The 55404-nt window shown below is 53.9% G+C and carries 58 protein-coding genes, 1 tRNA gene, 3 pseudogenes and 1 riboswitch (2 of these 63 running past the window's edge); of the genes and pseudogenes, 41 read left to right on the top strand and 21 right to left on the bottom strand.

Annotated elements, in window-relative coordinates; translation table 11 throughout:
• The 7 genes from lnt to ACNT1W_RS08060 all read left to right on the top strand — a co-directional run.
• Positions 1–1150 carry the 3' portion of an apolipoprotein N-acyltransferase gene (gene lnt, locus ACNT1W_RS08090; protein WP_419246617.1) on the top strand. It extends 380 nt beyond the left edge of the window, so only the last 1150 of its 1530 coding nucleotides appear in the window; its start codon lies beyond the left edge, outside the window; the stop codon is at positions 1148–1150.
• A gap of 382 nt (positions 1151–1532) precedes the next feature.
• The gene (locus ACNT1W_RS08085) at positions 1533–2429 is read left to right on the top strand and encodes an amino acid ABC transporter substrate-binding protein (protein ID WP_419246616.1); all 897 of its coding nucleotides are present in this window, start codon (positions 1533–1535) and stop codon (positions 2427–2429) included.
• A 197-nt stretch (positions 2430–2626) separates the two neighbouring features.
• A complete protein-coding gene (locus tag ACNT1W_RS08080; protein ID WP_017891917.1) occupies positions 2627–3367 on the top strand; it encodes an amino acid ABC transporter permease in 741 nt (246 codons plus the stop codon).
• A complete protein-coding gene (gltK, locus tag ACNT1W_RS08075; protein ID WP_012005649.1) occupies positions 3367–4041 on the top strand; it encodes a glutamate/aspartate ABC transporter permease GltK in 675 nt (224 codons plus the stop codon). The genes ACNT1W_RS08080 and gltK overlap by 1 nt, the downstream gene beginning before the upstream one ends.
• Positions 4041–4766, top strand: coding sequence for an amino acid ABC transporter ATP-binding protein (locus ACNT1W_RS08070; RefSeq protein WP_012005648.1), 726 nt, complete (start codon positions 4041–4043; stop codon positions 4764–4766). The genes gltK and ACNT1W_RS08070 overlap by 1 nt, the downstream gene beginning before the upstream one ends.
• 362 nt (positions 4767–5128) lie before the next feature.
• Entirely contained in the window at positions 5129–6061 is a 933-nt protein-coding gene (rihA, locus tag ACNT1W_RS08065) for a pyrimidine-specific ribonucleoside hydrolase RihA (protein ID WP_419246615.1), read from the top strand.
• A gap of 148 nt (positions 6062–6209) precedes the next feature.
• Positions 6210–6908, top strand: a complete 699-nt coding sequence (locus ACNT1W_RS08060) for an FMN-dependent NADH-azoreductase (protein WP_419246614.1) — start codon at positions 6210–6212, stop codon at positions 6906–6908.
• A gap of 58 nt (positions 6909–6966) precedes the next feature.
• Here ACNT1W_RS08060 and ACNT1W_RS08055 read toward each other — a convergent pair whose 3' ends face one another.
• A complete protein-coding gene (locus tag ACNT1W_RS08055; RefSeq protein ID WP_017891914.1) occupies positions 6967–7449 on the bottom strand; it encodes a zinc ribbon-containing protein in 483 nt (160 codons plus the stop codon).
• A 266-nt stretch (positions 7450–7715) separates the two neighbouring features.
• Between ACNT1W_RS08055 and leuS the strand changes: the two genes are divergently transcribed.
• From leuS to lipA, 13 genes are all read left to right on the top strand, one after another.
• The gene (gene leuS, locus ACNT1W_RS08050; protein WP_012005644.1) at positions 7716–10298 is read left to right on the top strand and encodes a leucine--tRNA ligase; all 2583 of its coding nucleotides are present in this window, start codon (positions 7716–7718) and stop codon (positions 10296–10298) included.
• 14 nt (positions 10299–10312) lie between these two features.
• Positions 10313–10873: an LPS assembly lipoprotein LptE gene (gene lptE / locus ACNT1W_RS08045; RefSeq protein WP_012005643.1), complete on the top strand. Its 561-nt coding sequence runs from the start codon at positions 10313–10315 to the stop codon at positions 10871–10873.
• Positions 10870–11904, top strand: a complete 1035-nt coding sequence (gene holA / locus ACNT1W_RS08040; RefSeq protein ID WP_261098970.1) for a DNA polymerase III subunit delta — start codon at positions 10870–10872, stop codon at positions 11902–11904. Before lptE ends, holA begins: the two co-directional genes overlap by 4 nt.
• Positions 11894–12556, top strand: a complete 663-nt coding sequence (gene nadD / locus ACNT1W_RS08035; protein WP_419246613.1) for a nicotinate-nucleotide adenylyltransferase — start codon at positions 11894–11896, stop codon at positions 12554–12556. The genes holA and nadD overlap by 11 nt, the downstream gene beginning before the upstream one ends.
• A gap of 188 nt (positions 12557–12744) precedes the next feature.
• On the top strand, positions 12745–13062 hold the full coding sequence (gene rsfS, locus ACNT1W_RS08030; protein ID WP_012005640.1) for a ribosome silencing factor: 318 nt from the start codon (positions 12745–12747) through the stop codon (positions 13060–13062).
• Positions 13063–13065: 3 nt separating this feature from the next.
• Positions 13066–13536, top strand: a complete 471-nt coding sequence (gene rlmH, locus ACNT1W_RS08025; RefSeq protein ID WP_004949595.1) for a 23S rRNA (pseudouridine(1915)-N(3))-methyltransferase RlmH — start codon at positions 13066–13068, stop codon at positions 13534–13536.
• A 38-nt stretch (positions 13537–13574) separates the two neighbouring features.
• On the top strand, positions 13575–15470 hold the full coding sequence (gene mrdA, locus ACNT1W_RS08020; protein ID WP_012005639.1) for a peptidoglycan DD-transpeptidase MrdA: 1896 nt from the start codon (positions 13575–13577) through the stop codon (positions 15468–15470).
• A gap of 8 nt (positions 15471–15478) precedes the next feature.
• Entirely contained in the window at positions 15479–16591 is a 1113-nt protein-coding gene (gene mrdB, locus ACNT1W_RS08015; RefSeq protein ID WP_012005638.1) for a peptidoglycan glycosyltransferase MrdB, read from the top strand.
• A 10-nt stretch (positions 16592–16601) separates the two neighbouring features.
• Positions 16602–17687: an endolytic peptidoglycan transglycosylase RlpA gene (gene rlpA, locus ACNT1W_RS08010; RefSeq protein ID WP_012005637.1), complete on the top strand. Its 1086-nt coding sequence runs from the start codon at positions 16602–16604 to the stop codon at positions 17685–17687.
• Positions 17688–17865: 178 nt separating this feature from the next.
• Entirely contained in the window at positions 17866–19077 is a 1212-nt protein-coding gene (gene dacA, locus ACNT1W_RS08005) for a D-alanyl-D-alanine carboxypeptidase DacA (protein ID WP_017891907.1), read from the top strand.
• Positions 19078–19188: 111 nt separating this feature from the next.
• The gene (ybeD, locus tag ACNT1W_RS08000; RefSeq protein WP_009636895.1) at positions 19189–19452 is read left to right on the top strand and encodes a DUF493 family protein YbeD; all 264 of its coding nucleotides are present in this window, start codon (positions 19189–19191) and stop codon (positions 19450–19452) included.
• A gap of 134 nt (positions 19453–19586) precedes the next feature.
• Entirely contained in the window at positions 19587–20255 is a 669-nt protein-coding gene (gene lipB / locus ACNT1W_RS07995; RefSeq protein ID WP_167796620.1) for a lipoyl(octanoyl) transferase LipB, read from the top strand.
• Complete coding sequence (gene lipA / locus ACNT1W_RS07990) at positions 20248–21213, top strand: lipoyl synthase (RefSeq protein WP_419246612.1); 966 nt, start codon at positions 20248–20250, stop codon at positions 21211–21213. The genes lipB and lipA overlap by 8 nt, the downstream gene beginning before the upstream one ends.
• Before the next feature lie 95 nt (positions 21214–21308).
• Here lipA and tatA read toward each other — a convergent pair whose 3' ends face one another.
• Complete coding sequence (tatA, locus tag ACNT1W_RS07985) at positions 21309–21518, bottom strand: Sec-independent protein translocase subunit TatA (protein WP_012005633.1); 210 nt, start codon at positions 21516–21518, stop codon at positions 21309–21311.
• A gap of 219 nt (positions 21519–21737) precedes the next feature.
• On the opposite strand from tatA, the gene adrA reads away from it, so the two are divergent.
• From adrA to ACNT1W_RS07965, 4 genes are all read left to right on the top strand, one after another.
• Positions 21738–22799 carry a diguanylate cyclase AdrA gene (gene adrA / locus ACNT1W_RS07980; protein WP_135344557.1) on the top strand — a complete coding sequence of 354 codons (1062 nt, stop codon included), beginning with the start codon at positions 21738–21740 and terminating at the stop codon, positions 22797–22799.
• A gap of 94 nt (positions 22800–22893) precedes the next feature.
• Positions 22894–22956: riboswitch (Fluoride riboswitch) on the top strand.
• Positions 22957–23031: 75 nt separating this feature from the next.
• Positions 23032–23415: a fluoride efflux transporter CrcB gene (gene crcB, locus ACNT1W_RS07975; protein WP_012005631.1), complete on the top strand. Its 384-nt coding sequence runs from the start codon at positions 23032–23034 to the stop codon at positions 23413–23415.
• Positions 23416–23716: 301 nt separating this feature from the next.
• Positions 23717–24313 carry a TetR/AcrR family transcriptional regulator gene (locus ACNT1W_RS07970; protein ID WP_012005630.1) on the top strand — a complete coding sequence of 199 codons (597 nt, stop codon included), beginning with the start codon at positions 23717–23719 and terminating at the stop codon, positions 24311–24313.
• Between the two features lie 5 nt (positions 24314–24318).
• Complete coding sequence (locus ACNT1W_RS07965) at positions 24319–25509, top strand: multidrug effflux MFS transporter (protein ID WP_112362788.1); 1191 nt, start codon at positions 24319–24321, stop codon at positions 25507–25509.
• 66 nt (positions 25510–25575) lie between these two features.
• Here the strand turns inward: ACNT1W_RS07965 and cspE are convergent, their stop codons facing one another.
• Positions 25576–25785 carry a transcription antiterminator/RNA stability regulator CspE gene (gene cspE / locus ACNT1W_RS07960; protein WP_012005628.1) on the bottom strand — a complete coding sequence of 70 codons (210 nt, stop codon included), beginning with the start codon at positions 25783–25785 and terminating at the stop codon, positions 25576–25578.
• A gap of 346 nt (positions 25786–26131) precedes the next feature.
• Between cspE and ACNT1W_RS07955 the strand changes: the two genes are divergently transcribed.
• The 5 genes from ACNT1W_RS07955 (at position 26132) to ACNT1W_RS07935 (ending at position 31198) form a co-directional block, all read left to right on the top strand.
• Positions 26132–27295, top strand: coding sequence for a M20 peptidase aminoacylase family protein (locus ACNT1W_RS07955; protein WP_419246611.1), 1164 nt, complete (start codon positions 26132–26134; stop codon positions 27293–27295).
• A 184-nt stretch (positions 27296–27479) separates the two neighbouring features.
• Positions 27480–28805 carry an LLM class flavin-dependent oxidoreductase gene (locus ACNT1W_RS07950; RefSeq protein WP_419246610.1) on the top strand — a complete coding sequence of 442 codons (1326 nt, stop codon included), beginning with the start codon at positions 27480–27482 and terminating at the stop codon, positions 28803–28805.
• 92 nt (positions 28806–28897) lie between these two features.
• The gene (locus tag ACNT1W_RS07945; protein WP_012005625.1) at positions 28898–29425 is read left to right on the top strand and encodes a GNAT family N-acetyltransferase; all 528 of its coding nucleotides are present in this window, start codon (positions 28898–28900) and stop codon (positions 29423–29425) included.
• Positions 29426–29473: 48 nt separating this feature from the next.
• A complete protein-coding gene (locus ACNT1W_RS07940; protein ID WP_012005624.1) occupies positions 29474–30361 on the top strand; it encodes an amino acid ABC transporter permease in 888 nt (295 codons plus the stop codon).
• A 9-nt stretch (positions 30362–30370) separates the two neighbouring features.
• On the top strand, positions 30371–31198 hold the full coding sequence (locus ACNT1W_RS07935) for an amino acid ABC transporter ATP-binding protein (RefSeq protein ID WP_314727778.1): 828 nt from the start codon (positions 30371–30373) through the stop codon (positions 31196–31198).
• 35 nt (positions 31199–31233) lie between these two features.
• On the opposite strand, the gene ACNT1W_RS07930 is transcribed toward ACNT1W_RS07935, so the two are convergent.
• Entirely contained in the window at positions 31234–31743 is a 510-nt protein-coding gene (locus ACNT1W_RS07930; RefSeq protein WP_419246609.1) for a VOC family protein, read from the bottom strand.
• Positions 31744–31909: 166 nt separating this feature from the next.
• Here ACNT1W_RS07930 and ACNT1W_RS07925 point away from each other — a divergent pair, with 166 nt between their 5' ends.
• Together ACNT1W_RS07925 and ACNT1W_RS07920 are read left to right on the top strand one after the other, a co-directional pair.
• A complete protein-coding gene (locus tag ACNT1W_RS07925) occupies positions 31910–32389 on the top strand; it encodes a cold-shock protein (protein WP_017891897.1) in 480 nt (159 codons plus the stop codon).
• A 268-nt stretch (positions 32390–32657) separates the two neighbouring features.
• The gene (locus tag ACNT1W_RS07920; RefSeq protein WP_165366726.1) at positions 32658–32819 is read left to right on the top strand and encodes a YnfU family zinc-binding protein; all 162 of its coding nucleotides are present in this window, start codon (positions 32658–32660) and stop codon (positions 32817–32819) included.
• 5 nt (positions 32820–32824) lie between these two features.
• On the opposite strand, the gene ACNT1W_RS07915 is transcribed toward ACNT1W_RS07920, so the two are convergent.
• From ACNT1W_RS07915 to ACNT1W_RS07905, 3 genes are all read right to left on the bottom strand, one after another.
• Positions 32825–34273 carry a GGDEF domain-containing protein gene (locus tag ACNT1W_RS07915; RefSeq protein WP_115183069.1) on the bottom strand — a complete coding sequence of 483 codons (1449 nt, stop codon included), beginning with the start codon at positions 34271–34273 and terminating at the stop codon, positions 32825–32827.
• 492 nt (positions 34274–34765) lie between these two features.
• Positions 34766–35317: a flavodoxin family protein gene (locus tag ACNT1W_RS07910; RefSeq protein ID WP_012005619.1), complete on the bottom strand. Its 552-nt coding sequence runs from the start codon at positions 35315–35317 to the stop codon at positions 34766–34768.
• Between the two features lie 130 nt (positions 35318–35447).
• Entirely contained in the window at positions 35448–36359 is a 912-nt protein-coding gene (locus ACNT1W_RS07905; protein WP_419246608.1) for a LysR family transcriptional regulator, read from the bottom strand.
• A 97-nt stretch (positions 36360–36456) separates the two neighbouring features.
• Between ACNT1W_RS07905 and ACNT1W_RS07900 the strand changes: the two genes are divergently transcribed.
• Positions 36457–37518, top strand: a complete 1062-nt coding sequence (locus ACNT1W_RS07900; protein WP_419246607.1) for an aldo/keto reductase — start codon at positions 36457–36459, stop codon at positions 37516–37518.
• A 313-nt stretch (positions 37519–37831) separates the two neighbouring features.
• Positions 37832–37993, top strand: a complete 162-nt coding sequence (locus ACNT1W_RS07895) for a YnfU family zinc-binding protein (protein WP_216594072.1) — start codon at positions 37832–37834, stop codon at positions 37991–37993.
• Between the two features lie 58 nt (positions 37994–38051).
• Here ACNT1W_RS07895 and ACNT1W_RS07890 read toward each other — a convergent pair.
• Positions 38052–38225 (bottom strand): annotated as a pseudogene (locus tag ACNT1W_RS07890) (MBL fold metallo-hydrolase); the annotation flags it as partial.
• Positions 38226–38430: pseudogene (locus ACNT1W_RS07885) on the bottom strand (hypothetical protein); the annotation flags it as partial. It lies immediately after the preceding pseudogene.
• A 191-nt stretch (positions 38431–38621) separates the two neighbouring features.
• Between ACNT1W_RS07885 and ACNT1W_RS07880 the strand changes: the two are divergent.
• The gene (locus ACNT1W_RS07880; RefSeq protein ID WP_012005615.1) at positions 38622–39659 is read left to right on the top strand and encodes an AraC family transcriptional regulator ligand-binding domain-containing protein; all 1038 of its coding nucleotides are present in this window, start codon (positions 38622–38624) and stop codon (positions 39657–39659) included.
• 120 nt (positions 39660–39779) lie between these two features.
• Here ACNT1W_RS07880 and ACNT1W_RS07875 read toward each other — a convergent pair whose 3' ends face one another.
• The 6 genes from ACNT1W_RS07875 to ACNT1W_RS07850 form a co-directional block, all read right to left on the bottom strand.
• The gene (locus ACNT1W_RS07875) at positions 39780–40274 is read right to left on the bottom strand and encodes a hypothetical protein (RefSeq protein ID WP_419246606.1); all 495 of its coding nucleotides are present in this window, start codon (positions 40272–40274) and stop codon (positions 39780–39782) included.
• Positions 40274–40993, bottom strand: coding sequence for a DsbA family oxidoreductase (locus tag ACNT1W_RS07870; protein WP_012005613.1), 720 nt, complete (start codon positions 40991–40993; stop codon positions 40274–40276). Before ACNT1W_RS07870 ends, ACNT1W_RS07875 begins: the two co-directional genes overlap by 1 nt.
• A gap of 68 nt (positions 40994–41061) precedes the next feature.
• The gene (locus ACNT1W_RS07865; RefSeq protein ID WP_419246605.1) at positions 41062–42045 is read right to left on the bottom strand and encodes a zinc-binding dehydrogenase; all 984 of its coding nucleotides are present in this window, start codon (positions 42043–42045) and stop codon (positions 41062–41064) included.
• Between the two features lie 526 nt (positions 42046–42571).
• Positions 42572–43651, bottom strand: coding sequence for an alkene reductase (locus ACNT1W_RS07860; protein ID WP_012005611.1), 1080 nt, complete (start codon positions 43649–43651; stop codon positions 42572–42574).
• Positions 43652–43827: 176 nt separating this feature from the next.
• Entirely contained in the window at positions 43828–44328 is a 501-nt protein-coding gene (locus tag ACNT1W_RS07855; RefSeq protein WP_135344563.1) for a DUF4334 domain-containing protein, read from the bottom strand.
• Between the two features lie 33 nt (positions 44329–44361).
• The gene (locus ACNT1W_RS07850; RefSeq protein WP_419246604.1) at positions 44362–45456 is read right to left on the bottom strand and encodes an NAD(P)-dependent alcohol dehydrogenase; all 1095 of its coding nucleotides are present in this window, start codon (positions 45454–45456) and stop codon (positions 44362–44364) included.
• Between the two features lie 644 nt (positions 45457–46100).
• Between ACNT1W_RS07850 and ACNT1W_RS07845 the strand changes: the two are divergent.
• Positions 46101–46298 (top strand): annotated as a pseudogene (locus ACNT1W_RS07845) (tyrosine-type recombinase/integrase); the annotation flags it as partial.
• Positions 46299–46313: 15 nt separating this feature from the next.
• On the opposite strand, the gene ACNT1W_RS07840 reads toward ACNT1W_RS07845, so the two are convergent.
• The 3 genes from ACNT1W_RS07840 to ACNT1W_RS07830 all read right to left on the bottom strand — a co-directional run bounded on the left by ACNT1W_RS07840 (position 46314) and on the right by ACNT1W_RS07830 (position 47038).
• Positions 46314–46390, bottom strand: a tRNA-Arg gene (locus tag ACNT1W_RS07840).
• A gap of 145 nt (positions 46391–46535) precedes the next feature.
• Entirely contained in the window at positions 46536–46832 is a 297-nt protein-coding gene (locus ACNT1W_RS07835; protein ID WP_261098983.1) for a hypothetical protein, read from the bottom strand.
• Positions 46829–47038 (bottom strand): hypothetical protein, encoded by a 210-nt coding sequence (locus ACNT1W_RS07830; protein WP_419246603.1) that lies wholly within the window; start codon positions 47036–47038, stop codon positions 46829–46831. Before ACNT1W_RS07830 ends, ACNT1W_RS07835 begins: the two co-directional genes overlap by 4 nt.
• Before the next feature lie 230 nt (positions 47039–47268).
• Here ACNT1W_RS07830 and folD point away from each other — a divergent pair, with 230 nt between their 5' ends.
• Both folD and ybcJ read left to right on the top strand, forming a co-directional pair.
• Entirely contained in the window at positions 47269–48135 is an 867-nt protein-coding gene (folD, locus tag ACNT1W_RS07825; protein WP_012005607.1) for a bifunctional methylenetetrahydrofolate dehydrogenase/methenyltetrahydrofolate cyclohydrolase FolD, read from the top strand.
• Positions 48136–48145: 10 nt separating this feature from the next.
• Entirely contained in the window at positions 48146–48358 is a 213-nt protein-coding gene (gene ybcJ / locus ACNT1W_RS07820; protein ID WP_012005606.1) for a ribosome-associated protein YbcJ, read from the top strand.
• A gap of 68 nt (positions 48359–48426) precedes the next feature.
• Here the strand turns inward: ybcJ and cysS are convergent, their stop codons facing one another.
• Positions 48427–49812: a cysteine--tRNA ligase gene (gene cysS / locus ACNT1W_RS07815; RefSeq protein WP_017891882.1), complete on the bottom strand. Its 1386-nt coding sequence runs from the start codon at positions 49810–49812 to the stop codon at positions 48427–48429.
• A gap of 302 nt (positions 49813–50114) precedes the next feature.
• Here cysS and ppiB point away from each other — a divergent pair, with 302 nt between their 5' ends.
• The 4 genes from ppiB (at position 50115) to purK (ending at position 53096) form a co-directional block, all read left to right on the top strand.
• Complete coding sequence (ppiB, locus tag ACNT1W_RS07810) at positions 50115–50609, top strand: peptidylprolyl isomerase B (protein WP_012005604.1); 495 nt, start codon at positions 50115–50117, stop codon at positions 50607–50609.
• Between the two features lie 10 nt (positions 50610–50619).
• Positions 50620–51342: a UDP-2,3-diacylglucosamine diphosphatase gene (locus tag ACNT1W_RS07805; protein ID WP_261098986.1), complete on the top strand. Its 723-nt coding sequence runs from the start codon at positions 50620–50622 to the stop codon at positions 51340–51342.
• Positions 51343–51507: 165 nt separating this feature from the next.
• Positions 51508–52032, top strand: coding sequence for a 5-(carboxyamino)imidazole ribonucleotide mutase (gene purE / locus ACNT1W_RS07800; protein WP_017891880.1), 525 nt, complete (start codon positions 51508–51510; stop codon positions 52030–52032).
• Positions 52029–53096, top strand: coding sequence for a 5-(carboxyamino)imidazole ribonucleotide synthase (purK, locus tag ACNT1W_RS07795; RefSeq protein ID WP_419246602.1), 1068 nt, complete (start codon positions 52029–52031; stop codon positions 53094–53096). The genes purE and purK overlap by 4 nt, the downstream gene beginning before the upstream one ends.
• A 127-nt stretch (positions 53097–53223) precedes the next feature.
• On the opposite strand, the gene galE is transcribed toward purK, so the two are convergent.
• Both galE and ACNT1W_RS07785 read right to left on the bottom strand, forming a co-directional pair.
• Positions 53224–54240: a UDP-glucose 4-epimerase GalE gene (gene galE, locus ACNT1W_RS07790; protein WP_017891878.1), complete on the bottom strand. Its 1017-nt coding sequence runs from the start codon at positions 54238–54240 to the stop codon at positions 53224–53226.
• Positions 54241–54311: 71 nt separating this feature from the next.
• Positions 54312–55404, bottom strand: the 3' portion of a protein-coding gene (locus ACNT1W_RS07785; protein ID WP_419246601.1) for a sugar porter family MFS transporter. The gene runs 314 nt beyond the window's last position; only the last 1093 of its 1407 coding nucleotides appear in the window; the start codon falls outside the window, past its right edge; it ends in the stop codon at positions 54312–54314.

Raw genomic sequence — 55404 nt, 5'->3', positions numbered from 1 at the left:
TGCGCCGGTGCTGTGGCAGGTCACCGAGTTTTTACGCGGCTGGGTACTGACCGGCTTCCCCTGGCTGCAATTTGGCTACAGCCAACTCAACGGCCCGCTGAAAGGCGTGGCGCCACTGCTGGGGGTGGATACCATTACCTTTATGCTGATGGCGATTGCCGGGTTGCTGGTGTATGCCGTCAATCAACGTCGCATCACGCTGGCGGTGGTGGCGGTTGCACTGCTGCTGTTGCCGTGGCCGCTGCGCCAATTGCACTGGTATACCCCTCAGCCGGACAAGGCGGTCAACGTCGCTATGGTGCAGGGCAATATCGCTCAGTCGATGAAGTGGGACCCGAAAGCGCTGGTCAGTACGCTGCAAACCTATCTGGATGAAACCCGTCCTTATATGGGTAAAGCGCCGATCATCATTTGGCCGGAATCTGCCATCCCGGATTACGAAGCCAGCCAGAACGGCTTCCTGACCATGATGGACGACCTGATGCGCGCCAAAAACAGTAGCCTGATCACCGGTATTGTTGACGTTCGTGCCACCCCACAGGGCCAGCAAATCTACAACAGCGCCATCGTGTTGGGTGAACCGACGCCATACGTTTATCCGGCCAAAGACCGCTACAACAAGCACCATCTGGTGCCGTTCGGCGAGTTTGTACCGTTGGAAACCCTGCTGCGTCCACTGGCCCCCTTCTTCGACCTGCCGATGTCCTCTTTCAGCCGCGGCGATTACGTCCAGCCCCAGCTCAGCGTGAAGGGCTACAACCTGACGGCGGCGATTTGTTATGAAATTGTCCTCGGTCAGCAGGTGCGCGATAACTTCCGCCCGGACACCAACTTCCTGCTGACCATCTCCAACGATGCCTGGTTCGGTCATTCCATCGGCCCATGGCAGCACTTCCAGATGGCGCGCATGCGTGCACTTGAGTTGGGCAGACCTCTGTTGCGCAGCACCAACAACGGCGTGACAGCCGCAGTGGATGCTAACGGTGAAGTGATTGCAGAGATCCCGCAGTTCACTCGCAAGGTGCTGGAGGTGAAAATGACCCCCACCACCGGCATTACGCCTTATGCCCGCTTTGGCGCCACGCCATTGTGGATAATCACCTTGCTGCTCGGCGGCCTGGCGCTGTTCCTCGGCATGCGTCGTAAATAATCCCCCGGGGCGTGGCCATCGGCGCGCCCCGTTGTTTTTCCCTCCCTGTCAAAAATCATTGCCAAATCAACGCTTCTGGCACACTCCTTGCTTTACTTACTCCGTGATTTAGAGCCGATTTACTTTTGCTGACGTTTCGTCGTATTTGTGCACAACTCGAGAGCATCACTGGCACCATCAAGGTGCATTGGGGTTTTGTTGCATTAATTTGGTGCGCGTGGCGTCTCAAAAAAAGAAACATTTTAGTTTCAATCTGTTCACAATCGGCTATTTTCTAACGGTTATCTGTTCTAAGACTATCTTTATACTTGAGCAATAAATCTCCATTTAGAATCTGATGCTCTTTGAATTTGAGCCACCACAACAGCAAAGGAGTTGGACCATGCAAATGCGTAAATTGGCGTTATCGTTACTGCTGATCGGTACGGCGGCTAACGTAGCCCATGCGGAAGAACTGACCGGTACGCTGAAGAAAATCAAAGACAACGGCGTGATCGTTGTCGGCCACCGCGAATCGTCAGTGCCGTTCTCCTACTACGACAACCAGCAGAAAGTGGTGGGCTACTCCCAGGACTACTCCAACCAAATCGTTGAAGCGGTTAAGAAAAAACTGAACGCGCCGGATCTGCAGGTCAAAATGCTGCCGATCACCTCTCAGAACCGTATTCCGCTGCTGCAAAACGGTACCTTTGACTTCGAGTGCGGCTCGACCACCAATAACCTTGAGCGCCAGAAACAGGCCGCCTTCTCCGACACCATCTTCGTGGTCGGTACCCGCCTGCTGGTGAAAAAAGGCTCTGACGTTAAAGATTTCAAAGATTTGGCTGGCAAACCGGTCGTAGTCACCTCCGGCACCACTTCGGAAGTGCTGCTCAATAAACTCAATGACAGCGGCAAAATGAACATGCGCATCATCAGCGCCAAAGACCACGGTGATTCATTCCGCACCCTGGAAAGTGGCCGAGCAGTCGCCTTTATGATGGATGACGCCCTGTTGGCCGGTGAACGCGCGAAAGCCAAGAAGCCGGACCAATGGGAAATCATCGCAACGCCGCAGTCGAAAGAAGCCTACGGCTGTATGCTGCGTAAAGACGATCCTGAGTTCAAAAAACTGGTCGATGACACCATCGCTCAGGCCCAGACTTCAGGTGAAGCGGAAAAATGGTTTGATAAGTGGTTCAAACAGCCAATCCCACCGAAGAACCTCAACATGAACTTCGAACTGTCAGACGACATGAAGCAACTGTTCAAAGAGCCTAACGACAAAGCACTGAACTAATAAAACAAAGTCCAGGGTAACCTGGTCTTGTTGATGGCTGGGACAGACAGGAATGCGGGAGGCCGTTCCCCTCCCGCATTTTCCCCTTAACGCACCACCGATGCCGCACAAACAGGTCAGCCCGACTGGCCGCGGTACTTTCGGCGTGAATAGTCATCAATCTTTAGGCGCTCTGCGCCCGCTTAACGGAGTTTGTTATGTCAATAGATTGGAACTGGGGTATCTTCCTGCAGCAGGCCCCGTTTGGGAATACCACTTACCTCGGCTGGATTTGGTCCGGCTTTCAGGTCACGGTAGCCCTCTCCGTCTGTGCATGGATTATCGCTTTCTTTGTCGGTTCGCTATTCGGTATTTTGCGTACCGTACCCAACCGCTTTCTTTCCACCCTCGGTACCTGTTACGTCGAACTGTTCCGTAACGTGCCGCTGATCGTGCAATTCTTTACCTGGTATCTGGTGATCCCGGAACTGCTGCCGGCCAATATCGGCATGTGGTTCAAAACCGAACTCGATCCTAACGTGCAGTTCTTCGTTTCCTCGATGCTGTGCCTGGGGCTGTTTACCGCCGCCCGCGTATGCGAACAGGTACGCGCTGCCATTCAGTCACTGCCACGCGGTCAGAGAGCCGCCGGACTGGCCATGGGCCTGACGCTGCCGCAAACCTATCGCTACGTGCTGTTGCCGAACGCCTATCGGGTGATTGTGCCGCCGATGACCTCGGAAATGCTTAACCTGGTTAAAAACTCCGCCATTGCTTCCACCATCGGGCTGGTCGACATGGCTGCGCAGGCCGGCAAACTGCTGGATTACTCCGCGCATGCCTATGAATCCTTTACCGCGATTACGCTGGCCTACATCGCCATCAACGCCGTGATCATGCTGTTTATGCGACTGGTAGAGCGAAAAGTGCAGTTGCCCGGCAATCTGGGGAGTAAATAATGTACGAATTTGACTGGGCATCAATTGTCCCAAGCTTCCCTTACCTGCTGCAAGGTCTGTTGATCACGCTGAAGATCACCGTGACCGCTATCGTCTTCGGTATCCTCTGGGGCACCATTCTGGCCGTCATGCGTCTGTCGCCATTCAAGCCCATCAGCTGGTTTGCCGCGCTGTACGTCAACCTGTTCCGTTCGGTGCCGCTGGTGATGGTGCTGCTGTGGTTCTATCTGGTGGTTCCAAGCTTATTACAACAAGTTCTGGGGCTGTCGCCGAAAACCGATATTCGCCTGATCTCGGCTATGGTAGCCTTTTCCCTGTTTGAAGCGGCCTATTACTCGGAAATCATCCGCGCCGGTATTATCAGCATCTCGCGCGGCCAGTCTTCCGCCGCGCTGGCGCTGGGCATGAGCCACTGGCAGTCAATGAAACTGGTTATTTTGCCGCAGGCGTTCCGCGCCATGGTGCCACTGCTGCTGACTCAGGGCATCGTACTGTTCCAGGATACTTCTCTGGTCTACGTACTGAGCCTGGCTGACTTCTTCCGTACCGCCTCAACCATCGGCGAGCGCGACGGCACCCAGGTTGAAATGATCCTGTTCGCCGGCTTTGTCTACTTTGTTATCAGTCTCGCCGCCTCGGCGCTGGTAAGCTATTTGAAGAAAAGGACTGTTTGATGATATCCCTGAAAAATGTTTCTAAGTGGTACGGTCACTTTCAGGTTCTGACCGATTGCACCACCGAAGTCAAAAAAGGTGAGGTGGTGGTAGTCTGCGGTCCTTCAGGCTCGGGAAAATCTACCCTGATCAAAACCGTCAACGGCCTGGAGCCGATCCAGCAGGGCGATATCCTGGTGAACGGGACCCCGGTCAACAACAAGAAAACCAACCTGGCGCAGCTGCGTTCCAAGGTCGGCATGGTGTTCCAGCACTTTGAGCTGTTCCCGCACCTGTCGATCATCGACAACCTGACGCTGGCACAGGTAAAAGTGCTCAAGCGCGATAAAGCCGCCTCCCGCGAGAAAGGCCTGAAGTTACTGGAGCGCGTCGGCCTGACCGCTCATGCCAACAAGTTCCCCGGCCAGCTTTCCGGTGGCCAGCAGCAGCGTGTGGCTATCGCCCGTGCGCTGTGCATGGATCCTATCGCCATGCTGTTCGATGAACCCACCTCGGCGCTCGATCCGGAAATGATCAACGAAGTGCTCGACGTGATGGTCGAACTGGCAAACGAAGGCATGACCATGATGGTGGTGACCCACGAAATGGGCTTTGCCCGCAAGGTCGCCAACCGGGTGATCTTTATGGACGAAGGCAAAATTGTCGAAGACCGCAATAAAGACGACTTCTTCAACAACCCCGAGTCTGAGCGTGCCAAAGACTTCCTGGCAAAAATCCTGCACTGATTTATCTGATGCGCTCGTGCCCGTTATTAGGGAGAGCGTGCCGAAGGGGTCGTAGCAGCTTTAGCTGCCGGAGCGCCCCTCGGTGCGCTAGGCCCGGGTATCTCAGGAGAAAAAACAACGCTTGCCTCAATATGCATGCGCTCCATTCGGGGCGCATCTCCCCCTTCCCGGCACTAAAAGCGCTTGTTTCTCCCTGGTTTTGATCCGATGCTCGGAACACAACTCTACCCTATGGCTTTCAAGTTGCAGCTAGGCGACCAGCTCGCTCATCCCCAGGCGCTTACTTGAGTAAGTAACTGGGGTGAGCGAGCGCAGGTAACAACGCTGCGGCTTGAAAGACGACGGGTAAAAAGGAGATCTCTATGCCTCGCCCTATCATTATCGATTGCGATCCCGGCCTCGACGACGCCATTGCCCTTGCTATGGCACTGAGTTCACCGGAACTTGAAGTGAAAGCCATTACCACCTCTGCCGGTAACCAGACGCCGGAGAAAACCCTGCATAATGCGCTCGGGCTGCTGACGCTGATGAAACGCGAAGACATTCCTGTCGCCGCCGGTGCTGCGAGTCCGCTAATGCGTGAGCTGGTGATTGCCGACTATGTGCATGGCAAAACCGGCATGGGCAATACCCATCTGCCAACGCCCACCATCAAGCCGGTAAAACAAAGCGCCGTCGAACTGATCGCCAGCCTGCTGCGCAGCAGCCCGCAGCCCATCACTCTGGTGGTTACCGGTCCGATGACCAATATCGCCCTGCTGCTGGCTCAACACCCTGAGCTGAAAGGCAACATCGAGCGTATCGTCTTTATGGGCGGCGGCATGAACGCCGGCAACACCACCCCGGTGGCGGAATTTAATATTTTCGTCGACCCGGAAGCCGCCGAAATGGTACTCAAATCCGGCGTGCCGCTGACCATGGCGGGTCTGAACGTCACCCATCAGGCGCTGGTACTGCCGCAGGATATCGAACGAATCCGCCAGATTGACAACCCGGTCGCGCAGGCGGTAGCAGAAATGCTCGACTTCTACCTGCCGCTGTATCTCAGCCACCCGCGCGGGTTGCCCGGTGCCGCGATGCACGACCCCTGCACCATCGCCTGGCTGTTGGCACCACGGCTGTTTGGCAGTATCGAACGCTGGGTCGGTGTAGAGACCAAAGGAGAGTACACCCAGGGGATGACGGTGGTGGATATCTTCGGACAAAACGGCAAAGCGGCCAACGTGGAAGTGCTGACCGATATCGATCGTGAAGGGTTTATCAATCTGCTGGCCGAACGCGTCGCGCGTTACTGACCCGCTGGGACACCAACATAGTCAGCATTCAGTTTTTTTGATTTAACTCAGCGAATTTTTACGCTATCACTGGCCCAGGCTTGCCTCTAAGATGCTTTAAACGCACAGCGAACGCTGACAACCTTAGAGCAAGCCTGGAGATATCCGTATGAGTCGTATACTGGTCCTGAAATCAAGTATCCTGGGCGATTACTCCCAGTCTGGAAAATTAGTCGATTTTTTTGTTCAACAGTGGCGTGAAGCACACCCAAGCGACAACTTTACCTTCCGCGACCTGGCTAACCCGACCCTGCCGGAGCTGGATGGTGAAGTGATTGGCGGCTTTAGCGCCGGTGATAAGCCCTTAACGCCACATCAGCAAAAAACGCTGGCGCTTTCCGATGAGCTGATTGCCGAGCTGAAATCGCACGACACCATTATCATCAGCGCCCCAATGTACAACTTCAATATCCCGACCCAGTTGAAAATCTATTTCGACCTGGTCGCGCGTGCCGGCCAAACCTTCCGTTATACCTCCGAGGGTTCCGAAGGCCTGGTCACCGGTAAAAAAGCGATTGTGATCTCCAGCCGCGGCGGTATCCATGCCGAGACACCAACCGACCTGATCACGCCTTACCTGAAGCTGTTCCTGGGGTTCATCGGTATTACTGACGTGGAGTTCGTGTTGGCGGAAGGTTTTGCTTACGGGCCGGAAGCGGCAGAAAAAGCAGCGCAGGACAGCCGCATAGCGGTTACGCAGAAAGTGCCTGCGACGGTATACGCCGCCCTCGCAAACCAGCCTGAACTGGCCACAGCGCCGGCCGGCGGCGGTTTCCTCAGTAACCTGATGAAAAAACTGTTCGGTTAATCACGATCTCCCTGCCCCGGCCCTTTCCGCACAGGAAAAGGCCAGGGTGCGGGAAAACTCAAGGTTCGAAAGGCCGACGCTGAAACTGGTCATGGCCACATTTCGGGCATAGCGGCAACACTTCCGGCGTGTAAAACGCCAAATGATGATGACACTGCTCGCACACCAGATTCCCCAGGCCGACCACCTCACCGCTGTGGTAAACGCCATGGTGGCTGACGTCCTTGAAAACTTCGCGCCATTCCAACTGGGTTTTGTCGGTAATGTCCGCCAATTCCTGCCACAGGCTCTCTTTAATCACCCGCATAAAAACGCTGTCGGTAAATTCTTCCCGGCTTTCCTGGTAACTACGCGCAAACTCTTCCAGATCGCGCCGTACCGCCAGGGTCACCTGCTCTACTTCATCGCGCGTCAGCTCACCGGCTTCGTTCAGCCGTTTTTCAGCGCTCGCCACCAGTGAATCAATATCACGTTCGCCATTTTTCAAGCGTTCGGTCAGAGATGCCACCAATTCGCGGTAGTACTGAGCAACCTTGTTCATAATATCTCCTCGATGAACTTACGTGACGGGGCTTACCTCTTCAAAGTAGCTCTTATCATTTTAGCGGTAAATTGCTGATGTCACTTGGCAAGGCACGGGATCCTCAAGATGTGAGTCATATCATGGCGGAGATTTTTTAAATACGCCGAGTCGGGCGCTTGGTGTTGTTGCCGAGAGGTCTTATCAGCTATGCTATGCGGATCTATAAGTACTCAACAGAATGCTACGGATGTAGCTGTTTTACACCTACAGGACCACCAGCCGCCATGCAAGAGCAATACCGTCCAGAAGACATAGAATCGAACGTACAGCTTCACTGGCAAGAGAAGCAGACTTTCAAGGTTACCGAAGACGCGAGCAAGGAAAAGTATTACTGCCTATCCATGCTGCCATACCCATCAGGCCGTCTGCACATGGGGCACGTTCGTAACTACACTATCGGCGACGTGATCTCGCGCTATCAGCGCATGCTGGGTAAAAACGTACTACAGCCGATCGGCTGGGATGCGTTCGGCCTGCCGGCGGAAGGCGCCGCGGTTAAAAACAACACCGCGCCGGCCCCGTGGACCTACGACAACATCGAATACATGAAGAACCAGCTAAAACTGCTGGGCTTCGGCTACGACTGGGATCGCGAGATCGCTACCTGCGATCCGGATTACTACCGTTGGGAACAGTGGTTCTTCACCAAGCTGTACGAAAAAGGCCTGGTCTACAAGAAGACCTCTGCGGTCAACTGGTGCCCACACGATCTGACCGTGCTGGCCAACGAACAGGTTATCGACGGCTGCTGCTGGCGCTGCGACACCAAGGTCGAGCGTAAAGAAATCCCACAGTGGTTTATCAAAATCACCGACTACGCCGATCAACTGCTGAACGATCTCGATACGCTGGAAAGCTGGCCAGAGCAGGTGAAAACCATGCAGCGCAACTGGATTGGCCGTTCCGAAGGGGTGGACATCACCTTTGACGTGGCGGGCAGCGACGAGAAACTGACCGTTTACACCACCCGTCCAGACACCTTTATGGGTGCGACCTACGTGGCCGTTGCCGCGGGTCACCCATTGGCGCAACAAGGCGCAGTGAACAACCCGGCGCTGGCTGAATTTATCGAAGAATGCCGCAACACCAAAGTGGCCGAAGCCGAAATGGCAACGATGGAGAAGAAAGGCATGCCGACCGGCCTGTTCGCCATCCATCCGCTGTCCGGCGAGCAAGTGCCGGTTTGGGTCGCCAACTTCGTGCTGATGGAATACGGCACCGGCGCGGTAATGGCGGTTCCGGCTCACGACCAGCGTGACTGGGAATTCGCCACCAAATACGGTTTGCCGATCAAACCGGTAGTGCTGGCGCTCGATGGCAGCCAACCGGATGTCCAGGCCGAAGCCATGACCGAGAAAGGCACGCTGTTCAATTCCGGCGAGTTTGACGGTTTGGACCACCAGGACGGTTTCAACGCCATTGCCGACAAACTGGTCGCCAAAGGCGTCGGCCAGCGCAAGGTTAACTACCGTCTGCGCGACTGGGGCGTTTCCCGTCAACGTTACTGGGGTGCGCCAATCCCAATGGTCACGCTGGAAGACGGCACCGTAATGCCGACTCCGGAAGACCAACTGCCGGTGATCCTGCCGGAAGACGTGGTGATGGACGGCATCACCAGCCCGATCAAGGCCGATCCCGAGTGGGCGAAAACCACCGTTAACGGCCAGCCGGCGCTGCGTGAAACCGACACCTTCGACACCTTTATGGAGTCTTCCTGGTACTACGCACGCTACACCTGCCCGCAGTACGACAAGGGCATGCTGGATCCGGCCGCCGCCAACTACTGGCTGCCGGTCGATCAGTATGTCGGTGGTATCGAACACGCCATCATGCACCTGATGTACTTCCGCTTCTTCCACAAGCTGCTGCGTGACGCGGGCCTGGTCGATTCCGACGAGCCGGCAAAACGCCTGCTGTGTCAGGGCATGGTGCTGGCAGACGCCTTCTATTACAGCGGCAACAGCGGCGAACGCGTCTGGGTTTCCCCAGCCGACGCCATCGTTGAGCGCGATGACAAAGGCCGCATTATCAAAGCCACCGATCCACAAGGTCGTGAACTGGTCTATGCTGGCATGAGCAAAATGTCGAAGTCGAAAAACAACGGCATCGACCCGCAGGTGATGGTTGAGAAATACGGTGCGGATACCGTGCGTCTGTTCATGATGTTCGCTTCGCCGGCAGAAATGACGCTGGAATGGCAGGAATCCGGCGTGGAAGGGGCAAACCGCTTCCTGAAACGCGTGTGGAAACTGTCCTACGAACACCTGGAAAAAGGTGCCGTACAGCCGCTGAACGTAGCAACGCTGACTGAAGACCAGAAAGCGCTGCGCCGCGATCTGCACAAAACCATCGCCAAAGTGACCGACGATATCGGCCGTCGTCAGACCTTCAACACCGCCATTGCCGCCGTGATGGAGCTGATGAACAAGCTGGCCCGTGCTCCGCAGGAAAGCGAGCAGGATCGCGCTCTGCTGCAGGAAGCCCTGCTGGCAGTGGTCCGCATGCTGTATCCGTTCACTCCGCACGTGTGCTTCTCACTGTGGCAGGCGTTGGGCGGTGAAGGCGATGTGGACACCGCAGCCTGGCCGCAAGCCGACGAGCAGGCGATGGTCGAAGACTCCAAGCTGGTGGTAGTACAGGTCAACGGCAAGGTCCGCGCTAAAATTACTGTGGCAGCTGATGCAACCGAAGAGCAGGTGCGTGCGCGCGCCGCTGAGGAACATCTGGTCGCTAAATATCTGGACGGGGTTACGGTTCGTAAAGTGATCTATGTTCCGGGCAAATTGCTTAACCTGGTTGTGGGTTAACACAAGGAGGAATTGTGCGACAACGTATTCTGACGCTGTTGCTGGGGTTGGCGGTGCTGGTCACCGCCGGCTGCGGTTTTCACCTGCGTGGCACCACGCAGGTACCCTCGGAAATGAAAACGCTGATTCTGGACAGCTCAGACCCTTATGGTCCGCTGACCCGCGCCGTGCGTGAGCAATTACGTCTGAGCGACGTGACCATTGTCAAAGATGCAAAACGCAAGGATCTCCCTTCCCTGCGCATCATTGGCGCCACCGAAAGCCAGGATACCGCCTCTATCTTCCAGGACGGTAAAACCGCTGAGTACCAAATGGTGCTGACGGTCCAGGCACAGGTGTTGATCCCGGGTCACGATCTGTATCCGCTGAACGTGAAAGTATTCCGTTCGTTCTTCGATAACCCGCTGACCGCACTGGCAAAAGATTCCGAACAGGAAATTATTCGCCAGGAAATGCGTGAGCAGGCCGCCCAGCAACTGGTGCGTAAACTGCTGACGGTGCACGCGGCGGAAGAAGAAACGCAGCAGAAAGCCGCTGCGGCCGGTGAAAAAGCGGCCAGTCGCGTAGATCAATGATCCGTATTTACCCTGAACAACTTGCCGCGCAGCTCCGAGAGGGGCTGCGCGCTTGTTATTTATTGAGTGGCAATGAACCGCTGCTGTTGCAGGAAAGTCAGGATCTGATCCGCCAGACGGCACAGCAGCACCAGTTCACCGAGCACTACAGCATTTCGCTTGATGCCCATACCGACTGGGACGCCATTTTCAGCATCTGTCAGGCGATGAGTCTGTTCGCCAGCCGTCAGACGCTGTTGCTGATCTTCCCTGAAAACGGGCCGACCGCCCCGATAGGCGAACAGCTGATCAAACTGGCTGCTCTGCTGCATGACGATATTTTGCTGATGCTGCGTGGGCCACGCCTCACCAAAGCTCAGGAAAACAGCGCCTGGTTCAAGGCACTCAGCCCGCATGGCGCTTACGTCAGTTGCCAGACACCGGAGCAAGCGCAGTTACCCCGCTGGGTAGCCCAGCGCGCCAAAAGCATGAAGCTGGAACTGGACGACGCGGCCAATCAGTTGCTGTGTTACTGCTATGAAGGCAACCTGCTGGCGCTGTCGCAGGCGCTGGAACGACTGTCATTGTTGCATCCGGATGGCAAGCTCACGCTGCCGCGTGTCGAGCTGGCGGTCAATGACGCCGCGCACTTCACGCCATTCCATTGGCTGGACGCCCTGCTGGCGGGTAAGAGCAAACGCGCCTGGCATATCCTGCAACAGATGCAGCAGGAAGATGTCGAACCAGTGATCCTGCTGCGCACCCTGCAACGCGAATTGCTGCAATTGTTGAACCTGCAACGGCGTATGGCGTCAGTGCCGCTGCGTACGCTGTTCGACCAGTACAAGGTCTGGCAAAACCGCCGTAACCTGGTCACCCAGGCATTGCAGCGGTTATCCGGTGCCCAGTTGCGGCAAGCGGTTCATTTGCTGACGCAGATTGAAATCACCCTTAAGCAGGATTACGGCCAGTCGGTCTGGTCGGAACTGGAAACCCTGTCGATGCTGCTGTGCGGCAAACCTCTGGCCACGAGTTTTTCCGATGCCCACTAATTCGCAAGACACCACCGTCCTGCACGCCCTGTTTGGCGGCACCTTTGACCCAATCCATTACGGCCATCTGCGCCCGGTGGAAGCGCTGGCGGCGGAGGCAGGCCTGAACCGGGTGACGCTGTTGCCGAATCATGTGCCGCCACACCGCCCTCAGCCCGAGGCTAACGCTCAGCAACGGTTGAAAATGGTTGAACTGGCGATCGCCGGCAACTCGCTGTTTGCGGTTGACGATCGCGAACTGCACCGCACCACGCCCTCCTATACCATAGAGACGCTGGAGGCCATTCGTAAAGAACGTGGCGCTGCATTGCCGCTGGCGTTTATCATTGGCCAGGACTCGCTGCTGACGCTGCACAAGTGGCACCGCTGGCAGTCGCTGCTGGATACCTGCCACCTGCTGGTGCTGGCCCGTCCGGGCTACAATGACCGAATGGACACGCCGGAACTGCAGCAGTGGCTGGAACAGCATCAGGTGACCGATGCCGCGCTGCTCAGCCGGCAGCCACAGGGCTATATCTACCTGGCCGATACGCCGCAGCTGGAAATTTCAGCGACGGAAATCCGCCAGCGTCGCCACCAGGGCCTCAACTGTGACGACCTGCTGCCGCGTTCGGTACAGCGCTATATCGAGTTACAGGGTTTATATCGCTAGCGAGAGCCGCATGATATACTGCGCCGCTATTTTTCAGGTATTCGCTGAAAACCCCGGAAACCTTAGCTGGCCGGGCAGTCACCAGCTGGCTTTCAGCGGCATCCTGCCGACTTATCATTGATTCAGGCCGCAAAACGGGCAGTTGCCCGCCGCAGTCGAATGAACAGAACACTCCCGAGGGGGAACCTTTGCAAGGTAAAGCGCTCCAAGATTTCGTCATCGATAAAATTGATGACCTGAAAGGCCAAGACATTATCGCTCTGGATGTCCAGGGTAAATCCAGCATCACCGATTGCATGATCATCTGCACCGGTACCTCTACCCGTCACGTGATGTCGATCGCCAACCACGTGGTGCAAGAATCCCGTTCTGCGGGCATGGAACTCTATGGCATGAAAGGCCAGGAAGCTTCCGACTGGATAGTGGTTGATTTGGGCGAAGTGATCGTCCACGTGATGCAAGAAGAAAGCCGTCGTCTGTATGAGCTGGAAAAACTCTGGAGCTAAGCGGTGAAACTGCAACTGGTCGCTGTCGGCACTAAAATGCCAGACTGGGTGCAGACCGGCTTTATGGATTATCTGCACCGTTTTCCGAAAGACATGCCGTTTGAGCTGACCGAAATCCCGGCGGGCAAGCGCGGCAAGAATGCCGATATCAAACGCATTCTGGAAAAGGAAGGCGAACAGATGCTGGCGGCGGTAGGCAAAGGCAATCGCATTGTCACGCTGGATATCCCCGGTACGCCGTGGGAAACGCCGCAGTTGGCGCAGCAGCTCGAACGCTGGAAGCAGGACGGCCGCAACGTCAGCCTGCTGATTGGTGGCCCGGAAGGGCTGGCCCCGGCGTGCAAGGCCGCAGCCGAACAAAGTTGGTCGCTCTCACCTTTGACATTGCCGCATCCTTTAGTGCGCGTCCTGGTGGCTGAAAGCCTCTATCGCGCCTGGAGTATTACAACAAATCATCCTTACCACCGGGAATAACCGGTGGTAACCGTGACAGAGTGAAATAAAGCAGCGGGATGAAAATAGAACGTAACCCTTTTCGCGACTATACGGCTGAATCCGCCCTGTTTGTACGCCGCGCCCTGGTGGCGTTCCTGGTCATCCTGGTGCTGACCGGCACCCTCATCGCCAATCTGTATAACCTGCAAATCGTCCGCTTTGAGGATTACCGTACCCGCTCCAACGAAAACCGCATAAAACTGGTGCCGATCGCGCCCAGCCGCGGCATTATCTACGATCGCAACGGCACCCCGCTGGCGCTCAATCGCACCATTTATCAACTGGAGCTGATGCCGGAAAAGGTCGATGACCTGAAGGCCACGCTACAGGCACTGCGTCCGGTGGTCGATCTGACCGACGAAGACATCACCAACTTCGAGAAAGAGCGCAAACGCTCACGTCGCTTCGTCTCCATTCCGGTGAAAACCGCCCTGAACGAAGTCCAGGTGGCGCGTTTTGCGGTTAACCAGTTCCGCTTCCCCGGCGTCGAGGTCAAAGGCTACCAGCGTCGCTACTATCCTTATGGCTCCGCTCTGACCCATGTCATCGGCTACGTATCGAAAATCAACGACCGCGACGTCGAACGTCTGGATAAAGACGGCAAACTGGCCAACTACGCCGCCACGCACGATATCGGCAAGCTGGGCATCGAGCGCTATTACGAAGAAACTCTGCATGGCAAAACCGGCTACGAAGAGGTTGAAGTCAACAACCGCGGCCGGGTGATCCGCCAACTGCATGAACAACCCCCTTCCGCCGGTCAGGACGTTTACCTGACGCTGGATCTCAACCTGCAACGCTATATCGAGCAGTTGCTGGTCGGCAGCCGTGCAGCCGTGGTAGTGAGCGATCCGCGCACCGGCGGCATTCTGGCGATGGTCTCTAACCCCAGCTATGATCCGAACCTGTTCGTTGATGGTATCTCCAGTAAAGACTATCAGGGGCTGCTCAACGATCCGAACCGGCCGTTGATTAACCGCGCCACGCAAGGGCTGTATCCACCGGCGTCTACGGTTAAACCCTACATTGCCGTCTCGGCGCTCAGTGCCGGGGTGATCACCAAAAACACCAGCCTGTTCGATCCCGGCTGGTGGCAATTGCCCGGCTCGGAAAAACGCTTCCGCGACTGGAAAAAATGGGGCCACGGCCGCCTGAACGTCACCAAAGCGCTGGAAGAGTCAGCGGATACCTTCTTCTATCAGGTCGCCTACGACATGGGTATCGATCGTCTGTCGACCTGGCTGACCAAGTTCGGTTACGGCGATTATACCGGTATCGATCTGTCCGAAGAACGTTCCGGCCTGATGCCGACCCGCGACTGGAAATTCAAGCGCTATAAAAAACCCTGGTATCAGGGAGACACCATTCCGGTGGGCATCGGCCAGGGCTACTGGACGGCAACGCCGATCCAGATGGCCAAGGCACTGACCACGCTGATTAACGACGGCAACGTCAAAACGCCACACCTGCTGCAGAGCACCAGAATCAATGGTGCGCTGGTGCCCTTCACCCAGGAAGAGAGCAAGCAGATCGGCGATATTCATTCAGGCTTCTGGGAAATTGCCAAAGACGGCATGTATGGTGTAGCCAACCGTCCGAACGGGACGGCGCGTAAGTACTTCTCGGATGCACCTTACAAAGCCGCGGCGAAATCGGGTACCGCACAGGTATTCGGCTACGAAACCTACAACGCCCACAAACTGGCGGAACACCTGCGTGACCATAAATTGATGACCGCCTTTGCTCCGTTCAACAATCCAACGGTATCGGTCGCCATCATTCTGGAAAACGGCGGCTCCGGTCCGGCGGTCGGGACGATCACCCGTCAGATCCTCGACCATATCTTGCTGGGCGACAACAATACGCAATTACCATCTGAAGCCCCACTGCCACCAGGCGTAGAGGGTGATTAAGGTAGAACATGACTGAAAGCCAACAAAAGGGCTCGATCTGGACCAAAATCCATATCGATCCCACATTTCTGCTATTAATTCTGGCCCTGCTGGTCTACAGCGCGTTCGTGATGTGGAGCGCCAGCGGTCAGGATATTGGCATGATGGAGCGCAAGATCGGCCAGATTGTCATGGGGCTGATAGTGATGGCCGTCATGGCGCAAATCCCGCCGCGGGTCTATGAAAGCTGGGCGCCGTATTTATATATTTTCTGCGTGATCCTGCTGATACTGGTAGACGCTTTCGGCCAGATCAGTAAAGGCGCTCAGCGCTGGCTGGATCTTGGCTTCGTGCGTTTCCAGCCGTCCGAGATCGCTAAAATCGCCGTGCCGCTAATGGTGGCGCGCTTTATGAACCGTGACGTCTGCCCGCCTTCGCTAAAGAATACCGCGATTGCGCTGGTGCTGATTTTCCTGCCGACCCTGCTGGTCGCCGCGCAGCCCGATTTGGGGACTTCGATTCTGATTGCCGCCTCCGGCCTGTTCGTGCTGTTCCTGTCCGGCATGAGCTGGAAACTGATCGCCGTAGCCGCCGTGCTGCTGGCGGCCTTTATCCCGGTGCTGTGGTTCTTCCTGATGCACGGCTATCAGCGCGACCGCGTAATGATGCTGCTGGATCCGGAAACCGACCCACTTGGCGCCGGTTACCATATTATTCAGTCGAAAATCGCCATCGGCTCAGGCGGCCTGTCCGGCAAGGGCTGGCTGCACGGCACTCAGTCGCAGTTGGAATTCCTGCCGGAGCGCCACACGGACTTTATCTTCGCGGTCCTGGCCGAAGAACTGGGGCTGATTGGGGTACTGGTGCTGCTGGCGCTGTACCTGCTGGTTATCATTCGTGGATTGATGATTGCCGCCAAGGCGCAAACCACCTTTGGTCGGGTGATGGTCGGTGGCCTGATGCTGATTTTGTTCGTTTATGTGTTTGTTAACATTGGTATGGTCAGTGGCATTTTGCCGGTAGTTGGCGTACCTTTGCCTCTGGTCAGTTACGGGGGTTCGGCGCTGATTGTGCTTATGGCTGGGTTCGGCATTATCATGTCGATCCACACGCATCGAAAAATGATGTCCAAGAGTTTATAAGGGGTGAGTAATGCGTAAGGAATGGCTTTGGGTCGGCGTTGTCGCGGTATTACTTTCCGCCTGTACCGCCCCGACCACGGAACAGCAAGCGCCACCGCAGCAGCCGTATAACGGCCCCGTGGTGGAGATCGGTGGCGTTGAGCCTCAATATGAACCCTATAACCCTAATAACATGCAGGATTATAAGGTTAATGGCGACACTTACCGCATCGTCAAAGATCCGCAGAACTTCTCGCAGACCGGTCTGGCCAGCTCCTACGGTGAAGAAGCCCGAGGCAATACCACCGCGCTGGGGGAACAGTTCGATCCTAATGGGTTAACCGCCGCGCACCCAACGCTGCCGATCCCAAGCTACGTACGCGTGACCAACCTGGCCAATGGCCGCCAACTGGTCGTGCGAGTGAACGATCGCGGGCCTTACACCCAGGGCCGCATTATCGATTTGTCGAAAGCCGTCGCCGACCGCCTGAACCTGTCCAACAACACCAAGGTCAAGGTTGATTTCATCAACGTGGCCCCGGACGGCACTCTGAGCGGCCCTGGCACCATTGGTACTACCGTTGCCAAACAAAGCTACGCCCTGCCCGCACGTCCGGAACTCGGCTCCAGCAACATGGGAACCCCGGTGCAACAGGATGTCCCGGTCCCCAACGGTGCCGCAGTGCACCCGATTGACAACAGCAGTTTGAACACCGGCGACAACGCCCCGGCCGCTACCACCGGCAATAGCCGCAGCGGTTTCCTGGGTGCGCCAAGCGCCGTACCGGCCGGCGTGCTGGAAGGCTCAGAGCCTGAACCTGCCGTCAGTGCCGCAGCCATTGCCGCACCGGTCGCGGCCTCCGCCGCCGTTGCCGCCAATGCTTCTGCTGGTGGTAGCTACGTGGTGCAGGTCGGCGCACTGAGCAGTGCCGAACGCGCGCAGAGCTGGCAACAAAGCCTGAGCCAAAAGTTTGGCGTACCGGGTAAAGTGGCCGCCAGCGGCAGCGTCTATCGCGTACAGCTGGGCCCGTTCAGCAGTCGTCAGCAAGCCGCCGAACTGCAGCAGCGTCTGGCCAGCGAAGCGCAGCAACAATCTTTTGTCACTGCCGCACCTTAAAACAAATATCCGGCAGGCGAACGCGGTTGATAAGCGTTCCTTTAGCTGAAACATTTTCTTTCAGCTAAAGCCAATAAAGCGCGATTAGTCAGAGCATTGGCTAATGCCTGCCGGGATCTCATCTGTTATAGTGTGGCTCGTTTTTAATTTTACCCTCATGGATGTTGTAGTCTCGATCATGAAACAAGTAACTTCTTTTCGCTTAATCAAGAGCATAGCGCTCGGCACCGTTATCGCGATGAGTGCAACCTCCGTTGCGCATGCCGATGACGTTAATATCAAGACCATGATCCCAGGGGTACCGCAAATCGATGCGGAATCCTACGTCCTGATTGATTACAACTCCGGTAAAGTTTTGGCGGAAATGAACGCCGATGCCCGCCGCGATCCAGCCAGTCTGACCAAAATGATGACCAGCTACGTCATCGGCCAGGCGCTGAAAGCAGGTAAAATCGGCCAGGAAGACATGGTTACCGTAGGGCAAGACGCCTGGGCTACCGGCAACCCGGTATTCAAGGGTTCTTCGCTGATGTTCCTCAAGCCAGGCGACCGCGTACCGGTCTCCAAGCTGACCCGCGGCATCAACCTGCAATCCGGTAACGACGCCTGCGTGGCGATGGCCGACTACGTAGCCGGCAGCCAGGACGCGTTCGTTAACCTGATGAACACCTACGTCAGCAAGCTGGGCCTGCAGAATACCCACTTCCAGACGGTACACGGCCTGGATGCACAGGGTCAGTACAGTTCGGCGCGCGATATGGCGTTGATCGGCCAGGCGCTGATCCGCGACGTGCCGGACGAATATGCGATTTATAAAGAAAAAGAGTTCACCTTCAACAATATCCGCCAGATGAACCGTAACGGTCTGCTGTGGGATACCAGCCTGAACGTGGACGGCATCAAAACCGGTCATACCGATGCGGCAGGCTACAACCTGGTCGCTTCTGCGACCGAAGGTCAGATGCGTCTGATCTCTGCGGTGTTGGGCGGTCGTACTTATAAAGGCCGTGAAACCGAGAGCAAGAAACTGCTGACCTGGGGCTTCCGCTTCTTCGAAACCGTTGCGCCACTGAAAGTGGGCAAAGAGTTTGCGTCTGAACCCGTTTGGTTCGGCGATGCGGATCGCGTTGAGTTGGGCGTAGACAAAGACGTTTACCTGACCATCCCACGCGGCCGGATGAAAGATCTCAAAGCCAGCTACGTACTGAACACGCCGGAAATTCATGCACCACTGGCGAAAAACCAGGTTGTCGGCAGCATCAACTTCCAGCTCGATGGCAAAACCATCGATCAGCGCCCACTGGTGGTGATGAACGAAGTGAAAGAAGGCGGTTTCTTCAGCCGTATCGTGGATTACATCAAACTGATGTTCCATCACTGGTTCGGTTAACAGTTGAAATGGGCGAAATCGCCCCCATATACTGATTAACATTAACTCCCGCTCCGGCGGGAGTTATAATTTATAGAATCGCTATACCGATAGCCGCACTCTGGAGCGCACATGAAAACTAAACTGAACGAACTGCTCGAATTCCCTTGCTCATTTACCTACAAAGTAATGGGCCTGGCACAACCCGAGCTGGTGGACCAGGTGGTTGAAGTGGTGCAGCGCCATGCTCCCGGGGATTACAACCCACAGGTTAAACCTAGCAGCAAAGGCAATTACCACTCCGTGTCCATCACCATCACCGCCACCCATATCGATCAGGTGGAAACCTTATATGATGAGTTGGGCAACATTGAAATTGTCCGCATGGTTCTGTAATTACAGCACAAAACCCTGCTTTTCAGCCCGGGCCAGAGTATCCTCTGCCCGGGTTGCGCATTTTTGGTCAGCGAAATGCTGGCCGCGGGCCAGAGCGCCCGGTATAATGGCGACACCACTTCTGTAACCTGACGATGACTCTTTTGCAACCAGACAAGATCATTTTGCGTCAGCTGGGGTTGCAGCCCTATGAGCCTGTATCCCAAGCCATGCACAACTTCACCGATAGCCGAACCGAAACCACGCCCGATGAGCTGTGGCTGGTTCAGCATCAGCCCGTATTTACCCAGGGCCAGGCCGGTAAAGCAGAGCATCTGTTAATGCCGGGCGACATTCCGGTTGTCCAGAGCGATCGCGGTGGCCAGGTAACCTACCATGGGCCGGGTCAGCAGGTGATGTACGTGATGATCGATCTGAAACGCAACAAGGTTGGCGTTCGCCAACTGGTCACGGCTATCGAAGATACCGTTATTAACACCCTCGCCCACTTTCACATTGAATCGCGCGCCCGTCCGGATGCGCCCGGTGTTTACGTGGGGGAGCAAAAAATCTGTTCGTTGGGTTTGCGGATCCGTAAAGGCAGTTCATTCCACGGCCTGGCCCTGAATGTGGCCATGGATCTCAGCCCCTTCCAGCGTATCAACCCTTGCGGTTACGCCGGCATGCAGATGGCGCAGGTCAGCGCGCTGGCACCCGGTGTTGGCATAGAAGACGTACACCCAGTCCTGGTACAGGAATTTGTTCATTTACTCGGCTACCCGAAGGTCGAGCTTCGTAACTGGAACCTGCACGATTATGAGTAAACCGATTCAGATGGAACGCGGCGTTAAATACCGCGATGCAGACAAAATGGCTTTGATCCCGGTTAAAACGGTGGTCACTGAACGGCAGGAGCTGTTACGTAAACCCGAGTGGATGAAAATCAAACTTCCTGCCGACTCTACGCGCATTCAGGGCATTAAAGCCGCCATGCGTAAAAACGGTCTGCATTCAGTGTGCGAAGAAGCTTCCTGTCCGAACCTCTCTGAGTGCTTCAACCACGGCACCGCCACCTTTATGATCCTCGGTGCCATCTGTACCCGCCGCTGCCCATTCTGCGACGTGGCCCACGGCCGCCCGGTGACACCAGATGCCAACGAGCCGGAAAAACTGGCTCAGACCATCGCCGATATGGGTCTGCGTTACGTAGTGATTACCTCGGTTGACCGCGATGACCTGCGTGACGGTGGTGCCCAGCACTTTGCCGACTGCATCGCGGCTATCCGCGCTAAAAACCCGACCATCAAGATTGAAACGCTGGTACCGGACTTCCGCGGCCGTATGGATCGTGCACTGGAAATCCTGACCGAAACGCCACCGGATGTGTTCAATCACAATCTGGAAAACGTACCGCGCGTCTACCGTCAGGTTCGTCCAGGCGCTAACTACGAATGGTCATTGAAGCTGCTGGAGCGGTTTAAAGAAGCGCATCCGCACATCCCAACCAAGTCTGGCCTAATGGTCGGCCTGGGTGAAACCAATGCGGAAATCGTTGAAGTGATGCGCGATCTGCGTCGCCATGGCGTCACCATGCTGACTCTGGGCCAGTACCTGCAGCCAAGCCGCCATCACCTGCCGGTACAGCGCTACGTCAGCCCGGCCGAGTTCGATGAGATGAAAGAAGAAGCGATGGCAATGGGCTTCACCCATGCTGCTTGCGGTCCGTTTGTCCGTTCTTCCTACCATGCCGATTTGCAGGCAAAAGGGATGGAAGTTAAGTAATTCTGGTAATGGATTGTTACCATTAAAGTGACAGACACGGCAAAAAACGGATGACCTTGCGGCATCCGTTTTTTATTGCCCGGCAGAAAGCGGAATTAAACGTCTTTCTTTTCGACGCTCTGCGGGTTGGACTGACTTTCTGCCGTATTTGCCGCTGGCGGAGTCGTATCGTCACCCACCGCCTTTTTGAAACCCTTCAGCGCAGCACCCAAGTCGGCGCCCAAAGTACGCAGTTTGCTGGTACCGAACAGCAAGATGATCAACACCGCAATCACCAGAAGTTTGGTAATACTGATCCCTTCCATACTCACCTTCTTATTCATATAGCGCTGCGGATGCAGCGAGAAAACAAACCTTGCCTGAGGATATTTACCTACTTTCCCAGATTCAAAACAACAGCAACATGTAACAGAGTAAGATCCCACGCCAATATGCAACTTTAAATCGGCTGGTTACGCTTCAGACTATTCTGAGTTTTTAACCCGCATGATACGCTGTTCCCCTGCTCATCATGGAGTTGCCGGATGTATACGCCATCAGTGATTGATACCAGACGTTCCGGCCTTAGCTTCGCCAGACGCACTTATCTGCCACGTGTCGTCGGCCTGGGGATCGGTTTTATCTGCGTGTTCTCAGTATTCTATACGCAAAAAACCTCATACTGGGTCTGGGGCCTGCTGATTTTCCACGGTTTTATCTGGCCACACCTTGCCTATCAATGGGCGCGCCGTTCCGCCATGCCCTTCAAGGCTGAAATTCGCAACCTGCTGATCGATTCATTTTTCGGCGGGCTGTGGGTAGCCATGATGGCATTCAATGCCTTACCGTCAGTCGTTATCCTGTCGATGATGAGCATGAATAACATGGCTTCTGCCGGCAAATCTCTGTTCTTTAAAGGGTTGGCGGTACAGGTACTCAGCGCCCTGGCAATCAGCGCTCTGCTGGGCTTCCCTTTCCAACCGCAAAGTACACCGCTGCAGATCTATTTGTGCCTGCCGATGATCTATTTCTACCCTATCCTATTGGGATTAGTGACCTACCGCACCGCCAAACGGCTGGCGGAAAAAAAACAGGAGTTGTTGCGCATCAGCATGCGCGACGGCCTGACCGGGCTGTACAACCGCCGCCATTGGGAACATTTGCTGCATCACCAATTCGACAGCTGCCGCCGCTATCAGCACAGCGCGACGCTGATCCTGATGGATATCGACCACTTTAAAACCATTAACGACACCTTCGGCCATGCGCTGGGTGACGAGGCGCTGGCGGTACTGGCAGAGGAATTGCTAATCGGTTTGCGCGCCGTGGATATTGTCGGGCGCTACGGTGGCGACGAATTTGGTGCCGTGTTGCCCAACACCAGCGCCGAACAGGCCAGCATAGCGCTGTTGCGCATTCAGGAACGCTTGAACGAGATTGTTTTCCGCGAAGCGCCGCAGCTACGGCTGAACATCAGCGCCGGCATTGCGGATTATCACGGCGACATGAGCGGCTATCTGGACTGGTTAAAAGCCGCCGACAACGCGCTGTACCGGGCGAAGAACAACGGTCGCAATCGCCTGGAGCTGGCGGTACCCGGCCACTGAGACCGGAGGAACAATTTTAGTTTCCAGTCACTTTTGATGCTACAAAATAGGCAGCGCCGGGTGTAAGATCCCGTCTGCGCGGCAAACAGCGGCGTCGAACGACGGAGATGACATTCCTCCTTAACCGCCTTCACGGGCTGATGATGTCTACGTAACCTCTCGGAGAGGTGCGTAGCATTGCGCCTGAACCTTTCTGAGCTTGTCCCCCATTTAATGAAAGGCAGTTTCGACCATGTTGAGTTCTTTACTGGCAGTTTTTATTGGCGGCGGTATGGGTAGCGTTCTGCGCTGGGCCATAAGCATGAAGATGAATCCGCTTAACGCGCACATCCCGTTGGGGACGCTGGCAGTCAATCTGCTGGGCGGCTTTATTATCGGTTTGGCTATCGCCATCTTCAGCCGTTTGACGCACCTGGATCCCACCTGGAAGTTGCTGATCACCACCGGTTTTTGCGGTGGGTTAACCACCTTTTCCACCTTCTCTCTGGAGGTAGTGTATTTGCTGCAAGATGGGCGTTTCATGTGGGCGTTGGCCAATATGCTGCTTAATTTGGCCGGCTCGCTGGTGATGACCCTGCTGGCGTTTATGCTGGTGGTGTGGATTAACGGCCAATAATTTAATTTCGGCGTCTTAATGTTTCCTTAATCTGCCCTGAGCATAATCTCATCCAGTACCCCACTGGATGAGAACTCAGATGTTGAGCCTGCCAAAAACTGCCGCTGAAGTGGCCGCCACCCTGCTGTGCCTGCTGATTGTTGGTGCCTTCATCAGGGTTTATCTGTTCGCCTGAAGTCCGCACCTGCAAAAACCATCTTTACCGTTGCGCTCTTGCCAATTGCCATTGTTGCATTACAATTGAGAATGAACGTTCGCACCCAGAAAGCGAACCGCATTTCACTTGGCAAAGGATCGGGACATGATATCCACCAGCGACAGCAGGCAGGCCAAAGCACAGGCCCGCCGCGATCAGATTGTCGACGCCGCAAAACTCTGTTTTCGTCAGCATGGTTTTCACGCCGCCAGCATGGCGGAAATCGCGCAGGGTTCCCAACTTAGCGTCGGTCAGATCTACCGCTACTTCGACAATAAAGACGCGATCATCGAAGAGATCGTTAACCGCATCATCGCCAGTAAAATGCGGCGGCTGGAAGATCTTGGCGATCATATCAACCTGATCGCCGGTACCCTGGCGGCGCGCGCCCTGTTTCAACAGCCGGGTGAAAGCGAAACCGACCATATGCTGATGCTGGAGGTCACCGCCGAGGCCACACGTAACCCGATAGTGGCCAAAATGCTCAGCGATGCCGAAACGCGGTTATTCCACCATGTTTGCCAAAACCTGCGGCGGATCTACCCTCACTTCAGCGAGCAGGAGATCGCCGCCAGAGTAGAGTTTATCGCCGTATTAAGCGAAGGCACCGGTTACCGCATACTGACCACACAAAAAGCCGACGTCAGCCTGCTGAACGGCCTATACCAACAAGCTATCTCTCACCTGTTCAGGAAACCTTAATCCCTATGACCAGACAACTTGCCAGACAACGTCTGGTGTACGCGCTCGTGCTTGGCCTGCTAGCCTCACTGGGGCCGCTGTGCATCGACCTCTACCTGCCCGCCCTGCCGGAAATGGCCGGCGATCTGAACACCTCTACCGCTACCGCGCAGCTCAGCCTGACCGCCGGCCTGCTCGGTTTGGGCGTCGGCCAGCTGATTTTTGGCCCCTACAGCGACAAGCTCGGCCGTATGCGCCCGCTGTTACTGTCGCTGACGCTGCTGCTGGCCGCCTCGCTGTGGTGCGCCCTGGCCCCCAATATCGATCAGTTGCTGATTGCCCGTCTGTTGCAAGGGCTGGCCGGTGCCGGCGGTGCCGTCATTTCTCGCGCCATCGCCCGTGACCTTTATTCCGGACACGAACTGACGCGTTTCTTTGCCCTGCTGATGTTAGTCAACGGCCTGGCACCGATCATTGCGCCGGTGTTGGGGGGCGCCTTGCTGCAGTTTATGGACTGGCGCGGGATTTTCGGCGTACTGGCGGCGATTGCCGTGCTGCTGTTCACGCTCGCCAGCCTGAAGTTAGATGAGTCATTGCCTGCCGAACGCCGCAGCCAGGGTGGTATTTTTGCCATGTTGCGGTCACTGGGCGGATTGCTGACCCAGCGTCAGTTTATGGGCCTGTGTCTGACGCAAGGTTTTGTGATGGCCGGGATGTTCGCCTATATCGGCGCCTCGCCTTTCGTGCTGCAGCAGATTTATGGCCTCAGCCCGCAGATGTTCAGCCTGTGCTTCGCCATCAACGGCGTCGGACTGATTATTTCCGCGCAGATTGCCAGCCGCCTGAGCATACATTTTGGTGAAAGAAAGGTATTGAAAGGCGGATTAACCCTGGCGGCGGTTTCTTCGCTGCTGTTACTGTTGGCAGCCAGCCTGCATGCACCGCTGGCACTGTTGATGGTGCCGCTATTCTTCTCGGTGGCCGTGATCGGTATTGTCGGCCCGACGGCATCATCATTGGCGATGCAAAGCCAGGGCGACAAGGCGGGCAGCGCCTCTGCGCTGATTGGCGTGAGCATGTTCGCACTCGGTGCCTGTAGCGTGCCCTTGACGGGGCTGGGTGGCACTTCCAGCGTATCAATGGCACTGACCATCGTCGGCTGTTACGCCGTCGCCATCACGCTGTTTAAACTGCTGGTACGCAAAGCTCAGGCATAAAGCGACGGAAAAAAGGCAATAAAAAACCCGCTCAGTGAGCGGGTTTTAAGAATTTCGGCTGTAGCATTAGATAGCGATAACGTTAGCAGCAGATGGGCCTTTGGCACCTTGCGTGATTTCAAATTCTACGCGCTGGCCTTCAGCAAGAGTTTTGAAACCATTGCTAGCGATGGCAGAGAAGTGAACGAAAACGTCCTTGCTACCATCTTCCGGAGTAATGAAGCCGAAGCCTTTGGATTCATTAAACCACTTAACGCTACCTTTAATCTTAGACATCAAACTTACCTTTAACGTGAATGAAAGACACTAAACATGTGTCCAATACAGTACAGCAATTAGACGGGATTTTGTCCACAACCTGGATCACATAAAATCGATAAAGAGTGAAAAAATCCGTGTCCTTCGGTGTAAATCGCTTGCCCCCCTTGCCATTGTCTCTGCAGGTAGTCCAATCCTCTTCAAACTCCGGCGAACAGCGGTCGAACGCCTGTTTCACCCGCCGTCAGCCTGCCTTGCCGGCGTGATGCAGACAAAATCGCTATGAAATATAACCAGATAGTCTTTTTGCTTCCGGCCGCCCTGCACTAGGGTTAGAGCTTACTAACCACTGTGAGCCAAGACTATGACCAGCCAACTGGCCGAAAAAATCGTCGCCTACCGCCGTGAACTGCATCAGAACCCTGAGCTGTCCAACCACGAATTTGCCACTACCGCCCGCCTGACCCGCTGGCTGGAAGAGGCCGGTATCCGTATTCTTCCGCTGGAGCTGAAGACCGGCGTGGTGGCCGAAATCGGCAGTGGCAAGGGGCCTGTCATTGCGCTGCGCGGGGATATTGACGCCCTGCCGATAGAAGAAATTTCCGGCGTGCCGTTCAGTTCGCAAAACAGCGGCGTGATGCACGCCTGCGGACATGATTTTCACACCTCGGTGATGCTGGGCGCGGCGCATTTGTTGAAAGCACGCGAAGCCACCCTGCCCGGCACGGTACGCATTTTCTTCCAGCCGGCGGAGGAAACCTTCAACGGCGCCCAGCACCTGATCGACGCCGGAGCCCTGGATAACGTGGCGGCGGTATTCGGTCTGCACAACGCGCCGGAGCTGCCGACCGGTACCTTTGCCACCCGCGCCGGAGCGTTTTACGCCAACGTCGATCGCTTCCAGATCCTGATCACCGGCAAGGGGGCGCACGCCGCCAAACCGGAGCAAGGGGTGGACACCATCGTCACCGCCAGCCAGATTGTCAACGCGTTGCAAACTCTGCCCAGCCGCAGCTTCAGTTCGCTGGAGTCGTTGGTGGTGAGCGTCACGCGCATTGAGGGCGGTAACACCTGGAATGTTCTGCCGCAGACCGTAGAGCTGGAGGGCACGGTCCGGACCCATAGCGATAAGGTTCGTCGCCAGGTACCGGATAAAATCCGCCAGGTGATTAACGGCGTCGCCGCATCCCTTGGCGCACAAGCAGAGCTACGCTGGCAGGCCGGCCCACCGGCGGTAGTCAATGACGCACTCTGGGCAGCCTTCAGTAAAACCGTCGCCGCTGAAGCCGGTTACCGGGTGGAAGAGGCTGAGCTACAGATGGGCGGGGAAGACTTTGCGCTTTATCTGCACCACGTGCCGGGCGTCTTTGTCAGTATTGGCTCGGCAAGTGAATTTGGTCTGCATCACCCGCGCTTCAACCCGGATGAACAGGCGATTTTCCCGGCCTCGCAATATTTCGAACTGTTGGCTGAGCGCACGCTGCAGCAATTAGTCACCACACCGGAAAAAGCCACCAGCAAGGCATAGAACTCCCCCGGTTATTATTCGCGGCGCGGTGTATTCTGCGCTGCGAGTTATTATTTCCCCCTCGGTTATATTTGCCAATTTCAACATTAGAATATGCTGTTTTGTTGTTTTACATCCTGATGGTGCTCGTCAATAGTGGGGCTCTAAAGATAGCGCCACACCGGCACTTAACAGGGTGAAAGCAATGAGCAACAGTGCGAAAGAACCACGACAATTGCGCCTTGGCGCCATTTTGCATGGCGCATCGGGAAATATGTCTGCCTGGCGACATCCGGACGCCACTGCCGATGCCAGTATTAACCTCGACTTTAATATTGCCACGGCAAAAAAAGCCGAACAGGGTAAATTGGATTTCGTGTTTGTGGCCGACGGCTTATATATCAATGAGAAATCCATTCCCCATTTTCTCAATCGTTTTGAACCCTTAACCCTGCTCGCCGCACTGTCCGCCGCCACCGATAAAATCGGGCTGGTGGGCACCTTATCCACCTCGTACAGCGATCCCTTTACCGTTGCGCGCCAGTTCGCCAGTCTCGATCACCTCAGCAAAGGCCGGGCCGGCTGGAACGTGGTGACCTCGCCACTGGAAGGGTCGGCAAAAAATTTCTCCCGCACCGAACATCCGGAGCACAGCCTGCGCTACCGCATTGCCAGCGAATACCTCGACGTCACCAAAGGATTATGGGACTCGTGGGAAAGCGACGCTTTTGTGCGGAACAAGAACAGCGGTGAATTTTTCAGCGCCGGTAAACTGCATACCCTGAATCACCAGGGCGAGTTCTTCTCGGTGCAGGGGCCGCTGAATATTGGACGCACGCCACAAGGGCGGCCCATTCTGTTCCAGGCCGGCGCCTCGGAGGACGGCAAGCAATTGGCAGCCAAACATGCCGACGCCATTTTCACCCACCATGAGAGCCAGCAACAGGCACAGGCGTTTTATCAGGACGTTAAAAAACAGTTGGTTGAGCAAGGCCGTGAACCGGATGACCTGCGGATTTTTCAGGGCGTCAGCGTGATTGTCGGTGACGACAATGAAGACGTGGAGCGTCAGTATTGGGAAACCGCCCGCCTGGTCAGCATCGAAAACGCACTCAACTACCTTGGCCGCTATTTCGAGCACTATGATTTCGCCCGTCATCCGCTCGATGAACCCTTCCCGGACGTCGGTGAACTGGGTCAAAACAGCTTCCGCAGCACCACCGACGCCATCAAGCGCAATGCCCGCGAACGCAATCTGACGCTACGGGAAGTCGCGCTGGAAGCCGCCTCACCTCGCCCGGTCTTTGGCGGCACGCCGGAAGCGGTGGCGGACGGCCTGCAAAACTGGTTCGACACCCAGGCGGCGGACGGTTTCATCATCAGCGGCGGCACGCCAAATTCATTCGGCCACTTTGTCGATCGCGTGATTCCGATCCTGCAGCAGCGCGGCCTGTTCCGCAGCGATTACAGCGGTGACACCTTGCGTGACCACCTGGGCCTCAAGCTGCCTGCCAATCAGTTCACTCAATAACAACAATAATTTCTCAGGGATATCCGCTATGCGAACAACCTTTAGCGTCCTGCCCAGCCAACGTAACGATCTGGGCGATTAGGAGCATACAGATGGCAAACGACGTTTTTATCCAAACGCTGCCAAGCGATCCGTTGGTCCAGCCGGTGATCGCAGGGCTATTCGGTGAATATCGCCAACGCTACGGCGACTATTTTGGTGACCAGGAACAGGAAGCGCTGGATTTGTACGCCCCGCCGCAAGGCGCCTTTATCGTGCTGTTGCGCGCCGGGGAGCCGATCGCCATGGGGGCCTTCAAACGCTACGATCCGCAAACTGCCGAGCTGAAACGCATCTGGACGCGAACCGATTTACGCCGCCAGGGCCTGGCACAACGGGTATTGCAGCAACTGGAAACGCTGGCGCAGCAACAGGGTTATCGTCAGCTCTACCTGACCACCGGCTTTCGCCAGCCGGAGGCGGTGGGCTTGTATTTGAGCAACGGCTACCAGCCGCAGTTCGATACCAGCGTCGATACTGAAGTCTACAGCCGTCCCCCTTATGATGGCCGGCTGCCATTTCGCAAAAGCCTGATAACAGCGGACGCATACTGTTGCGCACCGGAAAGGAAGATTGCCTAGGGGACATTCCCCCTTCTTCACCCTTTTATCTGTTTCAGGAGAGTAGTGATGTCCAAACAAGAAGTCTTAAAAGTGGTTCCCGCACGTTACCCACTGCGGCTGGCAGGTGCGTTGTTCTCGGTGTTTATTCTGGCGGCGATCCTCCAGTCTGTGGCAACCAACGAACGCTGGGAATGGGGGGTATTCGCCGAATGGTTCTTTGCCCCGGCGGTGCTGTCGGGTCTGGGAAAAACACTGCTGCTGACGCTGCTCGGCACGCTGTTCAGTATCATCTTCGGTACGCTGCTGGCCCTGGCGCGGTTATCGCGCTCCTACCTGTTGGCTTCGCTGGCGTGGGGTTATATCTGGCTGTTCCGCTCGCTGCCGCTGATCCTGGTGCTGATCGTTCTGTATAACTTCTCTTATCTGTACGACTCCATCTCACTGGGTATCCCCTTTACCTCGCTGGTGTTCGCCAGCTATCCGACCATCGATATCCTCAGCCAGTTCTCGGTGGCGGTGCTGGGGCTGACGCTGGTGCAGTCGGCCTATACCGCAGAAATCATCCGCGGCGGCATTATCGGGGTCGAGTACGGCCAGCATGAAGCGGCTGCGGCCCTGGGGCTGCCGGGCTATCGCCGCACTTTCCGCATTATTTTGCCCCAGGCGCTGCGTTCGATTATTCCAACCGGCTTCAATGAAATTATCAGCCTGGCGAAGGGCACTTCGATTGTCTACGTGCTGGCGCTGCCGGAGCTGTTTTATACCATTCAGGTGATCTACAACCGCACCCAGCAGGTGATACCGCTGCTGATGGTCGCCACCGTCTGGTACCTGTTCATCACCACCGCACTGTCGGTCATTCAGTATTACATCGAGCGCTATTTCGCCCGTGGCGCAGTGCGCGAACTGCCGCCAACGCCATGGCAGAAACTGGCCGGCTGGTTAAAACGTTAGGAGGATCCCATGTCCGAAGCCATTGATTACTATGCCCTGCGCGAAGCGGCGGTACACAGCATCGTGCCAGTACCGGCGCGCGGCCTGATTGAAATCAGCAACGTCAGCAAATTTTTCGGTAAACATAAGGCACTGGACGACGTCAGCCTGACGCTGCAACCGGGCACCGTCACGGTGATCCTCGGCCCTTCCGGTTCCGGCAAGTCCACCCTGTTGCGGGCCATTAACCACCTGGAGCGTGTCGATGAAGGCTTTATCCGCATCGACGGCGACTATGTCGGCTACCGGCGCAAAGGTGACAAGCTGTATGAGCTAAAAGAGAACGCTATTCTCAAGCAGCGTATCAACGTCGGTTATGTGTTCCAGAACTTCAACCTGTTCCCTCACCTGACGGTACTGGAGAACATTATTGAAGCCCCGATAGTGCATAAAATTTACTCGCGGGCCGAGGCCAAAGAGGTGGCTTATCAACTGCTCGATACCGTCGGTCTGCGCCACAAGGCTGATGCCTACCCGCGCCATCTGTCCGGCGGGCAACAGCAGCGCATCGCCATTGCCCGCGCGCTGGCGCTGAACCCGAAGGTGATTTTGTTTGATGAGCCGACCTCGGCGCTCGATCCAGAGCTGGTCGGTGAAGTATTGGACGTCATCAAGGGGCTGGCAGATCTTGGCGTAACGCTGGTGGTGGTCACCCATGAAATTGGCTTTGCCCGTGAGGCAGCCGATCAGATTGTCTTTATGGTCGATGGGCAAATCGTCGAACAGGGCGATGCTCGTCGGGTACTGAACCAACCGCAACACCCCCGCACCATCAACTTCCTCAATAAAGTGCTGTGATCAGCGGGGCGTCAGCGGCGCCCCCCCCCGCTCTGTTAGAGCAACGCGAAACGGCGTTTTTCAGCGGTAAAATCCAGCGGTTTGATGCCACGCTGATTACGATCCTGTTCGGTCAGTAGCTCGGGAGGAATAAACCAGCTCACTTCAAACAGTAACCCATCCGGATCGTGCCCATAGATGCTTTTGTGCACGCCATGATCTTCTTCCAGCCCAAGAATGCCGCGCTGCGCCAACTGGTCGCGAATGCGCTCAAGTTCGTCCAGGCTGTCGACCTCCCAGGCCAAATGGTACAACCCGGCCGGCGGCTCGTTTTCCGCCGGTGGTTCACCGTTGGCGCGAAACACTCCGGCCCGCTGTTGCCCCAGGTTCTTGCTGAACAGCGCCAGATCGTGATCGTTATCCGAATCGGCCGCCTGGGTAAACACCGCTTTCTCGGGGCTGCCTGAGGGCTTGAGCTTAAATCCCAGCACCTGATGATAAAAATCCGCGCTCTGCTGTACATCGCTGACATACAGCACCGCATGGTTTAGCCGTTTAATGCCCATCGGTTGTCCCTTTCAGAAATAAATAAAGTCAGAAAGAAAATAGCATGTGGCGACAACCCCGCTAAATGCCGTAATCGCATTATCAAATGCCGGGCACGCAATCTGTCACTGCAAGGCATTCCGCGCTATCATATGCACTGTATTGAGCGACTTTATGAGAATGATGATGAACGGCAAGATAACGACTTTTTTTGAAGACAAAGGCTTCGGCTTTATTACCGATGAGAACGGGGAGAATCGTTATTTTCACGTGATTAAAGTGCAGAACCCTGAGCTGATTAAGAAAAACGCGGCGGTGACTTTCGAACCGACCAACAACACCAAAGGCCCATCGGCGTTTGCGGTCAAGGTGCTGGCGTCGAGCAAGTACATCATCATCGCCAACGAAAGAATCAAGATCACCAGCATCAAATCCTTCAACACCTTCACCAAAGAAGTGCCGGTGAAAGCGGACGTGGATAAAGAAAATACCGTGCTGTCGGTCGGCCTGTTGATGAACCGCATTCGCCCGCAATCAGAAGAAGCGCCGCAAACCATGCAAACGCTGCGCATGCTGACCATCACCACCTTCCAGAACGACACCCATACCTTCTCAGAACATGAGATCGACATGGATGAAACCCTGAAAGTGCTGAAAAGCCTGTAATCACAACCACCGCCAGCCGCATATACCCTATGAATTTCGAGTTGGCCGCTCTGGCGCGTCCATGCGCTCGCGGCATTTGTACATCCCTGTACAGCACAGCTAGGCGACCAGCTAGCTCATCCCCAGGCGCTTACTTCAGTAAGTAACTGGGGGGAGATAGTGCAGGTAACAACGCTGCAGCTTGAAAGGCGACGGGTATAAAACATTCTAAGCAATTTGATACCACCTGTGTTAGCGTGGGTTTTCACCTGACACAGGCCATTTTATTATGTCTGATACCAGCAGTGTTAAAGGCTTTATCAACCGCTCCACCAAAATCGCCTGCCCCAAATGCGCCTACGTCACCACTCAAAAATGCTCGATGCTGCGGCAAAATGTCATGCTGATCTGCCCAAACTGCGGTACCGAGTTTGAACCCAAGCAGAACTGATACCCTTATTTAAACATGATGTGGCCAACGCTGTTGCCACTTACCGCGTTAAACGACTCCACCCGGTTACGCCCCTGCGACTTGGCGCGATAAAGCGCGATATCCGCCATATTCATTAACTGTTCCAGCGATTTAACTTCGTTCATCCCCAGACTGGCGACGCCAACGCTGATGGTGATGTTCAACGGCACCTTGCCAGTGGGGAGCAAATCGGCTTTTTGTACCAATTGCCGCAAATGCTCTGCCAGTGCCACCCCCTGCGCCGCCAGCGCCCGCGGCAGCATAATGGCAAACTCTTCCCCACCCAAACGGCCAAACAGCTGATCGTGACGCAACTCGCGCCGCACAATATGGGCGAATGAAGCCAGTACCTGATCGCCCACCAGATGCCCATGGGTATCATTGATCTGCTTAAAATGATCGATATCGATCAGCAGCAGCGACACCGCCTCCTTCGATTTATGCTTGTGCTCCAGCAGTTCGCCAGCCTTACGCGTTAGTGCATTACGCGCCAGTACGCCGGTCAGAAAATCGTGATTGGCGCTGTGCTCCAGCCGCCGCAGCAGCTTACGGTTAACGGCAATTGAACTGGCAAGGATCAGTGGCCCCATCACCAGCATGGCGATCCCCAAACGGGCTGACATCAGCGTGTCGAGGAAGGCAATGTGGTTGTTAGGCGTTTCATACAGCATCAGATTGGCGGAGATACTGCTGATCTCGGTCATCCCGGTCAGCAGCGTCAACAAGGTTACCGTGAACAGTTGGTAGCGCACCGCGCACCACAGCAGCGCCGGAATGGGGAAGGCAATCGCCCCCGGACCGCCGATATACACACTGAACACCAGTGAAAACAGCAACGCCAGCAGCGGCATACCGGCACGCAGTTGCCAGTTGATCTGCATACGCAACAGCTGTTTGAGACGCGGTGCCGCCAGCAGTACCGGCAACAACAGCAGATTGGTCGAGAACTGCTCGCTGAACCAGGCTAACCAGGCGATAACGGCCGTGTTGTTGTACAGGCTGTCATTACGCAGTATCGATAAGGTCGACGCCACCGCCGCGCTACTCAGGCTGGCGGTAAACATATAAAGGGTAGTCTGGGGTTTACCCATCCGGCGCTGCGACTTTGGCAGCAGCGACATCACGCCGTAACCGGTAGCAATCAGCGACATATTGCAGGCGTTCAACCACATCGCCAGCGACAGACTCTCACCGTTGGCCAAATCTGCGGCGATCATCCCAATATAGATAGCCAGCCAACCGGCCGGACTGGCATAGGCGGGTTTGCGTAATAGCAGACCGAGTAAAATCGCATTCACCGGCCAAAACAGAGAAAGCGATCCTATTGGGCGGGTAAAAATACCCAGCAGGGAAAGCAAAAATGCCAGCAGAAAAAGCGTAATCAGCTGGATAGCCACAGGCAAGCCATGTTTGTCGCTTATTCTGGCGTTCATCGCCTTACCCATATATTTATAATAACCAGAGCAATTCTATGCATATTCCCTCGCCCGGCATAATGAAAATGACATAAAAACCAGAGGCAGACTTAAAAAATACAGGCAGATCAATCACAAAGATACATTCACTTTTATTTAACGGAATGTTCTTAACTCAAGTCGTCAACGCGATGCTTCATGATGAAACGAATTTTCATCTTTGCGAAAATAATATTCAAGGATATCTAACAGCATAGCGTAAAGCAGCACTCATCAGCACCACGCAAAGGCCATAATTATATAAAGGGTATTTTACTTGCCGCCCAAAACTGGTCTGCCGGCTATTATTTCCCGGTAAGTCATGTTCGACAGCAATTAGAGGCAACAAAAAACCCGGTCTAGGAACCGGGAATGTTTGTACGAAATGCAGTGTTAGCCCAAGCAGGCTAATAACATTCCCCACTTTACGCTGTAATTGTGTAGAAAAAATGAGCGCAAGGGGAATGGCTATTAAGCCAGTTTGGCAGCAAAGCCCGCCACGCGCTGGCCGTAAAGGCTGGCGGTTTCCAAATCACCCGACAGCATTTCATCCACACCGGCGTCGGCGGGTGTCTGCACCAATAACCCTACCGAACCGCCCAGGTTGTTTATATCGGTACGCTGCGCCGACTTGGTATTCGCGGGCATCAGCCCCAGGCTGACCCACAGGCCACCATGCTGCGAGGCCAGAGTTTGCAGAGCGATCAGCGTAACCTGCTTGTCACCGTTCAGGCTGGCGCTGTTGGTGAACCCACCGAAAACCTTGTCCTGCCACTTACGGCCAAACCAGGCTTTAGAACTGGCATCGGCAAATTTTTTGAATTGCCAGGACGGACCACCCATATAGGTCGGCGAACCGAAGATAATGGCATCCGCCTCATCGAGTTTCTGCCAGGCTTCATCGCTGATATTGCCTTCCTGATCGATAGCGATCAGTTCCGCTGCCGCGCCTTCGGCAACAACCTTTGCCAAACGCTCGGTGTGGCCGTAGCCGGAATGAAAAATAACCACTGTCTTCGCCATTAGGAACTCCCAGATCGTTGCAGTAGAGTGCCGACGGCACCCGAGGATATTCTTATCCAATCTAATCAACTGACCCTGGGGTGAATACCAAATTTATCTGACAGAGTTATTCAAAAAAACCGGGCAGCACTCATGCGCCAATGGCCTGTGGGCCCTGCTGCCGGGCGAAATCAATAAACGCACGCAGCGGACGCGGCATTTGCCGGTTGGCGGGGTAATAAAGATAGAAACCGGGAAACGGTGGCGTCCAGGCCGCCAGCAACGGCAGCAATCGGCCGTCGTTCAATGCCTCTGCCACCTGACTCTCAAACAGATAGGCAATCCCCAATCCATCCGCAGCGGCACGCACCAGCACCTGCGGTTCATCCACAATCAACGGCCCCTCCACCGCGATTTCCAACTTTTCGCCACCGCGCTCGAATTCCCAACGATAAATACTGCCATTGGTTGGCCAGCGAGTATTCAGGCAGCGGTGCTGACGTAGCGCATCGGGGGTTTGCGGCGTGCCATAACGCGCCAAATAGGCTGGCGAGGCTACCACGCACATTCGTTGCTCGCCCCCCAGCGCGACGGCCACCATATCCTTCTCCAGTCTCTCATGCAGCCGCACACCCGCGTCAAAACCCGCGGCGACCATATCCACCAGCCGATCCTCCACGCTCAGATCCACAACAATATCGGGATAATGCGCATTGAACGGAGCCAACAGCGGAGCCAAATAATGGATCGCCGCCAGGCCGGATGCATTAAGCCGTAGGGTGCCCGCCGGCTGCAAACGCAGCGCGGCGGTCTGCGTCACGGCGGCTTCAATCTCGACCATTGCCGGTGATAAACGCGCCAACAGCAATTCCCCCGCTTGGGTCAGCGCGACACTTCGCGTGGTGCGATTCAGCAGACGTACACCCAGCCGAGTTTCCAGATTGCGCTGCGTCTGACTAAGCGCTGAGGCGGAGATGCCCAATTGCGCTGCGGCACGGGTAAAGCTGCCATGCTCAACAATGACGGCAAAAGCGCGTAATTCCGCGAAATCACTTCCTCTCATTATGCCCCCTACACTTAATAATTCATGAAGATTATAGCGTATTCATTACACTCCCGGTGGGGCCTATGCTTGAACAAAACCACAGAGGAAATACCCCATGCTGACATCACTGGCCCTGAACCATTACCGCCTGCTTGGCCGCTCTGGCCTGCGCGTTTCGCCGCTGGCGCTCGGCACCATGACCTTTGGCACCGATTGGGGCTGGGGCGCAGAACAAGCGGAAGCTCGTCGGCTGTTTGACGTTTATGTAGAACGTGGCGGCAATTTTATTGATACCGCCAACCGCTATACCGAAGGCAGTTCCGAACGATTTATTGGAGAATTCGCCACCGGACGCCGCGACCGTCTGGTGATCGCCACCAAATACACGCTACCCATGCAGCCCGATAATCCAAACTCTGGCGGCAACCACCGTAAAAGCATGGTGCGTTCGGTGGAAGAAAGCCTGCGACGCCTGAACACCGATTATATCGACCTGCTGTATCTGCACGCCTGGGACGCCACCACCCCGACGGAAGAGATCATGCGCGCCATGGACGATCTGGTGCGTGCCGGCAAAGTGTTATATCTGGCCGTTTCGGATCTGCCAGCCTGGCAGGCCGCCAGAATGCAGACACTGGCGGATTTACGCGGTTGGTCACCGTTGATTGGCCTGCAGATTGAATACAGCCTGTTGGAACGTACCGTGGAGCGAGAACTGATACCGATGGCGCAAGAGCTGGGCCTTGGCGTCATTCCATGGTCACCGCTTTCCGGTGGCATATTGAGCGGAAAATACAGTCGGCAGGATTTGCAGGTGCAGGAGGAAGAGAACGGTACCCGACGTGCCATGGTTCGCGACAAGGGTATGCTGACCGAGCGCAATATTACCATTGCCGAAACGGTATTGACGCTGGCCAGGGAGACGGATTTTAGCCCTTCTCAGGTAGCCCTGGCCTGGACGCTGCGCAACCCGGCAGTGACGGCCCCGATCATCGGTGCACGCACGTTGGCACAACTGGAAGATAACCTGGGAGCGCTGGAGGTCAGGCTGACAGAAGAGCAGTGGCGGCGTCTGGATATGGCAAGCGCCATTGAACTGGGTTTCCCCCATGATTTTCTGGCGCTACAAGTTACGCGCGACATTATGTTTGGCGGTTTGATGATTGAGCGCAGATAAAAAAAATCCCGCACGAGGCGGGATAAACTTAACAGGGATGGGGTAATACACTACAGGGAATGGATAACACACAACATCATCGGGTAGGACTACACTACCAATCTCAATGTATAGAACTGTCATCCCTGAGTAAGTTTGCTCCGGCAGATGTAACGCCGGATGGAAATGTGACATTTTACCGCGTACTTCCTTACTCCAGGCCACCATAATCCCCGCGCCGCGCTCACAAAAATGATTAATAAACAATCAATAAAGGGCTATTACCGGTGCCGAATGGTAGAATGAGGTTCCCTACATCTATCCGGTGAAAGATATGTCTATCTTTGATGCCCTTAAGATGTTCAGCAGCACAACGGTTAAAGTGAAGTGTCCAGAATGCGCTCACATGTTTGAACAAAATAGCCGCAAAGTGCGTAAAAACATCACCCTGATTTGCCCTAAATGCGGCCACTATTTCCTTCCTGACGAAAAGTAGTGCCTGCAACGCCTCACCGCCTTTAGTGCGAAAGCTGAGTGGTATAGTTGGCGGCAACCTAGCGAAAGCCGTTGCCCTCGGCGTTCACGTGCCCCAGCCCGGGGAGTGAGATATGGGCTGCGGCCCCCCAATTCCCCTCGCGCGCCACCTGTGCCAGAATACGCTCTCGGGTTTGCACTGCCTGCTGCTGGTTCACATCAAAATGGATCGTCACCTCAGGGTCCGGCATTTTGTACATCACCAGTGCCATGGTCGCAGCGATGATCAACATCCCCATCAGCGCATACATGCGCGCTTCCTGACTGTAGCGCACCGCCATCGGTATCAGGCTACCGGCCACTTTCATTGTCCAGCCAACGGGTTAGTTTGATTACCAGCGCCACCGTAACGACGCCAAACAGCATGCTGAGGGATCGCACCGCCAGAATGCTGTCGCCATGCTGGCAAAACGGATGTCATTGCGCCGACGTCCAGCATCACCTATAAGCGAGTATCAGAGCTTGGCAGGGCATCTCTAGCAACTATCCGCTTGTAGCTTCCTGTAGTGATTGATATTTGTACTCTGTGAGCATGCCGTATCAAGGTCATTAAATGTGTATTTCTCTTGATTTCACAGGGCAATTTTTTTATGTTATCGGACATGGCGACAATGATAAACTCTACTGGTTTTAAAGGTTATTCCGGGCTCATGAATGAGCTTGGCGTTGATCCATTGCCATTGTTACGTAAACACGGACTGCCTGTAGATTTAGGAGAGGTGGATGATGCTGTTGTACCGATAATACCGGTAATGCAGCTAATGGAAGAAAGTGCCTTGGTAACGCAGCATCTCGATTTTGGTCTAACATTGGCGGCGCGACAAGGGATTGATATTATAGGGCCTCTTGCTATGGCCATCCAACATTCGAAAAATGTGCGTGAAGCGATGGACACAGCCTCGCGGTTTCTGTATGTACACAGCCCCGCAGTACAGCTTTCGATTATTGATCCCAGTCCCTTAATTCCAGGCGCTGTTGAAATTCGCCTCGAGCAAGCAGTACCTAATGCCCCTTTGTTTCGGCAGACTATCGAGCACTGTTTAAGCCGCCTTCATTATTTGCTAAAATCTTTTGCAAAAGATAATTATCACTTGCTAGCAATAACATTTCCTTACGGAGATGTTTCTAATTTTAGTGACTACCGACGGTTTTTCGGACCCGCTCAAGTTTGTTTGGAACACGAATTTAGCGGATTACACCTATCGCCGAAAACGCTGAACAGCAAACTAGATAATGTTAGTTCATTGCTAAAAAACATCGCTCTGGACTACCTGCAGAGGCATTATGGAAATCCTGAATTATCAATGACCAGTCGTGTACGTCGCGCATTGCACTGCACTATAGGGGCAATGGGAGGAAGTAAATCATCAATTGCTGAATTATTGTTTTTACACCCCCGTACGATGCAGCGCAAATTGGCTGAAGAATCAGCGACGTTTGAAGGGATCCGTGATGGAGTACGACAGGAAATCGCATTACGCTTCCTCACACAAACACGTATCCCGTTGGCGCAATTGGCGGCCATTCTGGGTTTTTCCGATCAATCTGTTCTTACTACTTCGTCTCGGCGATGGTTCGGCATGTCCCCCTCAAAAGTCCGTGCTGCGAAGTCATCACTTCGACTCTAAGCACAGTCATAGCGTTCTCTTCGGAGAAGTGAACTTTATTCTTATCAACGACAGCCGTAAATAACCTGCTCCCCTTTACCATCTATCTTTCTTATTCATTCATATATATGAACTAATGTTTCAAAAAACATTTTTATTAATCTTTTTTGCATATTCTAACGGAGGAGAATACACCCGCTTATATACATCAGCGTTGCCATATACTCGGCCTGCACGTAAACCAAAAACCTTGATTGTCATTAGATTACCACTATCGCACAATCTACGTTCCGCCCAGTGTACTTTAATCCCATTTTTGAATGCAGCGGAACGAAGTATATCAGGCTGAACAAACTCAAAATAGAGTTCATCTGCAGCCTCGTAACTATAATAAGGGAATAGTCCTCCGCCCAAAACCCCCTCAAAATTCGCCTCATGAAAACGTCCAGTGACATTTGACCACCGAGAAGTAATAACCAACCAATCTTCGCTATCCAGAGAAACTTCGTAAGTTCCATCACGAGGAGAGATCCCGAACTCATAATTCGAAAGCTCGGGTTGTAATCTCCAAATGCCCGAGAAGGGAAAATCTTCTGGAGCGGATACTCTGTGTTCATTGGTAAGAGCTTGCATCATTATTTTTTTATTTCGCAAAAACCGTCTTTGCACATTTCGTCATCCTCAGATGCAGGCTCTGGTCCTGTATCTATGCCAGTTTGCATAGCCAGCAAATCTGCTTGTTCGCGTAAAACATTAATAAATACCTCGACATCACGCGCCCCTGATATGCTAGCCTGATCGTTGAACACAAAGTATGGTACGCCACGAATCCCCCGGTTGCGTGCGTCCAATTCGTCGGTGCGAACCTCATCGGCGAAACGGTCGCTGCTCAAAACCCCATCAATCTCTTGAGGAGGCAAGCCTGTCTCGATTGCTAGGGCACGAAGAATCTGCGGGTCCCCAATATCTTTTCCTTCCGTGAAATAGGCTCGAAGAAAACGCTCTTTTACCTCATTTTCAAGAAGCCCGTAATGTTTGGCTAAATGAATGAGGCGGTGTGCATCAAATGTGTTGCCTGGTTTCGCTATACGCCACTGGAAATCTAACCCTACACGGCGAGCTTCCTGCTCTTCATGGTTCAAAATCTCCAGAGCACGATCCGGGCTGATTCGGTAAAGCTGACTCATTAATTCTTGCAATGGAACCCCATAGTACCTAGGAGAATCTGGATTTAGCTCGAAACTGTGCCACTCGATTTGCGCCTCAATGCCGGTTTGCTCCAGAGCGGCTTCCAGTTTGCGTTTTCCGATATAGCAAAATGGACAAATAACATCTGACCAAATATCAATCTTCATCTTGGTATCTCCTTGCAGCAACGACTGCATCTATTAATTGATTACAGCAATAAATATGAGTAAACGGGCTAAGCCTCTATATTTTTTCCGCGTAAAAGCACTTTACCTGGGCCATGTTTAGTACCAATCGCTTGCTCAATATCATCTAGATCATAGATGGCAGCTACTGGCAGGCTAAACCCATCCCGTAAAGCCATTGTCATAATCTCCGATATCATTCGTAATTTATATTCGTTGTTCAAGGCAGCGAATTTCCTCAGCCCCCAGAAACCGCGAACTGTAGCCTGCTTGAAAATGACATCCTGAAAATCAATGCGCAGGGGGTGGTTGCTCAATGCACCGAAGACGACCACCGTGGCGTTATCATTCATGACACTCAGCATCTCTCCGGTGAGTTCCCCTGCAACTGAGTCCAGACCATAAAGTAGTGCCTCGCCGTTCAACGCAGTTTTTATGCGTTGCTGCCAACCGTCCTTTTCTGTGTTTTCTACCAAATCCACACCAAGAGCTCTAAGTTCTTTAACCTGAGAGTCCCGATTGACCAGGCCAATAACACGTATCTGACGGGAGGCTGCCAACAGTGCCAAGTTTTTACCTACGGCGCCTGCCGCTGCACTCAGCACCATCCATTGACCGCTTTTTACTCCTAAATCGTCCAGTACTACAGTTGCACTTGCTGGCATAACCAGCAGTTGGGCAGCCAATTCATCACTGATGCCATCAGGAATAGGCAGTAGTTGATCCGCAGGCGCCACAAAAGCATCAGCCCAAGTACCAAATGCCCCCGATGCAGCAACTCTCTGGCCAATTTGCAGATCCTTCACTCCTTCCCCAACCTCAAGGACGCGGCCGAGAGCTTCGCTACCTGCCCTGGCAGGTAGCGTTGGCTTGGTGCCGTAGGTACCAGATATTTGCATCAGATCATGATTGTGGATAGGTGAGAGAACCATTTGTAACAACACCTCACCAGCTTTCAGTGTTGGACGAGAGGTATCTTGAATACTCATAACCTGTTCTGGCTGACCCAGAGATTCGTGTACAGCAATACGCATAATTTCGACTCCTTTGTGCTTAATTGATTGCGAAAATCATACGTTTCAACTCAACTTGCTTCTTGATTTAATGAGACATTCTTTTTATCTTACGAGACACTTCATCGCGGATTCAGGAATAGTACGAGAGGAGAAAGCCAGCTATCGAAAAAGAAGCGTAAATCAAATAACCAAAAATAATCGGACACTTTTTGAAAATAGCCAACAGGCCGCATTCAAGGATAAATTGGCACCATATAATGTTTAACTCAAGTCAGTGCATATTGCATATAAAAAAATCAACTCGAATAGCACAGCCACAGATAAGGGAAACCAATCCTTAAAGATAGTACGATGTCGGAAGGCCGATAAAAAGAAAAGTATATTTTATACTATGCAGATGTTTACTAGCCTGTAAACTTGACATTATCTAATTTTCATTAATTAAAACATCAGAAGCATGCCATATGTAAGATGTACGATTAAGCAAAAAAGCCCAACCGTTTGAATAAAAAACAGTCGGGCTACGTCAATACCGCTGCTGGACTTAACTCAAGGTTGGATAGTCGGTATAGCCTTTTGCCCCCCCACCGTAGAGGTGTTCAGCGTCAATTTCAGATAAAGAGGAACCGCTTTTAAATCTTTCTACTAAATCTGGGTTACTGATGAAAAACCGACCAAAGGAAATCAAATCAGACTTATTTTCTGCAAGAGATATATTTGCCAAATTCAGATCATACCCGTTATTTGCAATGTAAGTGTTTTTGAAGTTTTGACGCAGGGTGTCAAAATCAAACGGTACATCATCACGTGCCCCGCCAGTTGCGCCTTCTACAACATGAAGATAAACGGCGCCTAACTTACTGAGTTCAGTAGCGATATAATTAAACTGAGCCTGAGGCTCACGGCTAACAACATCATTAATAGGCGAGACGGGAGAAATACGAACCCCAGTACGATCAGCACCAACCTCTTCAATCACGGCCTTCGTCACTTCTAGCAACAAACGGGCACGGTTTTCAATTGAACCACCATAAGCATCAACACGGTTATTGGCATTATCGCGAACAAATTGATCAAGTAAATAACCATTAGCACCGTGAACCTCAACACCGTCAAATCCAGCAGCGATCGCATTTGCCGCGGCTTGCCGGAAGTCATCCACGATACCGGGTATTTCATCAATACTCAGAGCTCGCGGAATTGAAGTTTGCACTAAACTGTTATTTATAAACACCTTCGCATTTGCCTGAATTTCAGAAGGTGCTACCGGCGCCGCACCATTTTTTTGAAGCTCTACATGTGAGATTCGGCCAACATGCCAAATCTGCAGAAAAATAACACCTCCCTTGGCATGTACCGCATCAGTGACTTTTCGCCAACCCTCAATTTGATCCTGTGTATATATTCCTGGCGTATCTTGATACCCTTGCCCCTGTTGAGAAATCTGAGTGGCTTCCGCTATTAAAAGGCCGGCAGATGCACGCTGACTATAATAAGTTGCCGCAAATTCGCCAGGGACAAAACCTTTACCAGCCCGACTGCGGGTAAGAGGTGCAAGGACAATCCTGTTGGAAAGGGTGATCTGACCAAGCTTATATGGACTAAATAGTTTTTTATTTGTCATGACTGACCTCTATAAATTTATATTTCCGACTATATAAAATAAAAATAACGCCTAAATTTAACAGGTGTAATGTGAACTTAGAGTAATGCAAAAAAAATAAAAAATATTACTCATTGCTTTAGCAAGTTCCGCATATTTCAATAAATGCGCATAAAGTAAATTTTATTTCAGTTTAACTATTCAACTTTATGTAGAACAAAGAAGTATGTGAACATATCGTTCCGCGCATCCATAGCGCCCAAAATCGTCTCTGCATCAACTCGACGAAAGTGGTCGATTATAGGAAGTTGATCGTAAATCATCGCTGCGGAAGTTTTACCACGGTAGTTAACCAACCGCAGCCTGGCTGTTGGTTGGTCTGTTTCTATTTCTTGTTGGCGATCTGCCGCTTTTTGCTGAGAACCACCACCTGAACGCAGTTTGATCGGATCAGCAGCAAAAACGCCTCCGTCATGAGTATAGAAAAGCAATGGATCAACCGTTTCAACATCTGTGAAACGCTTTCCAAACCAACCGGTGGCGGTTAGGCTTCCATCGGCAGGATGCCCAGAAATTAACTCACTGCCCTTCCAATTCCCGAATATCTCTTCCGGCTGGACAATTGAAAGGCTGTCAAATATCTGGAATGCCTGTTCTTGCGTAACCTTACCGGTATTGATCGCCTCTTGAAAATTCATGGCAGGCTCCTTATTTTTATTAAAAACAAAACATCAAGATGGTATTAATACTGGCTTAACGACCAAGCCATTTTTCATATCATCAATGGCAAGATTTATATCTTCTAACGGGTAAGTTTTGAGCAGTTTATCAAAAGGAAATTGCCCCGAGCGATAGAACTCAATCAATTTTGGAATAAATTCCTGAGGATCGGCATCTCCTTCTATAATCCCTTTGACGGTACGACCACCCAGTAAATCTAATAATTTTATTGATGCCGTAGCTTCAGTGCTGCTCATACCAAGTAAACCACACACGCCGGTAGGACGCAGGGATTCTACGGCTTGTTCAAGGAGTTTCGGAACGCCAACACATTCAAGAGAAAATGCGACTCCCCCCTCGGAGATACGTTTTATTTCGCTAACCGCATCACTTGTTGCACCATTTATAATATGAGTTGATCCAAGTTGTTTTGCTAGTTCGAGTTTCTCCGGGACGATATCGACAACAATAATAGGATTAGCACCAGAAATCTTGGAAGCCATCACTGCAGCAAGACCAACCGCGCCTAAACCAAAAATAGCGATACCCTGGTTTTCCCCAACTTTAAGAGCATTAATAACGGCACCGGCCCCCGTTTGCAAACCACAGCCCAATGGCCCCATCAAAGCAACCGGTAGAGTCTTGTCTATCTTCACCGTATTGTTCTCGTGGGAAATGGCATAGTTTGCGAAAGAGGATTGATAAAAGAAAGAACCTTTGCCAGGCTTACCGTTGATTTGAATAGGAGTAGATCCATCTACACGCCCCCCACTTATATTGGCAGCCTCCATATTATCGCAGTATGCAGGATGTCCATCCAAGCAAGTCTCACAATGGTGGCAAGCAAAGTAACTAAGAACAACATGGTCACCGGGAACCAGGCGGGTTACGGCAGCTCCCACTTTTTCAACCACTCCCGCACCTTCATGCCCAAGAACTCCTGGAGCATAGTGACCTATTTGCTTGAAGCTCAAATCAGTATGGCAGATACCTACACCTTTGATGCGAACCAAAACTTCATAATCCTGTGGATCTTCAAGTTCAATATCGCAAACAGTAAAAGGTGTATCAGCAGATTCGGTCACAGCAGCTATAGCTTTTATCATTTCAATTTCCTCTGATATATTTACCCTACACTTACCATTGTTTTCCAGACTCTACTTCACACTAAAAAAATAAATCAACTCAATTCCATTCAAATAAATAAACAAATAATTATTAACATTTAAAACAATCAATATTAATCTGCCTATGTATTTTTATATAAATTATAAAACTCACTATTAAAAAGTGCTCAGACGGCTTATTCTCACCCAGCAACCACCGAAGTTAATTAAAGAGTGGTGTCGACTTAAAAATTCAAGGTCAGAGTTAAAGAAATCTATTTTAATTCAGAAAATACTGATGAATATTATTTAAAGAAATAATATATCACCAAAAACTTGAAAATCTAACAAACCTATTTTTAAATAGGCTCTAGAACAATAAGTTTCGATGGATTTTTTAACCCATTACTTGTTACATTTTATTCTATTAAATTTCTTATGAAACTTTTGCTCTGCTCAACTGCAAAAAGCATACTTCTGATTTCAATTCACTTCTTGATTTAACGAGACATTGTTTTTATCTTACGAGACAGCGTAAGCGAGTTAGGTGACCGAAAAGGAGAGGCTTTGATTACCAGTTTATGCCCTACAGGGCTAGAACCTGTGACCTACGGCTAGAAGTTCCTAGAACCACATTTTAATACAGTCAGTTAATCCAATCTGGCGTCCCACTTTCAGCTCTGCAAGAAATGGGGGGCTGGGAATCAATTGAAATGGTACGTAGGTATGCGCATCTGGCCCCCAACCATCTAACTGAGCACGCACGAAAAATTGACGCACTGATGCACTATTGGGCGTTAACGACACAAGAAGGAAATCAGGCAGGGCTGAGAATAGCGTAGGTCATTGATTCTAAATGGTACGCCCTACAGGGCTCGAACCTGTGACCTACGGCTTAGAAGGCCGTTGCTCTATCCAACTGAGCTAAGGGCGCATTGGGATGCGGCAACCGGAGTTGCGGAGTGCGATTATACGGTCAGGGGTTACTGAGTCAATGCCTTTTCATGACGTTACGGCGTCAGCCGTGCTTTATGGTGATTTTTCAGCCATTGCTGCCGCCGTCCCTCGGCAAAACGTCTTTATTTCCCTTGTATTAGCTCCGGCAACAGACTCCCGCTGTAGTGAACCAGGCCGGATTCGGCCTGTTCGGGGAGCCGTTCCGATTGCTGTTGCCCTGCCGGGCGCTGCAGACAAATGCGGGCCGAGCGCACCACCGCATTGATATTTCCCCAGTCGGCATGCTCGGTAGTCAGCAGGTTGCAGGCGGTCGCCAACGGTTGGTTTAGTGCGGCGCTGACCGGCGTGGCATTCAACGAGGCATGACCCATTGGCACCCACGCCAGCAACATAAAACCAATCCCTCTGATAAATCTCATACGTGCAACCTCCGGCACAGCGCACGCAGGCGTGCTCGCCAGGATAGCGGTGCTTTGTGTTCCGCGAGCTGGTGCAACGCCATCAACTGCGCCACGTCCGCCGGGTGCATTGATGAGTCGAACACCGTTTCGCCCACGTGTTTGGGCGGGTTAATCGGGCTGGAAATCTGCTGATGCCATGGATGTAGCCGAGTGATGATCATCATGATTGTGGCTCCGTTAGCGCCTGCGGCTGGCGCGAATACCGCAGTGTGAATAGCCACAGCTTAAGTAGCGCAAGATAAAAAAGGCGTAGAGGATCATTCTGTTGGCATAAAAAAAGCGTAAATCCCCTCCGGCAAACAGCGTCGAACACGATTCAGCGCCTGACAGCGCGCTCCGCTTCTGACAAAATAGCGCCATCCCCGCTTTTCTTAATTGATGGATTTCCTCACTGATGTCAGCAAAGATTATTGATGGTAAAACGATTGCGCAGCAGGTTAGAAACGAAGTGGCTGAGCAAGTTAAACAACGTCTGGCCGCCGGCAAACGCGCGCCGGGCCTGGCAGTCGTGCTGGTTGGCGAGAACCCGGCCTCACAGATTTACGTCGCCAGCAAGCGCCGCGCCTGTGATGAGGTGGGTTTCCTCTCTCGCTCCTACGATTTGCCTGCCACCACCAGTGAGGCCGAATTGCTGGCGCTGATCGACAGGCTGAATGCCGACGGCGAGATCGACGGCATCCTGGTCCAGTTGCCACTGCCTGCCGGCATCGATAACGTCAAAGTGCTGGAGCGTATTCATCCGGATAAAGACGTTGACGGTTTCCACCCTTACAACGTCGGCCGTCTGTGCCAACGCTCGCCTAAACTGCGCCCATGTACCCCACGCGGCATCGTGACCCTGCTCGAGCGTTACAACATCGATACCTATGGCCTGAATGCCGTTGTGGTTGGCGCGTCCAACATCGTTGGCCGCCCGATGAGCATGGAGCTGCTGCTGGCCGGTTGCACCACCACCGTGACCCACCGTTTCACCAAGAACCTGCGTCATCACGTTGAAAATGCCGATCTGCTGATCGTCGCGGTCGGTAAACCGGGCTTTATTCCTGGTGATTGGATCAAACCGGGCGCGATCGTGGTGGATGTCGGCATTAACCGTCTTGAAAGTGGTAAAGTAGTCGGCGACGTAGAATTCGATGCCGCCAGCGAACGCGCGGCCTATATTACTCCGGTTCCGGGTGGCGTTGGCCCAATGACCGTTGCTACACTGATCCAAAATACCTTGCAGGCCTGCGAGGTTTATCACGACGTTCAACCTAAATAAGTAAGGCAGTATGGAAACTTTTAATCTGGATAATCACCCGCACGTCGAACTGTGCGACCTGCTCAAGTTCCAGGGCTGGTGTGAAAGTGGCGGTGCCGCCAAAGAAGTCATCGCCGATGGGCAGGTGAAAGTAAACGGCAAAGTAGAAACGCGCAAGCGCTGCAAAATCGTCGCCGATCAGGTGGTGGAGTTTAACGGCGGCAAGGTTGTAGTTAAGCCATAAGCCATGCTCCATAAAAAAGGCGCTGAGTTAACCCTCAGCGCCTTTTTTGCTTTTCAGCCTTAAGCGAATTACTTACGGCGCCAGGTGGTTCCCTGCGGGCCATCTTCCAGCACAATGTTCATCTCGTTCAAACGGTCGCGCGCGGCATCCGCCAGCGCCCAATCTTTGGCTTTGCGCGCGTCATTACGCTGTTTGATCAGTGCCTCGATCTCCGCTACTTCACCGTCGTCCGCCTGTGCGCCGCCCTGCAGGAACAGTTCCGGTTCTTGCTGCAACAAGCCCAGCACCTTCGCCAGCTTGCGCAGTTCCGCCGCCAGGCCGTTGGCTGCAGTCAGATCTTCTGCTTTCAGACGGTTAACCTCGCGTGCCAAATCAAACAGCGCCGAATAAGCTTCCGGGGTATTGAAGTCATCATCCATGGCTTCGCGGAAGCGAGCTTCAAACACTTCGCCACCGGCCGGTTGAGCGTTAACGTCGGTACCGCGCAGCGCGGTGTACAAACGCTCCAGTGCGGTACGCGCCTGTTTCAGGTTCTCTTCGCTGTAGTTCAGTTGGCTGCGATAGTGGCCAGACATCAGGAAGTAACGCACGGTTTCGGCGTCGTAGTAACCCAGCACGTCGCGGATGGTGAAGAAGTTATCCAGCGATTTCGACATTTTTTCTTTGTCGATCATCACCATACCGGAGTGCATCCAGTAGTTGACGTACGGGCCGTCGTGAGCACAGCTAGACTGGGCAATTTCGTTCTCGTGATGCGGGAACATCAGATCGGAACCGCCGCCGTGGATGTCAAAATGGGTGCCCAACTGCTTGCAGTTCATCGCAGAACATTCAATGTGCCAGCCCGGACGGCCTGCGCCCCATGGCGATTCCCAGCTCGGTTCGCCCGGCTTGGACATCTTCCACAGCACGAAATCCATCGGGTTGCGTTTTACATCATCGATTTCTACCCGCGCACCGGCCTGCAGCTGATCCAGATCCTGGCGTGACAACAAGCCGTATTGCGGATCGCTGTCGATAGAGAACATCACGTCGCCGTTGCTGGCCACGTAGGCGTGATCGCGATCGATCAGGCGCTGGGTGATCTCAACGATCTCGGCGATATGCTGAGTGGCGCGCGGTTCGATGTCCGGGCGTTCAATCAGCAGAGAATCGAAGTCGGCGTGCATCTCTGCCAGCATGCGCGTGGTCAGTTGATCGCAGCTTTCGCCATTCTCTGTCGCACGGCGGATAATTTTATCGTCAACGTCGGTAACGTTACGCACGTAGTTCAGCGAATAGCCGAGGTAACGCAAATAACGCGCGACGACGTCGAAAGCAACAAAGGTACGCCCGTGGCCGATATGACACAGGTCATAGATGGTTACCCCGCACACGTACATGCCAACTTTACCGGCATGAATGGGCTTAAATTCCTCTTTTTGACGACTCAGGGTATTAAAAATCTTTAGCATCGGGACATTCCGTGGTGTGCGTGATAACAAAAATAGTAATTAGGCGATTCACCCAGCAGCGTATTGAAACCCGAAGCCTGATCTAATGCAAGGTTAAGGCCGCGCTTTGCTAAGCTGAGAGGTGGAAAACGGTGAGAAATCAGCGAACGCCACCAATGTTATAATATAACAATTATCGTTTTACCACAGCCAGCGTGCGGTTTACCCGCTGCTGACTGATTAAAGGAGATATGTTATAACGGCGGTCTGATTGTTCACTCGATCCTTGTGACATCTCAATTCATCTTGTTAGGACTAAAACTATGGTTACTTTCCACACTAATCACGGCGATATCGTTATCAACACCTTTGCTGACAAAGCGCCGGTTACCGTTGAAAACTTCCTGAACTACTGCCGTGAAGGTTTCTACAATAACACCATTTTCCACCGTGTTATCAATGGCTTTATGGTTCAGGGCGGCGGTTTTGAGCCGGGCATGACCCAGAAAGACACCAAAGCGACTATCAAGAACGAAGCCAACAACGGTCTGAAAAACACCATCGGTACCCTGGCAATGGCTCGCACCAACGATCCACACTCTGCGACCGCACAGTTCTTCATCAACGTGGCAGACAACGACTTCCTGAACTTCCGCGGCGAAAACGCGCAGGGCTGGGGCTACTGCGTATTTGCTGAAGTGGTTGAAGGCATGGACGTGGTTAACAAGATCAAAGCGGTGAAAACCGGCCGTAGCGGCATGCACCAGGACGTACCGGTAGAAGACGTCATCGTCACTAGCGTTACCGTCAGCGAGTAATCGCGGCTGCATGAACACGCTGTTCATCGCAGATCTGCATTTAAGCGCACAGGAACCGGCAATCACTGCCGGTTTTCTGCGTTTTTTGCGGCAAGATGCCATTCACGCCGACGCCCTGTACATTCTTGGCGACCTGTTTGAAGCCTGGATCGGCGATGACGATCCCGAGCCACTGCACGGCGAAATCGCTGCGGCACTGAAGGCGCTGCAACAGGCTGGCGTGCCCTGCTACTTTATCCACGGCAACCGTGATTTTCTGGTCGGCAAACGCTTTGCCCGTGCCAGCGGTATGCAACTGCTGCCGGAAGAAAAAGTGCTGAATCTGTATGGCCGAAAAATCCTTATCCTGCATGGCGACACGCTGTGTACCGACGATCAGGCCTACCAACAGTTTCGCCGCAAGGTACACAATCCGCTGATCCAAAAACTGTTTCTGGCCATGCCGCTGCGCTGGCGTCTTAAGATCGCGGCCAAAATGCGTGCCCGCAGCCAGCAGAGTAACCAGTACAAGTCGGACTCTATTATGGACGTCAATCCACAGGCGGTTGAGCAGGCGATGCTGCGCCACAAGGTTCACTGGATGATCCACGGCCACACTCACCGTCCGGCGGTGCATGAATTGGCATTGAGCAACGGCAAGGCCCACCGCGTGGTGCTGGGAGCCTGGCACGTTGAAGGCTCCATGATCAAAGTCAGTGCCGACGCCGTCGAGCTGATCCAATTCCCGTTCTAAGTTCCTGACTTGTCGCACAGGTAAAAAAATTCACGCTTTTGGCAATGAAAACCGGCGACGCAACCGTTTTCCTCGCCGTGCGCTCATGGTATGCTCTGTGCCCTCATTCGGCCTCCCGCCGCAGGCAACCGGCCGTCGTTTGTACAATACAGGAGCCTTACACCCATGGGAGCCAACGCCGCTTCAGCCACCCACGCTGGGGTTAAAATCGCAATTGTAATGGGATCGAAAAGTGACTGGGCCACCATGCAGTTTGCCGCCGAAGTCCTGACCTCGCTCGATGTCCCGTTCCATGTCGAAGTCGTTTCCGCTCATCGCACGCCAGACAAGCTGTTCAGCTTTGCCGAGCAGGCAACTGATAATGGCTTTGACGTGATCATTGCCGGTGCAGGCGGTGCTGCGCACCTGCCGGGCATGCTGGCGGCGAAAACGCTGGTTCCGGTGCTGGGTGTTCCGGTGCAAAGCGCCGCACTGAGCGGTGTAGACAGCCTGTATTCAATCGTGCAAATGCCGCGCGGTATTCCAGTGGGTACGCTGGCCATCGGCAAAGCCGGTGCCGCCAACGCTGCCCTGCTGGCGGCACAAATTCTGGCGCTGCACGACGCCGCGCTGGCACAACGCCTGGCCGACTGGCGTCAGGCTCAAACTGACGAGGTGCTGAACCACCCGGATCCGCGGGAGGAAGCATGAAGCCGGTTTGCGTACTGGGCAACGGTCAGTTAGGGCGCATGCTGCGCCAGGCCGGTGAACCGCTGGGTATCGCCGTGTACCCGGTAGGCCTCGACGCCGAACCGGAAGCCGTGCCCTACCAGAACAGCGTGATCACCGCCGAAATCGAACGCTGGCCGGAAACCGCGCTGACGCGCGAACTGGCAACCCATAACAGCTTCGTCAACCGTGATATTTTTCCGCGTCTGGCAGATCGCCTGACGCAAAAGCAGTTGCTCGACCAACTTGGTCTGGCCACCGCGCCGTGGCAACTGCTGGCTGACGTCGCCGAATGGCCACAGGTGTTCGCGACTCTGGGTGAACTGGCGATCGTCAAACGTCGCGTTGGCGGTTACGACGGCCGCGGCCAGTGGCGTTTACGCCCAGGCCAGGAAGCCGAATTGCCGGCCGATGCCTATGGCGAATGTATCGTCGAGCAAGGGATTAACTTCTCCGGTGAGGTGTCGCTGGTCGGCGCACGCGGGCATGACGGCCAGTCGGTGTTCTATCCGCTGACCCATAACCTGCATGAAGAAGGCATTCTGCGCACCAGCGTGGCGCTGCCGCAGCCCAACCCTGCCCTGCAACGGCAGGCGGAGCAAATGCTGACGGCCATTCTTGATGAGCTGAACTACGTCGGCGTAATGGCGATGGAGTGCTTTATCGTTGGCGATCGCCTGTTGATTAACGAGCTGGCCCCCCGGGTACACAACAGTGGCCACTGGACGCAGAACGGCGCGTCTATCAGCCAGTTCGAACTGCATCTGCGCGCTATTCTCGCCCTGCCGCTGCCAAAACCGGTAGTGAGCACACCGTCGGTGATGGTCAACCTGATTGGCACCGCAGTGAATCAGCAGTGGCTGGCGCTGCCGCTGGTGCATCTGCACTGGTATGAGAAAGAGGTGCGTGAAGGTCGCAAGGTCGGGCACCTGAACCTGAACGATCCTGACGCCGCTGCGCTGCTGCAGACCTTGCAGGCACTGGCACCGCTGCTGCCGAGCGAATACCAAAGCGGTCTGGCCTGGGCGCAGCAAAAGCTGGCTTAAACGTTTCCCCTTGCCAAAAGTTGTTTCATGGTAGGGGCGCTGCATGCCGCGCCCTATCATATAATCAACGGGTTAAGTCGGGGCGAACATGTTCGCCCCCTACCGGTTTAGCCTTTATGCAGGTTTGTTAACGGCGATAGCCCTGCGGATTTTTGCTTTGCCAATTCCAGGTATCACGCATCATCACGTCAAGCCCGCGCTGCACTTGCCAGCCCAGTTCCTGTTTTGCCAACCCGGCATCGGCCCAGAAGGCAGGCAGGTCGCCCGCACGGCGCGGTAAAATCTGATAAGGAATGGTCACGCCCGAGGCTTTTTCAAACGCCCGCACCATTTCCAGCACCGAGTAACCGACCCCGGAGCCCAGGTTATAGGCTTTAAACCCGGCAATCTGCGCTAAATGATCCATCGCCGCCAGATGGCCCTGCGCCACATCCATCACGTGAATGTAGTCGCGCACGCCCGTGCCGTCTTTGGTTGGATAGTCGCCGCCAAACACGCTCAGAGTTTCCCGCTGACCAATGGCCACCTGTGCGATATAAGGCAGCAGATTATTGGGGATGCCACTCGGGTCTTCGCCAATCAGGCCCGACTCATGCGCGCCTACCGGGTTGAAGTAGCGCAGCGCGATAATCGAAAATGCCGGTTCAGCCCTGGCAAAGTCCTGCAGGACCTGCTCCACCATCCATTTGGAGGTGCCGTAAGGGCTGGTAGTGCCGCCGATCGGCATATCTTCCCGGTAAGGTACCGGCGCATGTTCGCCGTACACCGTGGCGGAAGAGCTGAAGATAAACTGATGGACTCCCGCCTCGCGCATCGCCTCCAGCAACACCAAGGTACCGGCCACGTTATTCTGATAGTACTCCAGCGGTTTTTGGGTGGACTCCCCCACCGCCTTCAGGCCGGCAAAGTGGATCACCGAGGTAACGTTGTTTTCCTCAAAGATACGCTTCAGGCAACCGGCATCCTGTACATCTCCCCGATAAAACGTCGCGGCCCTGCCCGTCAGTTGCTCCACGCGGCGCAAAGACTCTTCGGACGCGTTGATCAAATTATCCAGCACCACCACATCTTCACCACGTTCCAGCAAAGCCAACACCGTATGTGAACCAATGTAGCCGGCACCGCCGGTCACCAGAATAGACATAATTTCCCCTTAATCAGTGTCAGGAGCGAAAGCCCGCCGTATCAGCGGGCCTCGCGTGCCTGGCTTACCGCTCAGCGTGAACCAATGTTACGTAACGGTTTACCGGCCATCAGATTGCGTTCGATATGTTCCAGAGAGATATTTTTGGTTTCCGGGATCAACGCCAGCGTGATGAAGATAAACACCAGGTTGAGCGCCGCGTAGACCCAGAAGGTATAGGCGCTGCCCAGCGAATTGAGCATGGTCAAGAAGGTCGCCCCGACGATCATGTTGGCGATCCAGTTGGTGGCAGTGGAACAGGTGATACCAAAGTCACGGCCTTTCAGCGGTTGGATCTCAGAACACAGCACCCAAATCAGTGGGCCGGCGCTCATGGCAAAACCGACAATAAACATCAGCAACATGATAACAGCGAAGTATTGCTCGGCAGGCGAACTCATCCCCACATGCATCATTGTCCCCAGGGCACCCATGCCCACCGCCATGACGATAAAGCCCAGCGTCAGCGTCGGTTTACGGCCCCAGCGGTCAACCAGCCCAATGGCGATAAAGGTGGCCAGCACGTTCACCAGGCCAACGATCACCGTACCCCACATCTGCTGTGCGGTACTGGCAAAACCCGCCAGACCAAAAATCTTCGGCGCGTAATACATGATGACGTTCATACCGGTGAACTGTTGCATCACCTGCAGCAGCACGCCGAGAAAAACGGCACGGCGGAAGTTTTTATTGTCTTTAAACAGCGACCAGCCGCTCTGTTTCAGCTTGAGGCTCTCACGAATTTCATTCAGTTCATGCTGCGCCTGGGCGCTGCTGTCACGCAGTTTCTCCAATACCTGACGTGCCTGCTCATGACGGTTACGCGAAGCCAGCCAGCGTGGGCTATCCGGCAGGAAGAACACCCCAACCAGCAGCAGCACGGCAGGAATGGTGATCACCCCCAGCATCCAGCGCCAGGCACCGGTGTAACTGAACGCGGTATCCGACAGATAAGCCGCCAGGATGCCGATGGTAATCATCAGCTGATACATGGAAATCATGCTGCCGCGAATTTTTTCCGGCGCGATTTCAGACAGGTAAATGGGCGCCGTATAGGATGCGACACCCACCGCCAGTCCGAGCAGAATACGGGACACCAACAAGACTTCAACGTTAGGCGCTGCC

It is taken from the genome of Serratia sp. NFX21, from assembly GCF_048517035.1.
Classification (GTDB): domain Bacteria; phylum Pseudomonadota; class Gammaproteobacteria; order Enterobacterales; family Enterobacteriaceae; genus Serratia; species Serratia quinivorans.
Note: the sequence above shows the minus strand (reverse complement) of the source record. Positions and strands in the feature narration are given on the sequence as shown.

Bases quoted from the DNA above. Each gene is read 5' to 3' on its own strand.
- ppiB (WP_012005604.1), top strand. From the start codon at position 50,115: ATGGTTACTTTCCACACTAATCACGGCGATATCGTTATCAACACCTTT.
- ACNT1W_RS07920 (WP_165366726.1), top strand. From the start codon at position 32,658: ATGTCTGATACCAGCAGTGTTAAAGGCTTTATCAACCGCTCCACCAAA.
- ACNT1W_RS07875 (WP_419246606.1), bottom strand. From the start codon at position 40,274: ATGATGCAAGCTCTTACCAATGAACACAGAGTATCCGCTCCAGAAGAT.
- ACNT1W_RS07895 (WP_216594072.1), top strand. From the start codon at position 37,832: ATGTCTATCTTTGATGCCCTTAAGATGTTCAGCAGCACAACGGTTAAA.
- ybeD (WP_009636895.1), top strand. From the start codon at position 19,189: ATGAAAACTAAACTGAACGAACTGCTCGAATTCCCTTGCTCATTTACC.
- ACNT1W_RS07835 (WP_261098983.1), bottom strand. From the start codon at position 46,832: ATGAGATTTATCAGAGGGATTGGTTTTATGTTGCTGGCGTGGGTGCCA.
- ACNT1W_RS07930 (WP_419246609.1), bottom strand. From the start codon at position 31,743: ATGGGCATTAAACGGCTAAACCATGCGGTGCTGTATGTCAGCGATGTA.
- ACNT1W_RS07865 (WP_419246605.1), bottom strand. From the start codon at position 42,045: ATGCGTATTGCTGTACACGAATCTCTGGGTCAGCCAGAACAGGTTATG.
- ACNT1W_RS07805 (WP_261098986.1), top strand. From the start codon at position 50,620: ATGAACACGCTGTTCATCGCAGATCTGCATTTAAGCGCACAGGAACCG.
- purK (WP_419246602.1), top strand. From the start codon at position 52,029: ATGAAGCCGGTTTGCGTACTGGGCAACGGTCAGTTAGGGCGCATGCTG.
- ACNT1W_RS08085 (WP_419246616.1), top strand. From the start codon at position 1,533: ATGCAAATGCGTAAATTGGCGTTATCGTTACTGCTGATCGGTACGGCG.
- ACNT1W_RS07910 (WP_012005619.1), bottom strand. From the start codon at position 35,317: ATGGCGAAGACAGTGGTTATTTTTCATTCCGGCTACGGCCACACCGAG.
- ACNT1W_RS07880 (WP_012005615.1), top strand. From the start codon at position 38,622: ATGTTATCGGACATGGCGACAATGATAAACTCTACTGGTTTTAAAGGT.
- ACNT1W_RS08055 (WP_017891914.1), bottom strand. From the start codon at position 7,449: ATGAACAAGGTTGCTCAGTACTACCGCGAATTGGTGGCATCTCTGACC.
- ACNT1W_RS07915 (WP_115183069.1), bottom strand. From the start codon at position 34,273: ATGAACGCCAGAATAAGCGACAAACATGGCTTGCCTGTGGCTATCCAG.
- rihA (WP_419246615.1), top strand. From the start codon at position 5,129: ATGCCTCGCCCTATCATTATCGATTGCGATCCCGGCCTCGACGACGCC.
- tatA (WP_012005633.1), bottom strand. From the start codon at position 21,518: ATGGAAGGGATCAGTATTACCAAACTTCTGGTGATTGCGGTGTTGATC.
- cysS (WP_017891882.1), bottom strand. From the start codon at position 49,812: ATGCTAAAGATTTTTAATACCCTGAGTCGTCAAAAAGAGGAATTTAAG.
- gltK (WP_012005649.1), top strand. From the start codon at position 3,367: ATGTACGAATTTGACTGGGCATCAATTGTCCCAAGCTTCCCTTACCTG.
- folD (WP_012005607.1), top strand. From the start codon at position 47,269: ATGTCAGCAAAGATTATTGATGGTAAAACGATTGCGCAGCAGGTTAGA.
- nadD (WP_419246613.1), top strand. From the start codon at position 11,894: ATGCCCACTAATTCGCAAGACACCACCGTCCTGCACGCCCTGTTTGGC.
- crcB (WP_012005631.1), top strand. From the start codon at position 23,032: ATGTTGAGTTCTTTACTGGCAGTTTTTATTGGCGGCGGTATGGGTAGC.
- ACNT1W_RS07860 (WP_012005611.1), bottom strand. From the start codon at position 43,651: ATGACAAATAAAAAACTATTTAGTCCATATAAGCTTGGTCAGATCACC.
- lipA (WP_419246612.1), top strand. From the start codon at position 20,248: ATGAGTAAACCGATTCAGATGGAACGCGGCGTTAAATACCGCGATGCA.
- ACNT1W_RS07900 (WP_419246607.1), top strand. From the start codon at position 36,457: ATGCTGACATCACTGGCCCTGAACCATTACCGCCTGCTTGGCCGCTCT.
- ACNT1W_RS07950 (WP_419246610.1), top strand. From the start codon at position 27,480: ATGAGCAACAGTGCGAAAGAACCACGACAATTGCGCCTTGGCGCCATT.
- ACNT1W_RS08060 (WP_419246614.1), top strand. From the start codon at position 6,210: ATGAGTCGTATACTGGTCCTGAAATCAAGTATCCTGGGCGATTACTCC.
- ACNT1W_RS07830 (WP_419246603.1), bottom strand. From the start codon at position 47,038: ATGATGATCATCACTCGGCTACATCCATGGCATCAGCAGATTTCCAGC.
- adrA (WP_135344557.1), top strand. From the start codon at position 21,738: ATGTATACGCCATCAGTGATTGATACCAGACGTTCCGGCCTTAGCTTC.
- cspE (WP_012005628.1), bottom strand. From the start codon at position 25,785: ATGTCTAAGATTAAAGGTAGCGTTAAGTGGTTTAATGAATCCAAAGGC.
- holA (WP_261098970.1), top strand. From the start codon at position 10,870: ATGATCCGTATTTACCCTGAACAACTTGCCGCGCAGCTCCGAGAGGGG.
- purE (WP_017891880.1), top strand. From the start codon at position 51,508: ATGGGAGCCAACGCCGCTTCAGCCACCCACGCTGGGGTTAAAATCGCA.
- ACNT1W_RS07965 (WP_112362788.1), top strand. From the start codon at position 24,319: ATGACCAGACAACTTGCCAGACAACGTCTGGTGTACGCGCTCGTGCTT.
- galE (WP_017891878.1), bottom strand. From the start codon at position 54,240: ATGTCTATTCTGGTGACCGGCGGTGCCGGCTACATTGGTTCACATACG.
- ybcJ (WP_012005606.1), top strand. From the start codon at position 48,146: ATGGAAACTTTTAATCTGGATAATCACCCGCACGTCGAACTGTGCGAC.
- mrdA (WP_012005639.1), top strand. From the start codon at position 13,575: ATGAAAATAGAACGTAACCCTTTTCGCGACTATACGGCTGAATCCGCC.
- ACNT1W_RS07850 (WP_419246604.1), bottom strand. From the start codon at position 45,456: ATGATAAAAGCTATAGCTGCTGTGACCGAATCTGCTGATACACCTTTT.
- ACNT1W_RS07955 (WP_419246611.1), top strand. From the start codon at position 26,132: ATGACCAGCCAACTGGCCGAAAAAATCGTCGCCTACCGCCGTGAACTG.
- lipB (WP_167796620.1), top strand. From the start codon at position 19,587: ATGACTCTTTTGCAACCAGACAAGATCATTTTGCGTCAGCTGGGGTTG.
- ACNT1W_RS07870 (WP_012005613.1), bottom strand. From the start codon at position 40,993: ATGAAGATTGATATTTGGTCAGATGTTATTTGTCCATTTTGCTATATC.
- ACNT1W_RS07925 (WP_017891897.1), top strand. From the start codon at position 31,910: ATGAACGGCAAGATAACGACTTTTTTTGAAGACAAAGGCTTCGGCTTT.
- ACNT1W_RS07940 (WP_012005624.1), top strand. From the start codon at position 29,474: ATGTCCAAACAAGAAGTCTTAAAAGTGGTTCCCGCACGTTACCCACTG.
- ACNT1W_RS07855 (WP_135344563.1), bottom strand. From the start codon at position 44,328: ATGAATTTTCAAGAGGCGATCAATACCGGTAAGGTTACGCAAGAACAG.
- ACNT1W_RS07935 (WP_314727778.1), top strand. From the start codon at position 30,371: ATGTCCGAAGCCATTGATTACTATGCCCTGCGCGAAGCGGCGGTACAC.
- ACNT1W_RS08080 (WP_017891917.1), top strand. From the start codon at position 2,627: ATGTCAATAGATTGGAACTGGGGTATCTTCCTGCAGCAGGCCCCGTTT.
- dacA (WP_017891907.1), top strand. From the start codon at position 17,866: ATGAAACAAGTAACTTCTTTTCGCTTAATCAAGAGCATAGCGCTCGGC.
- ACNT1W_RS07945 (WP_012005625.1), top strand. From the start codon at position 28,898: ATGGCAAACGACGTTTTTATCCAAACGCTGCCAAGCGATCCGTTGGTC.
- leuS (WP_012005644.1), top strand. From the start codon at position 7,716: ATGCAAGAGCAATACCGTCCAGAAGACATAGAATCGAACGTACAGCTT.
- ACNT1W_RS07905 (WP_419246608.1), bottom strand. From the start codon at position 36,359: ATGAGAGGAAGTGATTTCGCGGAATTACGCGCTTTTGCCGTCATTGTT.
- ACNT1W_RS07970 (WP_012005630.1), top strand. From the start codon at position 23,717: ATGATATCCACCAGCGACAGCAGGCAGGCCAAAGCACAGGCCCGCCGC.
- ACNT1W_RS08070 (WP_012005648.1), top strand. From the start codon at position 4,041: ATGATATCCCTGAAAAATGTTTCTAAGTGGTACGGTCACTTTCAGGTT.
- rlpA (WP_012005637.1), top strand. From the start codon at position 16,602: ATGCGTAAGGAATGGCTTTGGGTCGGCGTTGTCGCGGTATTACTTTCC.
- mrdB (WP_012005638.1), top strand. From the start codon at position 15,479: ATGACTGAAAGCCAACAAAAGGGCTCGATCTGGACCAAAATCCATATC.